We start from the raw sequence: 57,283 nt of genomic DNA, 5'->3' as shown, positions 1-57,283 counted from the left end.
GTAAAGGTGGTGAACTCCGAGTGCTGCTCCCAGCGCAGCTGGATCGCGCCGATAGCGACCTGATGATGTTTCGTTCCTTCATCCGGCGGCTCCTGCCCGTGCGACGTGCAGAACGCGACAAACTTCTGCCGATTGGCGGCGGCAACCTCGCCCTGGCTGAGAAAGGCAAAGCGCAGCACGGTGAGCGGCGCCGTCAGCCGGGTGAATGGGCGGGCATGCACCTCGCCCAGCACCGCACCACGCTGCGGGTGCAGCTCAAAACCGGCGAGATCGAGGTCACGGTTCATCGGTGGTCCCTTGGGTAGGCGCTCTCAGGCCGCGGTGTACCGCGAACCTCGCCATTCACTACCACAACACACCCATGCTCTTGCAATCACCTGTTGGCAGGATAGGCCGACCTCAGGCTGCGGCAACATTGGCCATGAAACCGTCGAGCTCGACGCGCAGGCGCTGGCTGGCCTCGGTCAGGCCGCGGGCCGATTGCAGCACGGCGGAGGCGGCCGCGCCGGTCTCGGTTGCCTCGCGATTGACCTGTTCGAGATTGGTCGAGACCTGACCGGTACCGGAGGCCGCATGCTGGGCGCTGCGCGCGATCTCCTGCGTCGTCGCCGTCTGCTGATCGACGGCGGTCGCGATCGAGCCTGATATCGACGAGATCTCCCCGATCGTGCCGGCGATCGTCTTGATCGCCGCGATCGATTCACCCGTCGCCTGCTGCATGCCCTGGATGTGCGCGCCGATCTCCTCCGTGGCGCGCGCCGTCTGACTGGCGAGCGATTTCACCTCAGAGGCCACCACCGCAAAACCGCGGCCGGCATCGCCTGCTCGCGCCGCTTCGATCGTGGCGTTGAGCGCCAGCAGATTGGTCTGCTCCGCGACCGCCGTGATCAGTTTTACGACGTCGCCGATCCGGTGCGAGGCCTCGGACAATGCGGCAATGCGCACGTCCGTGTCCCGCGCCTGTTGCACCGCACTTTCCGAGATGTCGTTGGAGTTGCGCACCTGTGAGCGAATCTCGTTGATCGAAAGCGACAGTTCCTCGGCGGCGGCGGCGACCGAACGGATGCTGCCGACCGCTTCCCGGGAAGCGCCAGCCACCGCTGTCGTCAAGTCGCCGGTCGCTTCCGCATTGCGCGACAGCGTCGAGGCGGCGGCTTCCAGTTGCCGGGCCGAGCTCGATATGTCGTTGACGATGTCGCCGACCGCGGTCTCGAACGTGCCGGCAAATCGCGTCAGCTCCGAACGGCGAAGCTCCGCTGCCGACCTGTTGCGCTCCTCGATCTCGGCCGCCTCCCGCTCGGTGCGCTCGATCGCCTGGCGCTTGAACATCTCGACGGCGCCGGCCATTTTGCCCACCTCGTCGCGGCGGCCGAGGCCCGGCAGCACGATCTCGTGCCTGCCGCGGGCGAGTTCCGTCATGGCAGCGCACATGGCGATCACGGGACGCGCAATGCCGCGTCCGACAGCGAAGGACAGCACGAGGCCGATGGCGATCGATGCCAGCGCCAGCGCCACTACGACCGACTGGCCGCTGGCGATCTGCTCCGACGTCTTCTTTTCAGCCTCGGCCTGCTCGGCCAGTGCCACGCGCTTGAGCGAGCTCGCCGCCCCCGACAGGCTATGGCGCAGCTTCCACATGCTTTCCACGAGGCGGTCGATTTCCTGCGCGGACGCCACGACGCGTGCGACGCTTTCGCCATAGAAGGCGAGACGATCGGCAAGCGCCTTCTCGCCGATGGCGTCCATCGAGCGCAACGCGCCGCGATCGACCAGGCGCTTGATCGTCTCGAGGCGTTGCGCGGCGGCCTGCGCCAGCGCGTCATCATGGCGCTTCAGCTCGGCGGTTGCGAGCAGATCAACGACCTCAAAGCGGTTGAGCGCGCCTCCGATTTCATCAGCATCGCCGGGCGATACCTTCGCATCCGCAAGGATGGATTTGATCGCACGCGACTGATCTTCCATCACGGTACCCGACCGGCTGATCTCCGACCGCAAGGCCAGCACCTTGTTGAAGGCGTCGGTATAGGCGCGATAGGCCTCGAACAGCTCCTTGATGGACTGCTGCCAGCTCAAGGTGGAGGTCTCGGTCTTGGCCGCGGTAATGGCTCCTTCCAGCCTTCGCCTCGCCTCCTCGGCCGCAGATTCCGCCTCCCTGGTGCCAGCCATGGCGAAATAACGCGCGTTGCTCTGATAGGCGGACAGGGAACTGTCGATCTCGCGCGCGTAGTCGGACTCTGACATGCTAACCCGGTAGACACCGAAGCCGTCGAGGATCTTCTCATAGCCGAACCAGGCGCCGGCCATGGTGACGGCCGACAGCAGCAGCACGACCGCAAAGCCGATCATGATCTTTGCCCGGATCGACACGTTGGCGAAGACCGGCTCGCTCTTGGGAAGACTCATGGCGGCGGCATTCATCCGCCCATGGCCATGAAACAGGCCCGACATCGACTGCCCATCCCGGGCAAAAACGCGTGCAACGAAGCTCAGATTCATTTTGCAATACCCGTTCTCGGAAAGCTCGCAATGATGCGACGATGCGGCCACTCCCCTAATCATCGGTAAATCGAAAACTGTTGCTCCGCAGCGAACGAAGCCTCCAACGCGACGACGCTCAGCGTTGCGCCGCGTGCAAATTGAACGACTGCGCCGCTTGCGATGAAGAAACCGCAAGCAGTTTCAAGAAAGGCCTGAAAGGCGAATTTCCAGCATGAGATAAAATATGTTTCCATTTCGACGCATCATGCGGCGCATCAAGCGCTGTACGAATTTTTTTCGCAGCGGGGATTTTGCAAGAGAGTGCGCGCGATATTGTCGGAAAGGGTGAGCTGATTCGTTTGTTCCTGCGTCGGATCGCTTTTGGGCAGGAGCAATCGATGACTGAGATTTCCGAGATTCCCGGCACGCTCGATGCGATCGGCGCCGCGGGAACGAGCCGCCAATCGATCTATGTGTACGAAGCGCCGGTGCGGATCTGGCATTGGCTCAATGCCGCGCTCATCACCATGCTCGTGATCACCGGCTATCTGATCGCCTCGCCGCTGCCGTCGATGCCGGGAGAGGCTTCGAACTGGTACACAATGGGCTATATCCGCTTCATCCATTTCGCGTCGGGACAGGCGCTTGCCGTTGCCTTCCTCTATCGCATCTACTGGGCGATCGTCGGCAACCCTTATGCACGGCAACTCTTCGCGCTGCCGTTCTACAACCGGATCTGGCGCTGGGGTTTTCTATACGAGCTGCGCTGGTATCTCTTCCTGGTGCGCTACCCCAAGAAATATGTCGGCCATAACCCACTCGCCAATACCGCGATGTTCCTGTTCATCCTCGCGATGGTCGGGATGATCATGACCGGATTTGCCCTTTATGCCGAGGGCGCCGGCATCGACAGCCTGTGGTATCGTTTCTTCGGCTGGGTGTTCAAGATCTTTCCGAACAGCCAGGACGTCCACACCATCCATCATCTCGGCATGTGGTTCATCGTGGTGTTCGTCATCCTGCACATCTACGCCGCGCTGCGCGAAGAAATCATGTCGCGCCAGAGCATGCTGTCCGCCATCATCACCGGCGAGCGCACCTTTCGCGACTCCCGACCTGACTAGCTAGAACGTCCCCGCGACCGTCAAGCGGAACGACAGCGGCTCGACCGGATGCAGCACGTAATCCATCACTCCGTTCCGGCAGACCGCGGCGGGCGCAACGCCGCCGGTGCAGAGAGTGTACAGCGCGTCGGTCTTGAGCAACGAACCATAGGCATAGGTAATCTGGTTCGCTCTCGCGTCGAACAGATTGAGCACGTCGAGCTGGATGCGCCAGCCATTGTGAGCGCGGTAGCCGAGGCGGCCGTTGAAGATGCCGGTCGCGGACGAGCGGAACGCATTGTCTTCCGTCAGCGGGCTGGAGGCGAGATAGCGCCAGCGCAATGATCCGAACCAGCCGGTCTTTTCGCCGAGCGTGATGCCGGCGGACGCCACCATCGGCGGCGCGTTCGGAATGTAATTGCCGGGCGCGTTGCCGATCTGCGCCTCCGGATAGCCGGCGAGCGCGGCGTTGACCTCCGCCTGGTCGCTGTCATAGCCGCGAAAGCGCGCACGGGTCATCGCCAGATCGGCGTCGATATCGATCCAGGATCGCGGCCGGTAATGGTTAGTCCACTCGAAGCCATAGCGGCGGCTGGCGCGGGTCGCCTCGGTGTCGCCGGCATCGCCGGAGAACAGGATCTCGGAATCCTGGTCGAGAATGAAGACGCTGAACGAGGAATCGAGGCCGGGAATGATCCGGCTGCGAACGCCGACCTCAGCGCCCCTGGTGCGCACCAGCAGCGGCGACGGCGAGAGTTTTGTGGCGGGATCGCTGGGGTCTTCCGTCGTGGTAGCGCCCCGGGCGTCGTTCGAGTGCATGCCGTAGCCGGCGCCGAGGAAGAATTCGGTCTGGTTGAAGGGACCGAGCACCATCCGGAATTTCGGGCTGCCGAGCGAGGCATCAGCGTGGCCGGAGTTGTTGGAATTGAACAGCGAGGTGACATTGGCGGCATAATAGTCACCGCGCCAGCCCATTGTGGTTCGGAGCCAGTCGGTCCAACGCACGGTGTTTTCGGCGTAGACACCGACACTGCCCTCGCCGACCTGGTCGCTGCGGACGCTGGAGAGGTAGCTGCGCTGGACCGTGTTGGTGAGCGCCAGATCAATCGCGTCATAGCGCGATTGCAGGCCGAGCGTGGTCTGCATCGGCAGGCCCGCAAACGAGCCGTTCAGCGTGCGCGAGATATTGGCGCCGGCCATCAGGCGGTCGTCGTGCTGGTGGAACTGGTCGCCGAGCACGGGATCGCTGAGGAAATAGGTGAAGTTGTTGAAGAGATCGAGCTGGCTCTTCACGACATAGGCATTGGCCTTCCAGGAGCCGAGATCGTCGCTCTGCGCGAGGCGGCCCGAGAGCGCGAAGCGGTTGGTGTTTCCGCCGTCGGTCGGGTCTTCCGAACCGAACCGGTCGAGAAAGCTGCTCGTTATCGCGCGCTGCGGCACCTGGTCGGTGGAATTCCATTTGTTCGCATAGGCCATGCCGGTGACGGTCAGGCCATCCGTCGCGGTGCCCTGGCTAAAACGCACGAGACCGTTGAGCTTGCGCACATTATCCGGATTGTCCCAGGGACCGTTGTAGGTGCCGATCTCGCCGGCGACGAGCAGCGCGCCCTCACCGAGCTTCGCGGAGTCCATGCCGAGCAGACGCCGATAGCCAAAGCTGCCGGCAGTCACCTGTGCGAGGCCCTTCTCGGTGCGGTCGATCAAGCCGATGCGCACGCTGCCGACGGAGGCGAAATCGCTCTCGTCGGCGAAGTACGGTCCCTTGCGCACATCCATCGCGCTGATGGTCTCCGGGATCAGCCAGTTGAGATCGGCATAGCCCTGGCCGTGCGCGTGGGTGCGCATGTTGACGGGGACGTCGTCGACATAGATTGCGAGATCGGTGCCGTGGTCGAGATTATAGCCGCGCAGAAAATACTGGTTGGCTTTGCCCTCGCCGGAATGCTGGGTCAAGATCAGCCCCGGCACGGCTTCGAGCACCTCGCCCGGCCGTGTGAAGGGGCGCGCGTTGAGCTCTTCACCGGAGACGGTGAGCGCGCTGGCCATGCCCGGCGGCCTCTCTGGGCCGGAGGCGACGCTGCGGGTGCCCGACGCTGGCGCTGCTGCCGGATACACAAAGATCCGATGACCGGCCCGTGTCGATGTGCCGGCGTGCCGCGACGCGGGCGGCCTCTTGTGACGCGGGGTCTGGCCGGCAACAATCTGGACCGGCGGCAGTTCACGCAGGGCGCCATCGCTCTGTGCGAAGGCGTTGCCGTCAACCGCGAGGAGCCAGAGGGCTGAGAGTACCGTCAGCGGACCGCAGCGTCGGCAAGACTCAGACCGCCTCGGTCGCATCAGCGCATTCCAGGACTTCCGTGTCGGCAGGGCCCGAGCTGCCCGCAATTAGGCGGCGGTAGAGCACGATCGAGAGCAGCCAGGCGATCGCGAACAACGCGATCACGGCGAGGCCGACATTGGCGAGCGACTCGTTGAGGGCGTCGACCAGCGTCCACACACCGCCGGAGAGATCGAGCCGGTTGCCGATCAAGCCCAGTGCCTCAATGCCGCCGATGAACAGCGCGACCGCGACGGAAGCGCCCGTAATGGTGAGGTTGTACCAGAGCTTTCGCATGGGATCGACGAAGGCCCAGCGATAAGCGCTGACCATCAGCGTCGAGTCCGCGGTGTCGACCAGTGCCATGCCGGCGGCGAACAGCGCGGGAAGGACCATGACGTCGGCGAGCGAAGCGCCGCGCGCGGCCTCAGAGGCGGAGATGCTGAGCAGGCCGATCTCAGTTGCAGTGTCGAAACCGAGCCCGAACAGGAAGCCGAGCGGATACATGTGCCAGGGTTTTGTCACCAGGCGGAACATGGGGCCGAGCAAGCGCACCAGGATACCGCGATGAGCCAGCAATGCATCGAGCCCGGCGGCGTCACGAATGCCCTGCTCGCGCGCCTTGCGAAAGGTCCGCCACAGGCTGGCGAAGATGGCGAGGTTGATGGCCGCAATCACCAGCAGGAACAGCGCCGACACCGATGCGCCGATGAAGCTGCCGATCTCCTTGAGCAGGCCGTCACCGCCAAGGCTCACCACGCCGAGCGCGAGGAGCATGGTCGCGACCACGACCACGCTGGAATGGCCGAGCGCGAAATAGAGGCCGGCCGATCGCGGCGTACCGCCCGCCTGCATCAGGCTGCGCACGACGTTGTCGATGGCCGCGATGTGATCGGCATCCACAGCGTGGCGCAGGCCGAACACCCAGGCGAGCAGCGCGGTCGCCATCACCACAGGCCGGTCGGCGAACAGCGCGAAAGCCCAGGCCCATGCGACGATGTTGGCGGTGATAAGCCCACCGAAGAGAACAGCGGGACCGGCACAGGAAGCAGTCCGAGACCGTTCGCTCCGTCGATGCGCATTGGCCAAGATCAGCACTCCCCTCGTATGATCTTTTTCTAAACCCGTCATACTGAAGGGCAACATTCGGGCCAGACAGCGGTCCTCCGCGGACGCGCTTCGCAATTGGACGCAAGCTAATGTCTTCAAAGAAGAAACGGTCTCAGCCGTATTCTTGAGGTTTTAAGACTGCAATGCGCGATCCGGAAACCAAGTAGCCAATAGCGCAAACATAGTTTGACACTCATAGCGAACGATTGGCAGCACCCGCCAAGGCGGTCCTTGCCCATGCAGCATCGCGCAACGAGAGTGCGTCAGAGGAAGGAGATCGAGGCCTTCCAGCCTGAAGAACCATTGAACGAGGAGAGTATGCTCACGCTCGCAGGCGGTTTGTGTCACCAGGCGTTGAATTTACCTGACAGTGCGCATGAAGAGAGGACACCTTGTCATCGGTAGTCGCGATCCGCACCAGCACATCCTTCGGTTTCGCAAGATAGGGCGATGAAGTCACCAGGATATCGGCCCCAGCCTCTGCGTAGGCCGCGGCATTAGCCGCATTGACTCCGCCGGCGGCGGCGATGATGGGACGTTCGCGCGTATACGCCATCACGGCTACGCGCTTGACTAACCCAGCGACCTCGGCCGGCGAAAACTTCTCGGCCTGGATCACGTCGAAGCCGGCGACCGCTGCGGCAAGTGCGGCATCAGCGGTATTCACCTCGATCACGAGCTTCTTCTCTGGCGCCGCCCGGCGCAACCGCTCAACCGTCTGAAACAGCGGCTGTTGGCCAAGAAAGGCCCGGTGCTCGGGAAAGACCAGCACCGTCTCCGAGAGGCCGAGCCGGTGCATCACGGCCCCGCCGGCCTTCACGGCCGCCACAGCAAAGCGCTTGGTACCCGGCACGTTCTTGCGCGTGCAGGCAACCGGAATATTTGGTGCGACCGCCCTTGCCGCGTCGACGATGGCGCGGGTCTCGCTGGCCACGCCTGACCAGATCTCGATCAAGGTCTGCGCCACCTTCCAGCTCTTGAGCAGCGCCGCGGCCGGACCGCACGCTTCAAGGATCGGCGCGCCCTGCTGCAGCGCCGAGCCGGATGCGGCACAAAGGTCGACGCTGCAGCCAGACAGCTCGATGATTTTGGCGGCATCCTCGGCGAGCGCGAGCACCATCGGCGCGCGCGCGGAAAGACGCATGACGCCGTCAACTGCGCCGATCCCCAGTGCCTCGGTGGTAAGATCACCGTATGGAACGTCGTCTTCCAGTAAACGTTCGAGCTCGGCGCACGATGCAACGGTAGCCATATTGTGCTTCCCTTCGATCGTGTCAGCTTGCCGACCACATTGTCGGAAATCCGACACAGATAGTCAGTCCCGCCGCGGCACTGGGCGGAAACCCCGCTCTTTCAACGCCCGTTCCTGCAAGGCGCACACCAAGCTTCGTCCCCGCATCCGGCACGCCGATTGCTGAGCCTGCAATGGCCGGCGCCTCGCAGCAATCGGGCTTTGCGGAAGCGGTTGCCGTCCGTTGGAGTTCATCATGGGACTGTTTCGCTCGATCGCCTTCGTTGCGGGCCTGCTGCTCGCATCCGCGCCGGCGCAAGCCGCGCAGACTAACGTCGCCGTGGCTGCCAACTTCACCGATGCCGCGAAGGAGATCGCAGCCATCTTCAAGAAAAAGACGGGACACGAGGCGGTGCTGAGCTTCGGTGCGAGCGGACAGTTCTACACGCAGATCACACAGGGCGCGCCATTCCAGGTATTCCTGTCCGCCGACGATTCACGCCCGAAGAAGCTTATCGAGGACGGCCTTGCGGTCCCGGACAGTCGCTTCACCTACGCGATTGGCAAGCTCGTGCTGTGGAGCAAGTCACCCGGCATCGTGACGGGCGAAGAGACGTTGAAGGCCGCGGCCTTCGCAAAACTCTCGATCTGCAATCCGGCCGCGGCGCCCTACGGGCTCGCCGCCGTGGAAACCATGAAGTCGCTCAACCTGTACGAAAGCCTCAAGCCGAAGCTGGTGGAGGGCGCGACCATCACCCAGGCCTATCAGTTCGTCGAGACCGGCAACGCCGAGGTCGGCTTCGTCGCGCTGTCGCAATTGAGCGGCCGCGATGCCGGGTCGCGCTGGGTGGTGCCGCAGGCGCTCTATGATCCGATCCGCCAGGACGCGGTACAGCTGAAGAGCGGCGCCGGGAACGAAGCCGCCAGCGCGTTCATCGCCTTCCTTAGGAGCCCCGAGGCACGCTCTATCATCGAGAGATACGGCTACGTGCTGGACGGGCAGAGCTGAAGCGCATGGAGATATGGTCGACCGAGATCCGCCAGTCGGTTTTGCTGACGGTCGAGCTCGCCGCGATCTCGACCGCGATCCTGCTGGTGCTGGCCACGCCACTGGCCTGGTGGCTGGCGCGCGCCAAGGGCTGGTGGACCGAGATCATCGCGAGCATCGTCGCACTGCCGCTGGTGCTGCCGCCGACCGTGCTCGGCTTCTATCTGCTGGTCCTGCTTGGCCCGGAAGGGCCAGGCGGATGGATCGCACAATTGTGGGGCGGACGCACGCTCGCCTTCACCTTCGAGGGCCTCATCATCGGTTCGGTGGTCTATTCCATGCCGTTCGTGGTGCAGCCGATCCGCAACGCCTTCACCGCAATGGGCGAGCGGCCGCTGGAGGTCGCGGCGACCTTGCGTGCCTCGCCCTGGCACGCGTTCTGGACGATCGCGGTGCCGCTGGCGCGGCCGGGCTTTCTCACCGGCGCCGTGCTCGGCTTCGCGCATACCGTCGGCGAATTCGGTCTGGTGCTGATGATCGGCGGCAACATTCCCGGCCGCACCAAGGTGCTGTCGGTCGCGATCTTCGACTATGTCGAGGCCTCGCGCTGGCGGGAAGCGAGCCTGCTCGCCGGCGGCATGGTGATCTTTGCCTTTGCGGTGATCCTGACGATGACGCTGATCGACAGGCACAGCGCCAGGACCGCCTCGTGACGGCCGACGGGCGCGGTCGTATCGACGCCGCCTTTCGCGGTCGGCTGGGGCGCTTCGTGCTCGATGCCAGCCTGAGCGTGCCCGCCACCGGCGTCACCGCGATCTTCGGCCCGTCCGGCTGCGGCAAGACCACGATCGCGCGCTGCATTGCCGGGCTGCAGCGCCTGTCCGACGGCTTTTGCGCGATCGACGGCGAGATCTGGCAGGACGGCATGGCGTTCCGGCCGGCACATCGGCGGCCGGTCGGCTACGTGTTTCAGGAGCCGAGCCTGTTTCCGCATCTCTCGGTGCGAGGCAACCTGCTCTACGGCGCGCCGAAGGCTGCCGCTACGTCGATCGGCTTCGACGAGGTGGTGGAGTTGCTCGGCCTCACCGCGCTGCTCGGCCGCTCGCCGCACCGCCTTTCCGGTGGCGAGCGTCAGCGGGTCGCGATCGGCCGCGCCCTGCTGTCGCAGCCGCGGCTGCTGCTGATGGACGAGCCGTTGGCCGCGCTCGACCGTACCACCAAGAACGAGATCCTGCCGTTTCTCGAGCGCCTGCATGAACGGCTTTCGCTGCCCGTTCTCTACATCAGTCACGACATGGCTGAAATCGAGCGGTTTGCCGACTACCCTGTTTCTGATGGAGCGCGGGCGCGTCGTTGGCGCAGGGCCGCTCCATATCCTGCAAAGCGACCCTGCACTGCCACTGGCGTACAGCCGCGACGCGGCGGTCAGCATCGATGGCCTGGTGGAGGCTTATGACGAGCGTTACGGTCTGCTCACGCTCGCCGTCAACGGCGGCCTGCTGCATGTGCCGTCACATCGCATCGCCGTCGGCGCACGGCAACGGCTCCGCATCGCGGCAAGCGACGTCAGCATCGTCAGGGCGCGGCCCTCGGAGAGCTCGATCCTCAACATTCTGCCCGCGCGCATTGTCACACAATCGCCGCCTGGCGCAGGCGAGGTCACGATCGTGCTCGGGCTCGACTCTGATGGATCGGGCGCCCCGATCCTTTCGCGCATCAGCAGCCGGTCGCGGGATTTGCTTGGACTATCGGACGGCATGGCCGTCTTCGCCCAGGTCAAGGGCGTTTCACTGGTCCGGGCATCCGGTTGCGCGATCGGTAATATGGGGCCGACGGCGCCAGGGCAGCTCGACCATTGCTCAACTCAGGATACCGGCGTACGAAGCGAAGCAGGGACCACAGCCATGCCTATTGATTTCGCCGAGATAGACCCGAACCGCGTTGCCGCCATTCTCTACCGGCCGCAAGACGACCTCGACACGTTGCTCGCCGATTTCGCGCAAGACCTGGTGCGGGCGGGTGAACGCATTGGCGGTATCGTCCAACGCAACATCAAGGACGGAAGCGGCTGCCAGGTCGGCATGCAGGCTATCGACCTCATGACCGGCCGCGAGATCTCGATCTGCCAGCCGCTCGGCAGCGGCGCCATGGCGTGCAAACTGGATGCCGCCGGTCTTGCCGACGCATCCGTCGCGGTCGCAAGCGCGATCGCGCAGGATGTCGACCTCATCGTGATCAACAAATTCTCCAAGCAGGAAGCCGCCGGACGGGGCCTGCGCGATGAGCTAGCCGGCGCCATCGCCGCCGGTATTCCTGTGCTGACCGCCGTACCCGAAAAATGCTTCGAGGCCTGGATCAGCTTCACCGGCGGGATCGGCACGACGCTGCTCTGCGAACGTCAGGTCATCGAAGCATGGTGGCGCGACACCTCTTCGCGCATGAAACGCATGCGCGAAGATCATGACGCGGTGCCTACCGCCGACCGGGCGGCTATTTGCCGATCATTACATCCGACGACTTGATCACGGCCGAGACGGTGTCGCCCACTTTCAGGGCGAGATCGTCGACCGCTTCGTTGGTGATCGCCGAAAACACCACCAGACCCGGCGCGAGTTCGACCTTCACATGCGCGGTCGTTGTCCCCTTGGTCACGGCGACGATGCGGCCCGGCAGAATGTTGCGTGCACTGAGCTTCATTTTTGATCCTTGCTTCCCGCGACGCTACGATTTTCCGTCGCGCCATGTTGTGCGCGCAAGATCGCCGACTCCGCAAGCCGGAATTCGATTGTCGCATTTCCGACAACCGCCGAACGACGAATGGCATATCGCTTGCTCGGCGGATCGACCGACAACGAGTTCTGCAAGCTGGCCTGGCGGCGGGACCACAAGGACCTGCGCAAGCTGCCGATCTGGCAGTTCGCCGACACCAGGGGCTCGCTGGTCGACGGTCTCGGCGTGCGCTCGCCTGATGGCGTCGCCTATCGGTACACGTTCGTCGTCGATCCCGACAACACGATCCCGCACGTCTATGCCACCAACCTCAATGTCGGCCGCAGCCCCAAGGATACGCTGCGCGTGCTCGACGCGCTGCAGACCGGCGAACTCTGCCCCTGCAACCGCGAGGTCGGCGGCGAGACGCTGAAGGTGGCCTGACAGCAGCCATGTCGATTGATCAGTTGAAGGACCTGGTCCCGGACTTCGCCAAAGACGTGAGACTCAACCTCTCGTCCATGGTTGCCGACGAGAGCCTGGGCGGGCAGACCCCGGGCGTCGCGGCCGCTGCAATCCAGACCGCGGTGCGCTTTGCCGCGATCATCCAGTCGGTCGCGATCGCAATCGAAGCCGGCGGGTCAGCCGTCCGGATTGCTGCGGAATAGACCATCCGAAGAGCGGTTGCCGCCGGGATCGCCGGCGGCAACCGGATTCAGCCGAACTTGAAAAGCACGCCGTAGCCGCCGCGCGGATAGCTCCATTCGATGTCGCCGCTTTCCTCGCAGATGACGCGGCAGGTGCCGCATTCGACGCAGCCGTCGACGCTGACCTCGACCTGCCCCGTGTCATTGAGCTCGTAGCAGCGCGCCGGGCACGCCTTCAGCATGGTCAATAGCTGCGGCGACGGCGTCGTGTGCGACCGCACCTTGATATGGGCGCGGCCAGCATCGACCAGGTAACGGTTGTAGAACAGCTTGTCCTCGACACGCACGGATGGCTCGATCGACATGATTTGCGTCTCCATCATTAGTGGTTATGTCAGCCCTCTCAGCGCCACGCGCGGGCGAGCCGGAAGGCGTCGCCGAACAGCCCGGTCCAGGACCGCGCCTTGATGAAGGACTTCAGTGTCAGCTTCTCCTTCTCGATCTTCGGCGTGCCGTCGACGCGTAGGAAGTTCTGCATCGCCTTGGAAACGAGATCCGGATAGGTGAGGAAGAAGTTCTGCGACTGGGTATGCATCAGCGCTGGCATGTCCTTGTACTTCTTCAGGTCCTTGATGACGAAGGACTCGTCCAGCATCTTCTTGTAGAGCGACAGGTTCTCCGCTGTCATCGGATCGCGCCGCGACTTGACCTGGAAGATCGCTTCGGCCGCGATCCGGCCGGAGGTCATCGCGAGGTTCGATCCCTCGCGGTGAATGGCATTGTTGAGCTGTGCAGCATCGCCGACCACGACCCAGCCCTCGCCATAGAGCTGAGGGATCGCATTGAGCATACCGTCGCCGATGAACTTGAGGATTTCGCCGCCGTGAACGGCGACGGCGCTCACCATCGTCTCGAAGTAGGCGTTGAGCAGCAGCAGCGTGTCGGCCGGGGCCAGGGCGTCCGACATCTTCGTGAAATTTCTGAGATCCGAGACCCAAATCACGGCGCGGATCGAGTCTCCGGCGCCGCGCTTGATTGCACCTTCGAGCACCCTGGTGGCAGCGCCGTAACCAAGGTAGGCTCCCAACGCGTTTTCGGAGATCTTCAACTCGCTGTGGCGTTGCACATGCAAGGCGAATAGTTTGAAGAGGCGGGTCAAGGATTCTATCTCGACCTCGGCGAAACCGCGGGCCGCTTTCGTCGCGATGGTGACCACGTTACGTGTATCAAGACCAGACAACGGGATCGCCACGTAGTCGGTCATGCCGGCGGCCGCGAGCTCGATCATGATGGGAAATTCCGCCTGCGCCGTCTGCTCATTCGGCCGTCGCCGGATCGTGTCGCCGGTCTCGACGATACGCTGCAACGGATTAAGCCTGTAGGCGTCGGAATCGACCGCGGCGTCAGCAACCCGCACCTCGTCGCAGAAGCCATCGTCGGCGTTCCAGACCCATGCGAATCCGACCAACTGGGGATGGAGCGTGCCGATATGCAGGGTAAGTCGATCGACCGAAGAGTCTGCCGCCTTCATCCGACGGATCAGCTTGACGAGAAGGTCAATCATCTGCCGCTCGACGGAGGCCTCTTCCAGGAGCCAGTTTTCGATCTGGGTGAAACTGTCCGCGATGCCGGCGGCGACAATGATCGGGCCGGCTCTTCGCACGAGCGAGACCGATCGGGGATAGGATCGAGGCGATGGATCGGACGTCTCAGAAGCCATTTCAGTTCCCTCGCGTATCGCCTGCCGCATCTCGACGGCAGACCGGTCTTGATCCCGTCCAGACGGCAGGATCCCATCGTTCCTGCCGACAATGCGGATGCGCCCGCTGCCAGCCGTCGACGGCGACGGTCAAGGTCGACCATCGCGTGCTCCCACTAGGCCATCAGCTCCGGCCCTTCAATTCCGATCGCTCACGCGCCGCGTCACTTCGGCTCGGCGGTGGCCAGGAACACCGCCGGCACAGCAATCAGCGGAGGCAGGACGAAGCACCAGGTCCCGAACTTCGCATAGAGACAAGCGCCGGCTGCGCATCCGAGTGCGAAGGCAGCCACGCTCGCCGTCATCTTGCCAAGCCGCGGTCTGGCGACGGTCAGCACCGAAGCCGGCGCGCCGCGCAAAACGTCTGCGACGTCGATCATGATCTGGGTGGTCGTGCCCGTCATCAAGGTGCTGGGAGGTTCGGTGCCCATATGGATGCGGTGCGCGGCGTTCTGGATGGCCATGGCGGCAACCAATATCATGCCGGTGCAGATCGCCTGCCAGCTGTCGCCTTGGACAAATGGCCCGAAGTAGACGGCACACGCGCCGCCTGCCGCCAGAAGTATCGTCTTGATGGCCAGCATCGAGCGAAAGATCGGCAGTCCCACTGCGGGGAGATAGAAGCTCAGGATTCTGCTGACAACCACGACGAAGCAGAAGACCGGGAGAGCGAGCAGCTTCGCCAGGCCACCGGACGTCCCCAATACCATGGCCGCGCCGAAGGTGACGAAGTTGCCGGTGACGTGCGCAGTGAACAATCCCTGGAGCGCAAGAAAGCCGGCGGTATCGACGAAGCCGGCATTCAGGCTCATGAGGAGCGGAAGCAAAAGTATATTGCGTGGCATGTCACCAACCATATTGAAGCTGGACACCCAGATAATTGCTGGTGTGTCCGCCGGCGCGGATGATCGTGTCGCCGACATCGAAATGCACGGCCTCGATGGCGCCCGTAAGATGATCGTTGAACGCGTAGTCGATGCGAAGCTGACCGTAGGCTCCCGTCCAATTGCTGCCGATCCCGGCGGTGCCCGCTATCGGCACGCTGGGCTGGACGTAGATCGCGTCGGCCGTCGTTTCGCGCCACTGCAAGCCGATCGCTCCCATCACCTTCAGCCGGTCCGCGGGACTGATGGTTATAGAGGGTTTGAGGTGAAGGATGTTCGCATATCCCGCATATCCGGCCAGCGTGAAATAATAGCCATTCGGGAACAGCGGATTGAACGTTCCCAGCGTTCCGTCTCCGGAGCGATGGTCGCCCGATGCAGCGTCGAACTGGAGGCCGATGCGGGGCAGCCAGGGAACACCGGTCAATGTATATCCGATCCGCGTGCCGACGGCCCAGGCACGGATATCCTTCGCTCCCACCTGGCCCGCCTGCCCCATGGCCTCGAGATCCCAGTCGAACTGTTGGGACTTCGCCGCGAATCTCGCATCCAGAACGTGACGGCTTTCGTCGCCCAATGCATCGAGATATCTGGCGCTCTTCCGCTCGTACAGCGAGTAGTAGCCCGACAGCTCGTTGTCACCCATGACCTTCCGCTCGACCCGGAGCGTGCTGAAGCGGAAGTTGTCGTTCGAGGTGTCGTCGAAAGGGCGAACGTCGAAATATTGGACGGGGCGGCTGACAAAGCCGATGAAGCGCCAGACGCCGGTTTCCCAGTCGGCCCAGATCGCATCGAATGATTGTCTGACGTTGGGACCATCCCGCGACGATACGAAGCGCTGCAGGTCGAAGGCGAAGTCCTGTCGTCCGATGCGCGCCTTCAGGGTCCCGCCCGCGAAAATGTTGACGTATTCGAGGAAGGCAAGGCGAAGGTCGGCACGGTCCTGGTCGACAGGGGAGATGCTGAGCTTGTCGAAGGCCCGATCGTCCTCGAGCTGCACGAAGGCGCGCCAGTTCTCGTTGAAATGAATGTCGGCGTGGACCTGCAAACGCTGTATGAGATAGCTGTCCGAGGACGTGTTGCCGGTGCCGAACGCCGCTGCGCTATTGGTCTCGAAGCGTTCGCGCAGCGTCGCCCCCAGCGAGACGTAGCTTTTCGGATCGGTGGCCCAAAGCGGGATGTATTTGAGCCCGTCAAACGGTTCGGTACGCAACCTGGGATCGGCAAGGACCGACCAGTCCTCTGCCCAGCGGTTCGCCTGGATCGCCGGCCGCTTGGAGACCGCAGCGTCCTCGGCCCGCGCGAACCCGACGCTGGCGCCAAGGGTCGCAAGCGTCAGAACGATCCAGAAGTTGCGCATATCGCCCCGTGCCAGCATCGGCGGACGTCACCTCATTTGGCGTCCGCCCGCGATGCACTCTTCGGGCCAAGGGAGTGGATCTCGGCGACGTACCCGCCGGGGAACATGACGAACGCAGCAGACCGGCTGCTCGACGTGTAGGATTCGACCAGCACCGTGGCGCCGGCGTCCTTCGCCTTGCCGAGGGTGGCTGCGAGGTCAGCGACTTCATAACCCGTCGTCTCCCGACCGTAGGGATAGGGCAGATGACCGTCGGTGACCAACACGACCATCTTCCCGAATGGGGACTCGATCCGGATGCGCCGGTAGGTCAAATCGGGTCTTCCGATCTCGACGCCGGGCGCCTTCGCGTCGTCCGAGACGACCTTGCCGCGGGAGAAGGCAAGAAAACTCCGGGTGAAGGCGGCGGCCCTGTCGGGCGAGACGTATACGCGATTCTCCGGAATCCGCTCGAAGGGAGCGTAGTCGGGTTTCGTCGTATGCCAGTAGAGCTGGAGGTTGACGCCGCCGGGCCACTGGACCACCGCATCGCGCCCGATGGGATCCGGGAAGGTGGAGACGATCACGTCAGCCCCCGCAGCGCGGGCCGCCTTGATCGCCTCGTCCATGTCGCCGACGAGGTAGCCGTTACGTTCGGCCCCGAAAGGATAAGGGATGGGCGTCTTGAAGCCGAACAGCGAGACGGTGCCGACAGGCGTCTGCAACAGTTGCGACGTGGTGCTGCTCGGCGTGGGCGTTACGGTTGCCACCACCTGCTTGGTGCTCTTGCCGCCAAACGTGGCCAGAAAACTGGATACGAACTTGTCCACGTCCTCAGGCGCGACGTAGACGTGCGTTGTGTCGTATTGCGGGGCAACGGCAACAGCCTGCTCCTTCGACTTCGTTGCTTCCCTGGCGACGACCGGCGAGCTCACCGCGACAGCCGCCGCCAACGCCACGACAGCGAACATCCGTGTTGATTTCATCAGGAAACTCCTTGGACGGATTGAGATCGCCGCGCCCGGTCCGGGTGATGCGAAGTCTCATTGGACAGAATCGATACGATGACAAGGCCCGCAATCAAGCCGAGATGCTCGAAGAAGGCATTCGTGGCCATGAATCTCTCATGGCCGCCCATGGTCCAGAACGCGTTTGCGGTGAGCATCGCGACGAACGTCAGGATGCCGAGCCCGCCGGCCCCCAGCCACACGAAACGATTCACGACGACAAGCAGAGACCCGCCGAGTTCGACCACGATAGCGGCGGTCGCCCACAGCCAGCCCGGATACAGGCCGAAATGTTCCTGCTCGGCCACCGCGCCCGCGAAATCGAGCAGTTTGGTGAAGCCGCCGAGCAGATAGGCCGATACCAGGGCCAGCCTGGCCGCATGCCACAGAAGCGGCCAGCGCAGGATCACGGAGATCCGGTTCGGTGTGGCTGCGGCAGGCATGTCAGACCGCCCAGCAGGCGCACCCCAGCGCGCCCCAGAAGCTTCGGAGGTCGGAGACCGGCAACCGGCTCGACCAGGCCGCCGCATGGTCGTGTCCGTGGACGCCGCAGGAATTGGCGCAGCCGCACATCTGCATGGCCTTCATCGCGAGGCTGGTATCCTTCGTCTTTGCCGTGTCGTCGGCCCAGGCCGCGTACCCGCCAAAGCGGCGGACCGGCGACCAGTCCGGCATGGCGGGCGGCGGTGTGACGCTCTCCAGCTTGGAGAAGTCTCCCGCGCCATAGACGATCCTGCCTCCGACCATGGTCAGCAGCGAAGTCGTATCGGCGATCTCGGCCTCGCTGCACGAGAAGTAGTCGCGGTCCGGGACGACGAGGTCGGCGAGCTGGCCGACCTGGATCCGACCCTTGTTACCCTCTTCGTTCGAGAACCACGTCACGTTTTCGGTCCACATCCGCAGCGCCGTCTCGCGATCCAGACAATTGCGCTGGGGCGTGATGCGCAACCCGCCGACGGTCCGGCCGGTGACGAGCCAGGACAGAGAGACCCACGGGTTGTAGGACGCAACGCGGGTCGCGTCCGTACCGGCCGACACCTTGACGCCCTTGTCGATGATCTTCTTGACCGGCGGCGTCGCCTCGGCGGCTCCCGCTCCGTACCGTTCCACGAAGTATTCGCCCTGATAGGCCATCCGGTGCTGCACGGCGATGCCGCCGCCGAGCGCCGCGATGCGATCGATCGACTGGTCCGAGATCGTCTCGGCGTGATCGAAGAACCAGTGCAGCCCTTCCAGGGGCATGTCCTGATTGACCCGCTCGAACACGTCCAGCGCCCGTGAGATCGTCTCGTCGTAGGTGGCATGGAGACGCCACGGCCATTTGTTCTGAACGAGGACCCGAACGACCTCCTCGAGCTCGCCTTCCATCTCCGCAGGCATGTCCGGACGGGCGACCCGAAAATCCTCGAAGTCGGCCGCCGAGAACACCAGCATCTCGCCGGCACCGTTGTGCCGGAAATAGTCGTCACCCTGCTTGTACTTCGAGGTTTTCGTCCAGTTGAGGAAGTCTGCCTTCTCGCCCTTGGGCTTCTGGGTGAAAAGGTTGTAGGCGAGTCGTATCGTCAGGAGGCCTTCGTCGCTCAGCTTCTGGATGACGGCGTAGTCGTCGGGATAGTTCTGGAATCCTCCGCCGGCGTCGATCGCACCGGTGACGCCGAGCCGGTTCAGTTCGCGCATGAAATGACGCGTCGAATTGACCTGATAATCGAACGGAAGTTTCGGGCCCTTGGCAAGGGTCGCGTAGAGGATGTTGGCGTTGGGCTTGGCCAGCAGCAAACCCGTCGGATTGCCCTTGGTATCGCGCATGATCTCGCCGCCCGGCGGTTCGGGCGTGTCCTTCGCATAACCGACGGCCCGCAGCGCCGCGCCGTTCAGGATGGCCCGATCGTAGAGATGCAGCAGGAAGACCGGCGTGTCGGGCGCGACGGCGTTGAGCTCGTCGATCGTCGGAAGCCGCTTCTCCGCGAATTGGTGTTCGGTGAATCCGCCGACCACTCTGACCCACTGCGGCGGTGGCGTGACGGCGACCTGCCGCTTCAGCATATCCATCGCAGTGGCGAGCGAGCGTACCCCGTCCCAGCGCAGCTCCATGTTGAAGTTCAGACCGCCGCGGATGATGTGAAGGTGGTTGTCGATCAGGCCCGGCAACACGCGCCGTCCCCTGAGATCGACGATCTTCGTGGACGGCCCCGCCAGCTTCATCACGTCATGATCGTGCCCGACCGCGACGAAGCGGCCATCGGCGATCGCGACCGCCGAAGCCGCCGGGTTCGAGCGATCGAGCGTCGTGAACAGACCACGATGCAGGATGATATCGGGTGCGGAGCTCATGAATGTTTCTCCTGGCCGTCCACCGAGGCGGCATTTTTCGATTGGTCGTTTTGACGACCGGGCAGCATGCCGAACATGTGCGGGGCGCACTTGGCTTGCTGCCACGCCGACGCCAGCCCGTGCCCGGACAACAGCTGCCGGGCCACGGGAACGATCTGCTCACCGGCGAGGATGCCAAGAAGCCCGACCAGCGCGACCAGCGGCGGCGCGGGCGAGCGCACGTTGAGAAGGCTGTAGATGGCGCCGACCAACAGGCCGGCGCCAAGGGACAACAGATAGATCTTCATCACGGCGATCCGCAATTGGAGGAGGTTCAGCCGGCTTTCGCGCCCCCTTCGGAGGCATGTTCGCCGAGTGCCCATTTCGAGAAGCGGATCTGGATTCCGTAGGGCGAATGCGCGCGCTGGATGTCCATCATTCCTTCGTAGGTCTCGCTGCGCGCCCAGTCCTGCTGAAGCTCGTAGGCGTATTGCGACGAGGTGATGGGAACCGCTCCTGCCTGGATGGCGCGCTCCATGGCGCGGTTGTGGGCTTCGAGCGAGAGATCGCCGCAAGCGTCGGCGGCAATGTAGATCTCGTAACCTTCCTTGAGCATGTCCAGGGTCGGAAAGATCACGCAGGCCTCGGTCCAGAGACCGGCCAGCACGAATTTCTTGCGACCGGTGGCAGCCACCGCCTTGCGGAAGTTCGCGTCGAGCCAGGAATTCATCGACGTGCGGTCGATGATGTCGTGCTCCGGAAACAGCGAGGCGACTTCCGGCATGAAGGGGCCGGAGAAGGAATCCCGCGCCACCGTGGTCAGCACGGTCGGAATTTTGAAGAGCTTCGCGGCCTTTGCCAGGATCTGGACGTTGTTAACCGTGACGAGGCGGTCATGCGATTGAACGCCCTGGAACATGGCCGGCTGGTAGTCGATCAGAGCGATCGCGCTGTTGTCGGGGGTGAGCATATCGAGTTTCGACATCGAGAAGTTCTCCTTGCGATCGGCATGAGCGATCGAGCGAAAGGGGATGGATGGGCGGCTGTATCGTGAACCCTGAACGCCGGCCAACGCTTGGACGATTTCGTCGCGGCTTGGATTTCGGCGCGATGATCATTCACGTGCGGCGAATTGCCGGGCGCATGTCCGCAGCGCCGGTCGGAGATCGCCAGCATGTCCAAACGACGCGCAGATCGTGCAAGCCAATCCGCGCCGTATCCGCAAACTTGCGGGCAGGAGGACCGAACCGCCTTGCAGAATGCCGTTCGGTTTTCATCAATTCGTCACAGGAGCGAACGATGGCCTTGCTTGAATTGCGGGACGGCACCGAGCTTTATTACAAGGACTGGGGAAGCGGAAAGCCGATCCTGTTCAGCCATGGCTGGCCGCTCAGCGCGGACATGTGGGACGCGCAGATGCTTTTCTTCGCCGAGCGCGGTTATCGAACGGTGGCGTTCGACCGCAGGGGCTTCGGCCGGTCGAGCCAGCCCTGGACGGGCTACGACTACGACACCTTCGCCGACGACATCGCTGACATCGTTAATCATCTCAACCTGAAGGATGTGACGCTGGTCGGATTCTCCATGGGCGGCGGAGACATCGCGCGCTACGTGGCGCGGCACGGCACGTCGCGGGTCGCCAAATTCGTCCTGCTCAGCGCCGTGACGCCCCTCTTCGTCAAGACCGCGGACCATGACGGTGTCGACAAGTCGGTGTTCGACGGCATCAAGGCCGGCCTGGTGAAGGACCGTGCGCAATTCCTCGACGACTTCAGCCCCCTCTTCTACGGCACCAACCACGGCACGAAGGTGTCGCAAGGCGTCTTCAAGCAGACCCTTCAGATCGCGCTTCAGGCGTCGCTCAAGGCGACCATCGATTGCGTGACCGCGTTCTCGGAAACCGACTTCCGGCCCGACATGGCCAAAATCGACGTGCCCACCCTGGTGATTCACGGCGAGGACGATCAGGTCGTGCCGTTCCCCTACACGGGCAAGCTGGCCGCCGAGATGATCAAGGGCGCCAAGCTGAAGATTTATCCGGGCGCTCCGCACGCAACGGCGACGACGCATGCCGACCAGGTCAACGCAGACCTCCTCGCGTTCCTGAAGGCCTAACCGGAGAAAGTCGATGGCCCCGAATCCGCTTCATCTGCTCGAGCCCAGGGACTGCGCCCTGCTTTTGATCGACCAACAGGCCGGCCTGGCTTTCGGAGTGGGGTCGATCGACCGGCAGGTTCTCATGAACAGCGTGGTCGCGCTCGCGAAGACCGCGACCGTGTTCGGCCTGCCGGTCGTCGCCTCCACCTCGGCGACGAAAGTGTACAGCGGGCCGCTGATGCCGGCGGTCAAGGCGGCGCTTCCAGGCGTCGAGCCGATCGACCGGCGCAGCATGAACATGTGGGAAGACGACAAGGCGCGCGCGGCCGTTCTGGCCACCGGTCGAAGCCGCCTGATCGTTTCGGGTCTGCTGACCGAGGCATGCGTGACGTTCGCGGTGCTTTCTGCACTGTCAGCCGGCTTGGAAGTCTACGTCGTCGGCGACGCCTGCGGAGGATTGACGACTGCGAGTCACGAACTGGCTCTCGGCCGGATGCAGGCCGCAGGCGCCCGCCTCACATCCTGGATCCAGGTTCTGCTCGAGATGCAGCGCGATTGGACGAGGCATGAAACCTACGATGGCGCACGCGCCATCGTCGAATCTCATGCCGGAGGATACGGGATCGGCCTGGCCTACGCCCGCGACATGATCCGACCCGCTTGAGACAGGATCCTGCTTGCGTCAGCCCTCGGAGCGGGCCCTTCGCCATGCTCCGGGGCTGGCCCCCACGTTGCGGGAAAACACCCGGGTGAAGTAGCTCTGGTCGCCAAAGCCGCAGATCAGTGCAATGTCGGCGAGCGGAAGCTTGGTGCTCTGCATGAGGCGCTTCGCCTCGTCGATGCGAAGCTGGGACAGGAATTCGTGCGGGGCAACGCCCGTGCTGCGCCGGAACGATCTGGCGAAGTGGCTTGGCGTCAACTTGCATTCGGCGGCGACGTCGGCAATCGTCAGATTGCTGGCGAGACGCGCTCGCATGATTTCCTTGGCGCGACGCTCCTGCCAGGGGGCAAGGCCTCCACCCGCAGCTTTTCCTTGTGGGCGCATTCCGCCATAGGTTTGGGCGAAATGGGCCAGAACACTCAACCCGATCTGATCGACGAAGAGCTGATTGCTCGTCGGATCCTGCTCCACCGCACTGAGCAGAACGCTGGACAGGGTCGACAGGAAGGGGTCACGCTGATCCCTGCTCCATTTGAGCGTCGAGATCGGTTTGGCCCCGTGCTCACGGGCAAACTCGTCGAGGGCCGTCTGGGGCACGTAGTATTGAACGGCATCGAACGGGCCTTTGAACTCACATTGAGGGTTGTCCATCAGATTGATGACGCTCACGGTCCCCGCACCGAAAGCTCCCGAATATCTCGGTCGTCCAGCGAGCCAACAGGAATGCCGATCGAGGTCACCGAGCTGTTGCAGGATGCTGAAGGCCGGTTCGGAAGGAATGACCGCGGTCCGCTCCCGAACGAATTGAGAGCAGGTCAGCCGGGTCATCGCCAGTGCCAACTGCCCTTCGCGCTTGATGCGCAGCAGGCAGTCACCCTCCATTCCCAGGTGCTGGCTGAGGCGACGACCGTAGAAGCCGCCGGTCGTACTATCAGACTCTTCCATCATCGGGGTATTCAAAGCTATCCATCATTGGATATGCCGCCATCATGAGTCCGAAGGACCACCTGCAGATCACGTCCGCCGCACCGATTTTCCTCTTAGAGCGATAGTCGTCCTCGTTCAAGTCACCGATCCGACAGTGGCGTGTCAGCAGGAAAATCGATCGCAAAACGAAACGATGACCCAGCATAGGTGACATTTGGCGGACTTGATAATCCGCTCCAATTCCACTTTATCTGTGAAACGGTTTCATAGATGGATACACGATGGATAATCGCATCGGGGAAATGCAGGTCTTCCTCCGTGTGGTGGAAGCCCAGAGCTATTCCGAGGCAGCCCGTCGACTGTTGATGACACCGTCAACCGTCAGCAAGCTCATCGGAAGGATCGAGGCGCGGCTCGGCGTCAGACTGTTCGAGCGTTCGACGCGGCGGCTGTCGCTGACGTCAGAGGGTCGGATGTACCACGACAAGAGTGTTGCACTGCTGGCCGAACTCGATGGCATCGAACGCGGCATTTCTCGGGGTGCAGCGGCGGCCGGCGGGACGATCCGGGTCAACACCACGGTGTCCTTCGGCATTCTCGGCCTCGAGCCTCTGCTCCCCGCCTTTTGGCAAGCACACCCTGAGATCGTGGTCGACATCTCGCTCTCCGACGAAATCGTCGACATGTACCTCGACCGGACCGATGTCGCCTTCCGGGTCGGGCCGTTGCAAGCCTCCGCGATGGTTGCCCGACGCATCGGGGTCGTCAAAAGAAGGATCGTCGCATCTCCAGACTACATAAATCGGCTAGGTGAGCCAAAAAGGGTTCAGGACCTTTCACGTCACAACTGCCTGGGATTCAATTTCCGGCGCTCTGCCCCGGTCTGGCCTCTGAAGGAGAGCGGGCGAATTGCCGACCGGGCAATCAGCGGCTCGCTGCTCGCAAACAACGCTCAAAGCCTGCGGCGAATGGCAATCGCGGGCATCGGCCTTGCAAGGCTCGCCGACTATCACGTCCGCGACGACATATCGGCTGGCCGCCTGGTCGAGGTTCTCAAGGGCACGGCAGGTGACGAGGAACAAATTCATGCGCTTTATCACGGTGGACCGCGGCTGCCCTTTCGCGTGAGAGCATTCCTTGACTTCATGTGCCCGCGACTGACCGATTTCATGGAAGGTCGGGCTCGCGATGGTCGACAGGCAGTTCAAGCGAGCGGAGGCAGGATCGCCGCCAGTTCGGCGCGACGCTCTTCGAGAAAGGCGGGAAGCTGAAGTTGCTGGCCGAGCTGCTCCGGCGCCTCGTCGACCGCAAAACCCGGGCCGTCGGTCGCGATCTCGAAAAGCACGCCGCAGGGGGCGCGGAAGCCGACCGCGTTCAGGTAGGTCCGCTCGATGGGATCGCTCACCACGATGCCGTACACCGACTGGAGTTTCTCGACCATCTCCGATCGATCGTCGAGATTGCTCGCGCGGAAGGCGACGTGCCGGATGGTGCCGCCGCCGAGGCGCCCCCGCGATGACTTTCCGATCATGCGCAAGGTGATCGTCCCGCCCGGACCGTCATGAGCCACGAAGCGCATGGCACCGTTTCTCTGAGAGACCAGCTGGAAATCGAAAACCTTCTGGAGGATGTCGATGGTCTCATCCTCCTCGCGGACATTCAGCGTGACGCCATGAAGGCCGCGCAGCGCGAGATCGGCCTTGGAGTTTGGGTCCGCCTGCCCCGATCGTCCCTCCCATGTCTCGATCAGCGAGAGGGCCGTACCATCGGGATCCGAGAAACAGAGCGTACGCTCGCCGAAGGGCGACACCTCCGATCGATAGGGCACACCCGCAGAAGCGAGCCGATCGGCCCACCCGTCGAGTGAATCCCCTGCGACGCGGAAGGCGGTCTGCACCACCTCGCCGGCGCCGGTCAGCCCCGGCGTCACGCAATTCCAGGCCAGCGTGCTCATTACGGTGCCCGGATTTCCGACGTCGTCGCCGTAGTAGACGTGGTAACTGCCGGGGTCGTCATAGCAGACGGTCTTCTTGACCCGATTGAGCGACAGCACACCCGCGTAGAAGCCGGCGGCGCGCCGCACGTCGCCGATGATTGCTGTGACGTGATGAAGTCCCCGTGCGTTCACGCAGTTGCTGCCTGATCCTCGATCCCGAAGCCGTCCGTTCGGGGTACCATGTCCACCTCGCGGATCCTCGTTCTCCCTTGCGTTGCTGGTCGTTACGAACATGCAATCCCGAACATCGCCGCGCGTCTTGGACTTTTTCCCGATCTTGGAACCGCCGCCAGGGTAAAATTCGGTGCCCCAACCGACCGTTTCCGCAACTACAGCGACGCAATCGTGCAAAACGCCGTGACAACCTGCAATCAGTCCCCTCCGACTTGACCAAGGATCGTGCCCGGAAACCTCTTACTCCGGGCATGACATCGGTGACCACCATTCGTCGCGCAACCTGCCGAGCAAACGGCATCCGCCAGTTCTATCTGGAGGCTGGGGCCGGTCCTCCGATCGTGCTGTTGCACGGCTTCCCGGAGACCAGCTTCGCCTGGCGTTTCCAGATACCGGCGCTTGCCCCCCACTACCGGGTAATCGCGCCGGACCTGCGCGGATACGGCGAGACCGACAAACCGCCGAACGGCTACGACAAGAGGACGATGGCCAACGACATCGTCGAGCTCTTGAAGACACTCGGCGTGGGGCGCGTGGCACTGATCGGACACGATCGCGGCGCGCGGGTCGCGACCCGCCTGGTCAAGGACCACCCGGATCTGGTCGATCGCCTCGTCGTCATGGATAACGTTCCAACCCGCATCGTCGCGCGCGAGATGACTGCGAAAGTCGCCCGCGAATACTGGTTCTTCATGTTCCACCAGATCCCCGACCTGCCGGAGGCACTGATCGCGGGACGCGAGGACATCTGGCTTCGTCACTTCTTTTCCGACTGGTGCCACGACCCGATGACGATCTCCGGCGAGGCGTTCGAGACCTACGTGAAGTCCTACAGCGCGCCTGGCGCCGTACGGGGCGCGATGTCCGACTATCGCGCCAGCGCAGAAGACATCGCGCAGGATCTCGAGGACGCGGAGCAGAAGATCCGGCGTCCCGTGCTGTCCCTTTGGGGTGAAGACTTCGGCGCCGTCGGCCGTCTCTTCGACATGAAGGCGGTCTGGAGCGAGATGGCGGAAACCCTCTCGGTCGCCCCGATCGAACGTTGCGGCCATCTTCCGCAGGAAGAACAACCGGAAGCGGTCAACAAGCTTCTTCTCGATTTTCTGAAGGGCTGGAACGGATGAAATCCTCAACCGCACCATGTCATGCCGTCGACTGAACCGGGACACCTGGCGATGAGGAGACAAGGATGAAGCCGATCCGCACCGTCGCGATGTTGACATTCGTATCCCTGCTGTCTCACGGCCAGGTGCATGCCGGCGCTCCCCAGGTACGCACCCAGGCGCCGGGCTTCTATCGCATCATGCTCGGGCGCATGGAGATAACGGCCTTGCTCGACGGGACCCATCCGTTTCCAGTCCACGACGTGATGACCAGGAACGAGACGATGCCGGGCGGAGACCGGAAAGCCGTGAAGCTCGCGGAAAGCCATCCCGGTAGAGGGGATGCCGTGCTCGCCGCCTCCGATCTCGCAGCTCCCGTGGAAGGCTCGATCAATGCCTTCTTGGTCAACACGGGAGACAGGCTCATTCTGATCGACAGCGGCGCCGGCAGCCTCTATGGCGCATGTTGCGGGCACCTTCTCGAAAATCTGCGCGCGTCCGGATACAGACCGGAGCAGATCGACGAGATCTATCTCACGCACTTGCATGCCGATCACGTCGGCGGCATCGCTCCAGAAGGAAAGCCTGCGTTTGCCAATGCAACCATAAGGGTCAACCAGAAGGACCTCGACTACTGGCTCGACGCCAAGAACGAGAGTGAAGCTCCCAAATTCCTCAAGCCGATGTTCGAAGGCGATCGCGCCTCGTTGAAGCCCTACAGGGAATCCGGCCGGCTGAAGCCCTTCTCGGAAGGTCAGGAGCTTTCGCCGGGGATTCGTGCAATTCCTACTCCCGGGCACACCCTAGGACACACCTCGTACGAGGTCTCGAGCGGAGGGCAAACATTGCTTGTCTGGGGCGATCTCGTCCATGTTGCGCCGATCCAGTTTCCCGATCCCGCCGTGACCGTGACTTACGACAGCAATCCGCTGTCGGCGGAACTGGAACGCACGGCAGCCTTCGCTCGGGCCGCGCGGACGTCGACGTGGATCGCGGCGGCTCACATCGCCTTTCCTGGAATCGGACATATCCGCTCGGTCGATGGCCGGTTCGAGTGGCTACCGGCGAACTACACCACCGTGTTGAAACCGACGAACGACTGACGCGACGCTCGGATTCTCGAGCATTTTGATCCGACACCGCCAGCCTTGCGCGGGTTCGATGGTTTGAGTGAATCAATGCCCCTATCCAACGAAAAGCCGGATCCATCGTCGACGGTGCCCGACACTTCCCCGTGGATCGCGTTTCGGCACACCACGTTCACGGTTGTCTGGATCGCAACCGTCGTCGCCAACGTCGGCACCTGGATGTACAACGCTGCGTCCGGATGGCTGATGACCAGCCTCGATGCCAATCCCCTCACCGTCTCCCTGGTTCAGGTCGCGAGCAGCCTTCCGATGTTCCTGTTCGCGCTGCCGGCTGGCGCGCTGGCGGATACTGTCGACAAACGCCGTTTTATGATTGGTTGTGAAATCGTCCTTACAATCATCGCGGCAGCAAGTGCGGTGCTCGTCGGGCTTAACCTCGTCACTCCGCCCATCCTTCTGCTGTTCACGTTTCTGCTCGGCGCCGGCGCTGCGTTCACCGCGCCCGCATGGCAGTCGGTTGTCCCTCAGCTTGTCCCGAGGCAAGACCTGGCCGCGGCCGTGGCCGGCAACGGCGTAGGCGTCAACATCAGCAGAGCCATCGGGCCGGCGCTGGGTGGCGCCGTCATCGGCGGGTTCGGCATCGCGGCCCCCTTCTGGATCAATGCTCTGAGCAATTTCGCCGTGATCGGAGCGCTCCTGTGGTGGCGCCCGGCGTCTTCGCAAGGCAGCGCGCTTCCACCGGAACGTCTCGCTGGCGCCATGGTGATCGGCTTCCGCCATGCGCGATTCAATCCGAAGCTTCGTGCGACACTCGTCAGGGCGGCGGCGTTCTTCTTCTTCGCGAGCGCCTATTGGGCACTGCTCCCCCTCGTGGCGCGCAATCAGATCGCGGGCGGTCCAGCACTCTACGGCATCTTGCTCGGAGCGATCGGCGTGGGTGCCGTCATCGGTGCGTTCATACTGCCTTGGATGAAGACAACCTTCGGGCCCAACGGGCTCGTTGCGGCCGGCACCGCCGGCACGGCGCTTAGTCTGATCCTCCTGGGCATCGCGCGTCACGCGGAGATCGGACTTGCGGCGTGCCTGATCGCCGGTATCTCATGGATCGGCGTCCTTGCGACGGTCAATGTCTCAGTTCAGGTCTCACTGCCGGACTGGGTGCGCGGCCGGGGGTTGGCGATCTTCGTCACCGTGTTCTTCGGCGCGATGACCGCTGGCAGCGCGCTCTGGGGTCAAATTGCCTCTGGACTCGGCTTGCCTACGGCGCACTTCCTAGCCGCTGCGGGCGCCGTCGCAGGAATCGCGTTGACCTGGCGCTGGAAGCTTCAAACCGGTGCAGGCATCGATCTTGCGCCCTCGATGCACTGGCCCTCACCTGTCTTGGCAATCGAGGCAGACGCTGACCGCGGGCCAGTCCTGATTACGGTCGAGTACCGCATCTCCGCGGAGCGCCGCGAAGCCTTCCTCGTCTCCATCAGAGACTTGGAGCAACAACGAAGGCGTGATGGCGCATATTCCTGGGACGTCTTCGAAGACGCCGCCGAGAGCGGACGCTTTCTGGAGACGTTTATGGTCGCGTCTTGGCTTGAGCACTTGCGGCAACACCAGCGCGTGACCAATACCGACAGGGCCGTTCAGGACGCCATCCGCAAATTCGGCGCCGCGGCCGAGCCCAAGGTCACCCATCTCATCGCCGCCAATTTTCGGCAAACCGGCTTAGGCACGCCCAGCAAACAGTCGTTGCTGTAGATGCTGATCTGCCGACGTTGGGGCGCTACCACCTAGCGTTAGAAATCGTACAAAATCGTAGTTTGGAGCGCAAAATCTGAGCCTTGGTAGCGGGTGACCGCTATCGTCCGCCTATCCTTGCGTCCCAAGCTCGGGCAAGTCGCCAACTTGAAGAGCACGCCGTAACGGCCGAGCGCGACCATCCCAAAACTGACTCTGCGTTGATTTGTCTTGATCTCCCAGTGCACACGACACCGACTACCCCCGACAGTTAGGACTTTTCCTAAGGTTAGATCGGTCCGCTCGTCTCAATTTGCCGCCCCACCTCGTGCATAGCTTGGTCGAGTACCCGGAACCCCGGTAGATTTCCTCGCGCGCATTCTTCTGCGCGTCATAGATCCTGATCTGGAGCATGGGAGAACACTCCACCTCCCTGGCGCAGTTACGAATTCCGCGCCAGCAAAGGCTGTAACCGCACCCGAACGGATGTAGCCGATGTTACGGGTGCCAGACGAAGCGCCATATCCGAACTGACGACTGGGCATTCGACCTTCCCAGGATGACATTCTGTCCGGAGTGCAGAACCCGTCTGATCGCGCGGAGCGATTGCGATGAGGGAGGCTACGATGGATTTTTCGCGGATGTCGGATGGAATCCGGCTGCATCACGCCTCTCTTCACCACGATGGGTACGATGGCGAGGACGAACAGAGCCCTGCGCCGAGTGCCCCGTTCGTGGCAGACGCGGTCGGCGGTGGCGCCCTAGTCCATCGTCCCGGCCCGTTTGCAGGTCCTGGAGCGCACCCCGCGAGCGCGAATACCCAGCATAATGACTCCGACCCGGTTCAATCCAAACATCCCACATCGGGGGTCGACACGGGCGGCCACGCCGGCGACCACGCTGCGGCGGGTCTGGATGCTCCGTCCACGAAGCCTGCTGCCGGCGCATCCTATCCCGGGATGAGCATTGCTTCGGTCGAGAGTGGGGCGAACACGGCCGGGAACGGCGGGGATGGCCACTTTTACGGAGGGATCATTCACGCGTCCCTGTTGGTCTATGAACCGATCAACATCTCCGTGAGCCTGGGATACGGCTCGGTCGCTCTAGCCAACCAATCCAACAATTTGAATGTCGATCAATCCGCTTTTCAGATGGCCGGCGTCGGCGGCCATGGCGGCAACGACAACATTGCAGCGGGTGGGAGCGTCAGTACGTCGTTGGGCGCCGGCGTGATCGCGAGCGGCGACAACGGCGCCGGAAATGGGGGCAGCGGTTATTTTTCGGGTGCGATAGTGGACGCTCCCGTGGTGATCTATCATCCGATCAATATTGCGATGGCGGGTTCGGGCGGCACTGCGCATGCAAGTCAATCGAACACGGTCGACATCGATCAATCGGCCACTCAGATCGCGGGCGTCGGCGGAAGTGGCGGAAATGCCAATGTGGCCGCCGGCGGCAGCGTTATCACGCTAGACCCCAGTTGGGGATCAAGCAACGGAGGGAGCATCTGGGACGTTCAAACGGGCGGAAGCCAGGCCGGCAATGGCGGCGACGGCGCGTTCTACGGCGGGCTCGTCCATACTTCCTTCGTACTGTACGACCCGATCAACATCGCAGTCGCGGGCTATGGCTCCAACGTTCATTCGGTCCAGACAAATGACGCCTACGTGGATCAATCCATAGTTCAGATCGCCGGCATTGGCGGACACGGCGGCAACGGCAACGCCGCGGCGGGCGGCCATGCAAGCCTTCTTTCCCATGGCTTGTGGGGCGGCTCCGACACGATCGCGACCGGTTCGAACGGCGCAGGCAATGGCGGCAACGGCTATTTTGTCGGCAGCCTGATCGATGTCAGCGTCGCGATCTATGCACCCATCAATATCGCAATCGCGGGTCCCCATTCGACAGCCCTAGCCGATCAGGTCAACAACGTGCACATCGACCAGAGTGCGGTCCAGATCGCCGGGCTTGGCGGGGACGGCGGCAACGGCAATCTCGCGCTGGGTGGCGATCTTTCCGCCCATCTTCTGTCGGATCTTCACCTGATGGGATAGCGAAACATCGCGCCGCTCGCACAAGCCCGATCGCGAGTTGCGTCGATACTCTGCGCATGCAAGCTCGCCCTGCGGACCCTCCCGGATGTTTCGAGCTCCGATGTTGTGCTACGAACGTCATACTTTCGTACGTAGGTCGACCAGACCGGATGGTGTCCGATTTGACATCTATCGCCATCGCGCTTGGGCGGATCAGACTTGCCGCGCGCGTCCGCCTGATCGGGATGGATGATGCACGAAAGCCAACAGAAAGCAGGAGGCTCAAATGTTGCCCAAAGCGATCAACATCTCGGACTCGATCGGATTCAAATCGATCAGCACCGGTGGTCAGAACGTCGGAAATGGCGGCGACGGCACCTTCAAGGGAGCCATCATCAGCAAGCCGACGCTCAACTTCGATCCAACCAACAAGGCGGAAGGTGCCGACGTGCACGTGAGCACCGGCGATCACGTCAATCAGACGGCAGACTGGGATGCCGGCGGCGCCAACGCGCAGGCCTCGTTGTTTTCGAAGGCCCATGGCGGAGACGCCCAGTCGAACGGAAGCCAGAAATCCTACAGCGGTTACGATACCTCCAAGGTATACGCCAATACGGATGCGACCCAGATCAACAAGCTCGCGGTGGACCAGCACCAAGAGGTCGTGGCCGGCATCGGCGGCAATGGCGGAGACGGTAACGCCGCGCTGGGCGGAGAAGTGAGCTTCCATCTCGATACTTCTTTCTGACCACCGGCTCGTCCGACTGGCAGGGACCGGTGGCCGCCGCCACCGGTCTGAAGTTCGAGCCAATACCCCGCCGATACGATACCGTTGGCAGACGACGTTGGCCATCGGTCAAGTGCACCGGACCTCGATTTCAGGCGGTGACGATCATGCTGATGCCGCCCATTCGGTTGCCCATCCTGCCGCAGGTCCGGACGCCACTGCACGCAGCCCTCCGGTCCTGTGTGGGACCACTGGGTCTCGTATTCGCATATAGTTGCAGCTACAACCTGCTTCTGTTTGCGCCCTCCATCTATCTTCTTCAGATCTACGACCGGGTGTTGTCGAGCCGGAGCGGCGAGACGTTGCTCCTGCTCACGCTCATTGTCGCGATCACGGTGGTCGTCGGCGGCGTCTTTGATGCATTGCGGCGCGCCGTCCTGGGACGCCTCGGCGCCTGGCTCGACGATCGCCTTCGTCCCTGCGTGATTTCGGCCGGCCTCGAATCGGCGCTTCGCAGCGATTGGACGCAAGCATCGGGCGCATATCGGGATCTCACCGTGCTGCGCCAGTTCGTCGAATCCGGCGCATGTCCGATGCTGTTCGACGCGCTCTGGGCGCCCTTGTTCCTCCTTGTCCTCGTTCTGATCCATCCCCTGCTCGGCGTGGTGGGCGCCTGCTGCGTCGCCTTCCTGTTCGCGCTCACGGTTGCCGGAGAGCTGGTCACGGAAGACGTTCTGCTCAGATCCGGCGCCGCGCTATCCAGAAGCTGCGGCCGCCTCCAGACTGCAGCGAGCAACATCCACATGATCCGCGCCATGGGAATGCTCGATAGCGCTGCGCGCATGATCCACCGTGACGCGCAGCACGCCCGCAGAGAGCACGATGTGGCACTCCGGCGAGGCGAGATCGTCTCACTGGCCGCCAAGCCGGTTCGCGCGCTGTCGCAGGTCCTGATCATGGGGGCTGCCGCATGGCTCGTCCTCGATCACGGGAAGAGTCCGGCAATCATCTTTGCTTCCACGCTGATGTTCAGCCGGGCGCTCGCGCCGGTCGAAAGTGCGGTCGCAGGCTGGAAATCGCTCGTGACGGCCGTGAGCGCTTGTCAGCGGCTCGGCGCACTTCTCGCCGCATTCCCCGTCGCCCGGCAGCAGAGCCCAGAGGTTTCTCCGCTGCAGGCGCGAAGCGGCCTCGTCGTCGACAATGTTGACGTGAGGCTTGCGGGGACCAACCATCTGCTCCTGAACGGCGTCTCGTTCAGCCTCATGCCCGGAGAATGCCTTGGCATCATCGGTCCGTCCGGGTCAGGCAAGTCCTTGCTCGGCCAGGTGATCGCCGGGCTGTCGATGCCAACGCATGGCCGTGTCGTCCTCGACAATACCGACGTCTCGCTGTTTCGCGAGAGCCTAAAAGGCGACCGCCTCGGATATCTCCCCCAGGACATCAACCTCCTCGGCGACACGATCAACGACATCATCGCACGCCTTGACGATGCCGATCGGCGGAAGGTCATCGAAGCGGCCAAGCTCGTCGGTATCCATGGGGCGATCATGCGCTTGCCGCTGGGTTACGACACGGTGGTTCAGAGTGAAGCAACCTTCTCGCGCGGGTATCGGCAGCGCCTCGGTCTTGCCCGCGCCTTTTTCGGCAGTCCACGCCTCATCGTTCTCGACGAACCCAACGCCAGCCTCGACTACGGGGGCGAGCGAATGCTCCTGGATGCCATCGAGCGCATGAAGCTCGCAGGCGTCATCCTTGTCGTCATCACTCACCGGATGGGTCTTCTCGCCGCCACGGACAAGATTGCCATCATGGAGGACGGTGCGGTCGCCGCGTTCGGCGACAGCGAGGACATCTTTGAACGGCACCTGAGCCGACCCCAGGTTACTTCACAGATAGCGCCATGATTTGGAACTCTCTCACCATCTGGAAACTTCCCGCCGTCTCGAGACTTCCCATGATCTGGGACCAGCTCGTGCGAGCGCCGGCGCCCCACCCACCCGCTCGGCGATTTGGCGTCGTGGTGACCGCAATCGACGATTTCGAGCCTCTGGAATTTCCATGGTGCTCGACGCCCACGCCGACCTCTCCGCGCGGAAGGCTTCGCGGCATCACCGTCGCGGGCAATCTGCTGGTGCTCTGCTTCATGCTGGGGCTTGGTACGTGGGCGAGCCTCGCGCCTCTCGAAAGCGCCGCGATCGCGTCTGGCGTCCTGGAATCGGAATCGAGCCGCAAGACGATCCAGCATCTGGAAGGCGGTATCATCAGGAAGATCCTGGTTTCGGATGGCGATATCGTGCGCAGCGGCCAAACGCTGATCGCGCTGGACGACACCCGGGCCGGCTCGGAGATGCAAAGCCTCCAAGGTCAATTTTGGGACGCAGCTGCTCGTGCCGCACGGCTTCAAGCCGAGCAGCAGAGATTCGAGAGGATCGCAATCCCGGACGCGCTGGAACAGGACAGCAGGCAGAACGGAGTGGCCGCCGCTGCGGTGTCGGCGCAGCAGTTCATTTTTCAGGCACGCATGCAAGTTCACGAGTCGCAGCTTGCGGTCATTCGCGAACGAAGGCATCAAGTCGAGAAGGAGATCGAAGGTCTCAAGGCTCAGGAAACCGCCACCGGGCAGCGGGTCGAAATCGTTCGGGAGGAACTGGATATGGTCGCGACCCTCGTCAACAAGGGGCTCGAACGGCGGCCGCGGCTTCTGAACCTGCAGCGGGAGCTGGCCGACGTCGAGGGCCGCCGCGGCGAGATCGCCGCGCAGATTGCCCGCGCCGGGCAGGTCATCAGCGAACAGCAGGCCACATTGTTCAAGCTCGAGAGCGAGAGGCAGAACGAGATCGCACAGTCGCTTCGTGAAGCACAGAACCAGATATTCCAGCTCCGCGAGCGGTTGCTTGCGGCCAGGGATCAGCTATCGCGAACGGAGGTCAAGGCGCCCGAGGACGGCGTGATAACCGATCTGCGGGTTCATACAGCCGGCGGTGTCATCGGAGCAGGTGCTCCGCTCATGGACCTAGTGCCCCGGCAAGACCGTCTCATCGTAACCGCGCGCCTGAGGCCCGAGGACATCGATGTGGTTCATCCCGGCCTCAGTGCCGAGGTTCACCTCGTACCGTACAATCAGCGTCGCGTGCCTCGCCTGAAGGGAACCGTCGTGCACATATCCGCAGACCGGCTCCTCGACAAGCGTACCGACCAGCCATACTACGCGACAAAGATCCGGATCGACGATGGGCAGATCGCGGCAAACGACATCCAGATCGTCCCCGGCATGCCGGTTCAAGTGTTCATCACGACCGGGCGAGGCACCGTGGCTCTCTACGCGCTCAGGCCCCTGCTCGACAGCTTCCGTGGTGCATTCAGAGAGGACTAAAGCGCGATGAGATTGGGATGAATCGTCATCGCGCTTTAGGTTGTTGTTGGAGCATGATCTCCACGCAAACGCGTTCCGCGTTTGTCGCGAGGGAGAACCGCTGCGCACCTTGCGTTAACGCGGCCCTCCGGGTCCGGATCATGCTTTAGGTCTCCGGCATTAGAGCCGCACCGGGGTCGTGATCGCGACTCTGCGCGGGCAACCGGCCGCGCCAGCGGAGGACGGCTTCCGTGCGATTGTGCGCAGCACATTTCCTCATGATATGCTGAATGTGCATTTTGACTGTGCTTTCCGAGAGGCCCAATTTGGCGGCGATCAGCTTGTTGGGCAGGCCGAGCTCCAGTTCCGCCAGAACCTGTTGCTCACGAGGCGTGAGATCGGTCACGCTCCTCCTGTCGATAGCCACTCTGGCTCCCTCGTTAATCAGATATGCGGGCACAAGCCCGCGCGCATCCGGTGGCTCGAAATCCGTTATCCTGTTCATCCCGGCCACGGGCAACGGCCTGTAGGCGCCGCCGACAAGAACAAGGCGCAGGCCTGCTATGGCGATCTCGATCGGTAGCGAGGTGGAAAGAAAGCCGCGCACGCCCCGCTGCATCGCGGCCTGCACGGTCGGTTCGTCGTCATGGTTTGAGAGGACAACAGTGGCGGCGTTGGGACAACACTCCGCAACGAAGGCGAGATCGTCCTCAACCGAGGGATCGCCGATGGGCTTGTCCGCGATACTCAGCATCACCAGACGAACATCGCGGGCTGACGTGCAGTCCAGGCCTTGGACCGTTGCCATGTCAAGGATCTCAAGTTCGTCCAACTCCCTCCTGAGGACGTGCAGAATGCATGTACGAGGCAACACGAGCGGCTCGATGATCACCAGAACCGGCAAGTGAAGCGATTCATTGAGCCGCTTTGACGTGTTGATTATGTCGTGCATGATGCCCTCGAGATGAAACGAATTTCCGCTATATTCCCATTCCGTATTGCGTCTCCCGTGCTGCTGCGTTCATCCTGAATGCATCATCACGAGAGCGGCGCACTGCCGCCGTTAGTGCCGCATCCACTGCGGGATCACTTGACACCTGGGTGGAAATTCTTTCCGCTCAAATCATTTTGGCGTGTACCGCGCGGTGGCGCAGTCGACGCATCCCTAATTGCAGATATTTCGATACGCCGTTGAGGCCGCCGACCCTGACCTACCGTCGACGACGTATGCTTCATCCTCCTTCACGAGATACAGAAACGGCCGCTCTCCAGTCTCGCCGCCTGACGCGCTTCTTCCTTTCACGCGCCCGCAAATCGTATCCACGCGGCGTCCAAGCATGTTCTTTCGCATTGCGCGCTTCACGTCGCTGAGTTCGACCGTCTCCGGATCCCCCATCTGCGTCGCGATCGCAACCTTCGCCTTGTCCAGAGCACGATCCGACATTTCCGCGGTCCGTTCGGGTGCCGGGACGCTGATCCTCGTCCGCGGGGACGCCGCTTTGGCAAGATCGGTCGATCCGCGTTTCTTCGGAGTTGATGTCTTGCCGGGCCTTGCCTGCGTTGCGGAATTCGATCTGACAACCGCAGGCTCTGGCGCCAACGCAGTCGGCATTGGCTGCGCGGGTTGGGCGACAGCGCCCCTGTCGAAACAGGGTCGTGACGCGCACCCGAGGAAATACCCCCGGGACGGCGCGAACCAGCCAAAGCCGATCAGGACTCCTGCCAGCACTCCGACAAATAGCAGTCCCATCCGATTCCCCTCCTCGGGAGCTCGGCTCGCACTCGTAACTAGGACTAATTCCGCGCTGGTGATCTATCTGTTGCGCAAAAGCATTAAGCGCCCATTAAGCGCGCGCCGTTGTCCGGCCCATGCCTGGATGGACGGATTAGATCGGACTCCAGACCCGTGCCGCGATGATCGCAAAAGGCCAATCGTGAAAGCAATCATGGCCGATTTGGTCCGCTCTCGGACAATTCTGCAACTTGCGAGTTCGTCCGAAGGTTTGCACCACCAAACGCTGCCAATCGCCGACTTAGGGCCTTCAGGCAAGTTTCGGAGCACGCACCAGCTTCGTACCAGAACCGGCGTCAACGAAACGCAACGAAAGCACTTGGACCCGAACAAAACCGCAGGAGATCAACGGATCTGACCAATCTTCGGCCGCTCATAACGATCTGGTTGCAGGTTCGAGTCCTGCGGGCCCACCACCGTGATCAATAGCTTACCTCGTTCTCGGTGCCTGCAGCGACACCGCCGTACCAGAAACCGCACCAGATACATCCACTTTTCGTTCGCGCGCAGCTCGTGAGCATGTCAGGCAAGCTCGATTGCTGATGAGTGATGCGACATGCATTCACGAACCCTGCCTTTACGGCCGACCGAAGCGGTCTCTACATTTGGTGATCGAAGCTCATCGGCGCAGGGCGCGGAGATAGACCCCTGCGCAGTCATCGAAATGAGGCACGAACCTCATCGACGGTTTGCTTCGGATCCTGGAGGTGAGGAAAGTGCCCAATACCGGGAAGAATCGCGAGTTCGGCGTGGACTCTTTCGGCGAATTCTGCGCCCATCTCCTTCTTGATGTAGAGGTCTTTCTCGCCCCAAACTACCTTCACCGGCGTTTTAAGCCGGGCGAGTTGCGATTCGAAACGGTCCTGGTCCCGCGTAAAGTACGAGTAGTAGTGGGAGAAAGCGTCTACCGTCGTCATGGCGCCCTGGCTCCATCCGCGGGACATGTCGTCCCTGAATTCCTCCGTAACTTCGAATTGCGCTTCCTTGGGCAAGCCTCTTGTGAAGGTGTTTGCGAGGATCTCGTCGCGATTCCTGTTCATGTTGGCGCGGATCTGATCCATTGCAGGCCCCGCCTTCAGGCCTTGCAGGCTCTCATACATGAACTGGGGCCTGTCAAACGGGGCGAAGTCGCCAACGATAATTGTCCTTGCGATATCAGGTTTTTCCACCGCCAGCAGGAGTGCCGGTAGCGCTCCGATGTCGGTCGCGTAGATCGTGAGCCTCGAGGTGTCGATGCCTGTTTTCACGATGTACTGATCCAGAATATGCGCGTAGTCCTTCGGCGAATAGGAGAACCTGTCGACCGCTGGCCTCGATGAAAGACCGTAGCCCGGCCAGTCGAAAGCGTGGACGTCGTAGTCATCGGCGAGAGCCGCGGCAATATCCTTCCAGGCGTACAGGGTCTCCGGAAACCCGTGCAGGAAGAGAACAGTCCCCTTCCGCCCCGGGTTACGCAAAACCATCCTTCTGAGCGCGATATCTTCGTTGATCTGGAAAAAGTCGATCGCGCTGTCGTTGATCCGGTGTGACATGATGTGTGTCCTTTCGTCCTGTTACCTGATCAGCGTGCAGGCAGAAGTGATCTGGAGGCTGAACGAAGCTCGGCGGAGAAGAGTTCCGGCACCTCCAAGGCTTACTGTCCGAGTACGGCCTGCGGCGTGTTCCGAAAGCTGATTGCAATACGATTGTAGGCGTTCATCAAGCCAACTGCGATCGTCAGATCCACAAGTTCTCGCTCGCCGAACACAGCGCGGGCAGCCTGATAGGCTTCATCCGGTACATTGGTCTCTGCGACGCGCGTCACCGTTTCGGCCCACGCAAGGGCGGCGCGCTCGCGCTCGTCGAAGAGGTTACCGGCTTCCCTCCACGCCTGTACCAGCGCCAGCTTTTCGATCTTCACTCCCTTCTTGAGCAAGTCGCGCGTGTGCGAGTCGAGACAATACGCGCAGTTGTTGATCTGTGAAATTCGCAGGTAGACCAGGTCGACCAGCGCGGGTGGAAGGTTGCTCTGCATTATGTAACCGTAGACGCCGCCGAGCGCTTTCACGCCTGTCGGTGCAATCTGATTGTAGTCGAGACGCTTGCTCATTTTTTGCTCCTTGATGACAAGTGTTGTTTGATCGGGGTAGTCAGTTCCTTGTCGTCGGTATCAACGACGAACACGGCGAGCAGCCTTGCTGGCCTGGTCTTGCTGGCATTGCGGCTGATGGAATGGCGCGAGCCTGGCGTCTCGTAAAAACTTTCGCCGGCGCGGTAGACCCGCCTGGGTCCGTCATTCACCTGGGACTCGATTTCTCCCGACAGAACGTAGCCGAAGATGAAAGCCGACTTGGCGTGGATGTGCGGAGCTGACGCCCCGCCCGGCGTATAGTCGACGATCAGGGCCTTCAGTGACTTGCCGGGAATGTTGGGGATCATCTGTTGAAAGCGCGGCGTGACCGTTTCGCCGCCGCCATGGGCGACGGCAGGCGTTGCAGTGGCGATGGCAACGGCAGCGAAAGCCGCGCCAAAGATGAATCGTATTTTCATGGTGGCGTTCTCCTTTGTCCCGCATAGGTGCGGCTGCTCTGGTCCGGAAAAAAGCACCAAGAACGCACAAAAATCGTGTACCAAGGGGGCATGACCAAGCCGCTGCGGTTGGAGCTTGATCGATCTGCGAAGACGCCCCTGGCCGAGCAGATCCGCAAAGGCATCAGGGCCGCCATCGAGAACGGCGTGCTCGCTCCGGGAGCGCGTCTGCCCTCCTGGCAGGACCTGGCAGCCCAACTCGGTGTCGCTCGAGGCACGGTGCGATCGGCGTACGAAAAGCTGTCCGCTGCTCAACTCATCGTCGCTTCCCGCGCGGCCGGAACGCATGTCGCGGATCGTCCTTCCATTGCTGCTCGACAGGAAGAAACAGCCGATCCCGGCTCGTTCATGGAGATGTATCGGGAGCTCACTGCGGGGCCGGCGATTTTCCAGATGGGCGTGCCCGCGCATGAAACTTTCCCCGCCAAGCTCGTCGCCCGGATTCGTTCGTCCGCTATTCGCGTGGAAATGAGTGGGCCGGCGATATATCCGGACGCTCGTGGTGAGCTGGAACTACGGCGGGAGATCGCGGCGTATCTTGCTATCGCGCGTGGTATCGAGTGTACAGCTTCCCAGATCATCATCACCGGCGGCTACTGCAGCGGCTTGGGACTGGCGCTCCGTGTGCTCGGCCTCGAACGGAGAAGAGTCTGGATGGAGGATCCAGGCTTCCCAATCACCCGGCATGGCCTGGAGCTCGCAGGATTGTCGCTCGCCCCAATCCCGGTTGATGCGGACGGCATTGATGTCAGTTATGGCCTGAACCATGAGCCCGATGCGGCGCTGGTTGTTGTAACTCCAGGGCAGCAGGCGCCGCTCGGGTGCACGTTGTCGCTGGAGAGGCGCTTGCGCCTTCTCGACTGGGCCGCTCAGAAAGGGGCGTGGGTGATCGAGGATGACTATCTGAGCGAGCTTCAACTGAAGGGTCGGGCCACACCGGCACTTGCCTCGCTCGATCGCGCCGGGCGCGTCATTCACATCGGATCTTTCAGCAAGACTCTGACCCCCACCCTGCGGCTGGGCTTTCTGGTCGCTCCTCCGTCGCTGACGTCTCAGTTCGCCGAGGTCGCGGCGTGTCTCGCGCCGGCGCCTGGGCCGTCTGTGCAACTCGCGACTGCAAAATTCATGCGTGACGGCCACTATATGCGGCATCTTCGACGTACGAAGCGTGTCTATGCAGCGCGAGGCGACGCGTTGCTAAAGACCCTTCGCCCACGCGCCAAGGACATAACGATCGCTGGATTGGCGGTGCTAATGCAATTGCCGGACGGGACACCAGACCTCTCCATCGCCAGGGAAATGCTGTCGTTCGGATTGGCGCCTGCTCCGCTATCGCCCTGGTATGCAGAGGCAGCTTCCGCACGATCCGGTTTGCTGCTAGGCATCGCGACAGCTCCTAACAAGCGTCTCGCGGCGTCTTGCGACCGCCTCCTTGGGATCATCGATCGTCTTATGTGACGAACGCAGAGGCAGGGCGCTCGCGAGGACAACGCTCATAAGGTACGTCGTGGCCTTGCTGGAAGAGTCAAGCAGGGTTTGGCTGCAGGACTGGCGAAGGGAGAGAATCTAGAAAGAAAGTTCCTCTTCCGCTGCATCCCAGGTGCTCTGGGTAGGCGAGAGGGACAAGATTTGCCGGCCTCTCCGCGTACCGCCGCGGGTCTAGACTGCCGTTGGACGCGGCATCATTGTACCCGAACAGGCTAATCCAGACGCGCGCAACCCTGCCCGGCTAGCCATTTGGATGGCAAAGCCAAACAACAACCTGGGCAGACGGTACAAGCCCGCCTAAAGTTTCCTCAGCGGCTTCCTCCGACCAGCCCAGACTTGATTCCAGGGGCTCCTTTAGGTGGCTCTGAATGGGCCCTCCGCGGACCGGTGAGGACGACGGATTTTCGAAATCCTTCGCGGCTTTGTCTTGTTTGCCGACCAAGCCGGCTTATTTTCGGAGCGGTCAGCACTCGCTAGCTTCGACTGCTATTTCAAAAAGCGACTAGAAGATAGGAGGAGAGCATGAAATTCCGTCCGCTTCACGACCGGGTCGTGGTCAAGCGCATCGACGCGGAAGAGAAGACCGCTGGCGGCATCATCATTCCCGACACGGTCAAGGAGAAACCCTCCCAAGGTGAAGTCATCGCCGTTGGCCCCGGCGGTCGTGACGAAAGCGGCAAGCTGATCCCGATCGACGTCCGGGTCGGTGACCGCGTATTGTTCGGCAAGTGGTCCGGCACCGAAGTCAAGATCGACACCCAGGAGCTGTTGATCATGAAGGAGAGCGACATCATGGGCGTTCTCACCGACGTGTCTTCCAAGAAGAAGGCCGCCTAGTCCACCGCTCAAGCGCCTGTCGAGCGCCTCATCAAGGGTGAAACCAAGTCAAAAACTCAGGGAAACCCACTATGTCAGCAAAAGAAGTCAAATTCGGAGTCGATGCCCGCGACCGCATGCTGCGCGGTGTCGACATCCTCCACAATGCGGTAAAAGTGACGCTCGGACCGAAGGGCCGCAACGTCGTCCTCGACAAGTCGTTCGGCGCTCCCCGTATTACCAAGGATGGCGTCACCGTCGCCAAGGAGATCGAGCTCGAGGACAAGTTCGAGAACATGGGCGCCCAGATGGTGCGCGAAGTCGCCTCCAAGTCCGCAGACGCGGCTGGCGACGGCACCACCACCGCGACCGTGCTCGCCGCTGCGATCGTCCGTGAAGGCGCCAAGTCGGTTGCCGCCGGCATGAACCCGATGGATCTGAAGCGCGGTATCGACATGGCTGTGGAAGCCGTGGTCGCCGACCTCGTCAAAAACTCCAAGAAGGTCACCTCGAACGAGGAAATCGCCCAGGTCGGCACGATTTCAGCCAATGGCGATGCGGAGATCGGCAAGTTCATCTCCGACGCCATGAAGAAGGTCGGCAACGAGGGTGTCATCACCGTTGAGGAAGCCAAGTCGCTCGAGACCGAACTCGAAGTTGTCGAGGGCATGCAGTTCGACCGCGGCTATATCTCGCCCTACTTCGTCACCAACGCCGATAAGATGCGCGTTGAAATGGATGATGCCTACGTCCTGATTAATGAGAAAAAGCTATCTCAGTTGAATGAACTACTTCCCTTGTTGGAAGCCGTGGTGCAGAGCGGCAAGCCGCTTGTGATTATCGCCGAAGACGTCGAAGGCGAAGCGCTCGCCACCCTCGTCGTCAACCGTCTCCGCGGCGGCCTGAAGGTCGCGGCCGTCAAGGCTCCGGGCTTCGGCGATCGCCGCAAGGCCATGCTCCAGGACATCGCGATCCTAACCGGCGGCCAGGCGATCTCGGAAGACCTCGGCATCAAGCTCGAGAACGTCACGCTCAATATGCTCGGTCGCGCCAAGAAGGTGATGATCGACAAGGAGAACACCACGATCGTCAGCGGCGCCGGCAAGAAGGCCGACATCGAAGCGCGCGTGGCGCAAATCAAGGCGCAGATCGAGGAGACCACCTCGGACTACGACCGTGAGAAGCTGCAGGAGCGTCTTGCCAAGCTCGCGGGCGGCGTCGCGGTGATCCGCGTCGGCGGCGCGACTGAGGTCGAGGTGAAGGAGCGCAAGGATCGCGTGGACGATGCGATGCATGCGACCCGCGCGGCGGTTGAAGAAGGCATCCTGCCAGGCGGCGGCGTTGCGCTACTGCGTGCCTCCGAGCACCTCAAGGGCATTCGCACCAAAAATGACGACCAGAAGACCGGGGTCGAGATCGTGCGCAAGGCGTTGTCCTACCCGGCCCGCCAGATCGCAATCAACGCGGGCGAGGACGGCTCGGTCATCGTCGGCAAGATCCTCGAAAAGGATCAGTACTCGTACGGCTACGACTCGCAGACCGGCGAATACGGCAACCTGGTCTCCAAGGGTATCATCGATCCGACTAAGGTGGTTCGAGTGGCGATCCAGAACGCGGCGTCCGTCGCAGCGCTCCTGATCACCACCGAAGCTATGGTGGCGGAAGTGCCGAAGAAGAACACCGGTGCGGGCGGCATGCCTCCGGGCGGCGGCGGCATGGGTGGCATGGGGGGTATGGACTTCTAAATCCGACATTCAGAGCTCAACAATTAAGGCTCGGCAGCGACGCCGAGCCTTTGCTGATTTCCTAGCGGTCAGCCGCGGTCCAACACTTGCGCACCGTATTGCGCGAGCGCGTCGAAGCCTGCGCCGCCGACGAGTTCGAGGGGGAAACCGCCCGGAATCATCCTGAGGAGCCTCCATTCCCGAAAACAGCGACCGACGCTCGCCGCCCAAAATAAAGAGATTGCCAATCATACCAGGACGATGCGCCTCGCGAAGAGTCCAATCGCGGCGATCGTGCACGGGCAGCTTCTCAGCTCTGTGAACCGGTGCGACCGGCCCCGATCCGCCATCTTTTCCCAACCACGTCGCCGTAAGTTCGCTCTTGGACAGACTGCCTCAACGGGTCCGTCTCAAACTAACGATGTTTCATATCTGGCGATTGCCAAGCGGCGCGCCCCGGCAGCCCTTTAGGGTTGAAGGCCACGGGCTATTTTCGCATTTAGGTTGCGATATTTTCCCGGTGCGATGCGACAGGATTCCTTGCGTTGTTGGGACACACAAAGCCAGCTAGTATTCTTCAATTGATTTGCTGAATGCTGTTTCCAGTCGGAGTATTTCCATGGCTAGCCGAGCAGTATCCCGTGATGATTTTAAAGGCTTGTTCGCGCTCTTTGCATTCGCGGCGCAACACAACGAAAACCACCACGGTGCGTCTCGGCTGCTCCACCTGTTCATGTCCAGCCGATATATTCCTGATGACCTTCTCGATCTATGGTCAGAGTGCGCCGAGGCAACTGGTCCTGAAACTATAGGCGAACAACTCTGCCTGCGCGCTCACGCGGTGGCTGACGGCAGTTCGAGCTACGACCATGCCAGCGCATTTCTGCACGCGTTGCTCAAAGCGCTCGATCAAACACAGCACTGAGCCTTCGTCGACCACTTGCTGACCCTGCGCCTTATTGCTCCGAACGACTACACCGTTCACGACGACGGCAGCCGCGTTCGGCCGCATCCGAGATGATCAGTCTGCTTAGCCCCTAGAAGCAGACCAGGTACAGACGGCCCAGTACGGACGCGAAGAGCCACTCCAGACGTCATTGGCATGGCGCAGACCTGATCATCGCCATGTATTGTGCGCGAGCCGAGAGTGGTGCGCCACGGACGTTTAGCTGCGTCGAGCGTTACCGCTTACACGGACCTTAGTAGCGCCGCCGGATCCAAACGCGCCGCCCGCTGAGCGGGTAGCAGACCGAAGATAATGCCGATGAGACTGGAGCAGGCGATCGCGATCAGCGCCATCCGTTCGTTGAATTCAGTTGGCCAACCTAGCGCGGCGGGAACAACGCGCGCGCATGCGTAGCCAACGGCCAGTCCCAACAGGCCGCCGATCGTGCATAGGAGCACCGCTTCGAACAGAAACTGTCGACGGATGTCCTGCGGTCTGCCGCCGAATGCCAGTCGAATGCCTATTTCATTAATCCGTTCGGTCACCGACACGAGCATGATGTTCATCACCCCAATGCCGCCGACTAGCAATGAGATTCCTGCAAGCGTGGACACCAGCAACGTGAACTGGCGATAGGCTCGGTCACGCATCTGGGCGACCTGAATGAGGTTCTGAATTCGAAAATCGTCGGCCTTGCGCCCGACGATCTTGTGACGTTGCCGCAGGACGCGCGCAATCGCGGTTTCTGCCGCGGGCATTGACTGAGCGGATTCGGTTTTCACCAAAATCGAATGCACGGCATCGGGATTGGCCTGACTGCGTCCAATGGCGAAGATTCTCGCCGACGACAGCGGAATGAACATGACGTCATCCTGATCTCGCCCCGTGAAATCCTGCCCCTTCTCGGCAAGCGTTCCGATCACGAGATAGGACGAGCGTTCAATACGGACAAAACGGCCAAGTGGATCACTGTCCCGGAACAGCTCACGCGCCACGGTACGACCAATGACGGCTATTTTTGCGGCCGATGCGACTTGGTCATCGTTGAAAAGCTGACCTTCCGCAAGCCTCCACCCGCGCGCTTCAAAAAAAACGGGCGTCACACCGGCAACAAGTGTCGACCAGTTCAGGTCTCCTGATATCGTCGTCTTCTGCTCGCCGACGAACGGTGCCGCGATAACAACATCGGGCACTTCGCGGGCGACAGCGATTGCATCGCCCGTCGTGAGCGAAAGGATGGTGCCCGCCTGCTGTCGTACGCCCTGCGCGACTTGCGCGCCAGGTTGCACGAGCAGCAGATTCGATCCAAGCGAGGTGATCTGTCTCGAAACCTCGGCACGGGCTCCCTCCGCCACCGCGACCACGATCAGGACGGCCGCAATGCCGATGACAATGCCGGTCACTGCGAGAATGGAGCGCAGTATGTGCACACGCACAGACCGAAACGCGAGATAGATATAACTGAATGATCGCATTGAACTCTCACGCCGGTCAAACGCTCATGAGGTAGCATCACATCCCTGGTCGCCGACAATTGCGCCGTCCCGTAGCTTGATCCTTCGCCACGCATACGCCGCGACCTCAGGATCATGGGTTACAAGCACGACCGTGAGGCCGGCACGCTGCAATTCGCCAAGAAGCGCTAGAATGGACGAGCGCGTGCTGGTGTCCAGTGCGCCAGTCGGTTCGTCGGCCAGGAGAAGGTCGGGACCGTTGACGATCGCCCGCGCGACGGCAACACGTTGCTGCTCACCTCCAGAAAGCTGGGCAGGCACATGGTGCATTCGCCCGCCCAGCCCCACCTGCTCGAGCGCAGCGCGTGCCCTCGCGATCGGATTCCGCAGCGGCTCGCGCCGATAGAATAGCGGCAAGCCGACATTCTCGAGCGCGGTCAGCCGGGGTAGCAAGTTGAAGTTTTGAAAGATGAACCCGATGCGCCGGTTTCGCAGTTCGCTCAAGCGTCCCTTCGACTGGACGAATATATCTTCGCCATCGAAAAAATAGCGGCCGCGTGAGGGATGATCAAGGCAGCCGAGGATCGAAAGCAACGTCGATTTTCCAGATCCCGATGGGCCCATGACCGCAACGAACTCTCCGCGATCAATTTTCAGGCTTACGTCGGACAATGCGCGAACCTTTTGGTCACCGAACCGGTGTTGCTTGTGGATATGGACGAGGGTGACGAGCGATCGCATGCGCTAACCGGCCAAGCGGCTCCAATCTAACGTTTGCTCCGATAACCGACGGCAACCTGTTCGCCCATTTTGAGATCTGGCGACCTGATCTCAGTGAGCGAATCTCCGGTAGCGCCCAGTGACACGGTGGCGGCAGCCAAATGACCCGATTTCGTGCGGACCCAGATCACGCCCTGACCGGGTGCAGGGTTGTTTCCGCCGTCTCGGGTCGGACGAAAACTCAGCGCGGCGTTGGGAACCACCATCGCGTCTTGATGCTCCTGAACCAGGATGCGGACGTCGGCCGTCATTCCCGGAAGCAGAAAAGCGTCTGGATTGGGCGCCGAAATCATCACGGTGTAGGTCACGACGTTTTGCACCATCCGCGCAGCCTTCCGAATCTCGCGCACGCGCCCCTCGAATACGCGGCCCGGATACGAATCCACGCCGAAGAAAACGCGCTGCCCGGTTCGCACCGCGCCGATATCAGCCTCGCTGACGAATGCATTTACGCGCATGTCCGAAAGATCACGCGCGATGGTGAAGATCGTCGGCGCCTGCAGGCTCGCAGCCAGCGTCTGGCCAAGCTCGACGCTGCGCCGAATCACGACCCCGTCGATCGGTGACTTGATGGTGCTTCTTTCGAGGTCAAGTCGAGCCCGTTCCAGAGAAGCGCGCGCAGCCATTACCCCGGCCGCGCGTATCTGCTCGCGCGCCTTGGCCGCGGACAATTCCGCGGCGAACGCCCGAGCCGTCATCTGTGCTCGCTCGGCGTCGCGCTGAGAAACACTGCCGTTCTTGCTGAGCGCAGCCTTGATCTGAAGCTCCCGCAAAGCGTCATCGTGGCGTGCCTGTGCGCCCTCGATGGCTGCCTTGGCCTCTTCCTGTTGTGCCAACGCGACCGCGAGCGCAGCCTCCGTTTCCTTGAGCAAGACTTCAAAGGTCGCGCTGTCAAGCGCCGCAAGCGGCTCGCCGGCGCGTACGCGGGAATTGTGGTCAGCCATGAGTTTGGCGACCTGACCCGACAGCTGTGAGCTGACCTCGACGGTGTCGACGGCTTCGAGCGTTCCGGCAGCAGTGACGTTCTGAACAACGTTATCGCGCGTGATGCTGACGTAGCGCAGATTGTCATGATTATCCCCAATTGCGGAGACCGGGCTATCCGGTGCCCACAACGGATACGCAACAGCAATCGCAACGCCTCCCAGTGTTGCGCGCATCAGAAGTTTTCGATGTAAACTCAGTTGATTATCCGTGCGAATGATAGCCTCGCCGCATTAGCTCTTGCGGTGCTCCATGCTGAACGTGGCCCCCCTTCTTGGCAACGCCGCAGGCGCGGCGCGTTCAGACCAGAAGACCTGATGGTGAACGCGCCGCTTTTGGCGCGATCCGAAACGATCGCAGTCGGCTGGATTAGGGCACCGAAGGGCTGCCGGTGGGCACAGTCTTCGTCCCGGTCAGTGCGGGCGGAGGTGTCTTAAGAATCTTCACCCCGGTCGTCGTATCCGTTGCCGGGACGGTATGGTCCTCGCCCTGAAATACGCTGCCTTGACCTGGGACTTCGTCACCCGGCCGACCTGGATTGTTGATTCCGTTCAGGAATGGTTGGCTCGTCGTAGTCGACAGTCCGCCCGCAGCCACGGCGGTGAACAGGTGGTCTGCTGCATAGCTTGGGCAGGCGCCTGCAAGCAGGGATACGCCTGCTGCTAGGATCGTGAGTTTCCTCATCATCAACTCCTCTTCTGAGGTGAGCTGCGCCAACGCGCGGCGAGTTCGTCACCTGCGCTGTTAGCCAAGTTTGAATGCAGTGGATCTCCTGCGGTTCCTATATCTCGCGGAATAGCGCTCAATGTCCGATGACGAATGAGTTAGTTTCTGACAAGGACGTCAGAATCGTCGAGATGAGTGGACGATCCTTCGAAATTGCGGTGACAGTGCCGGACTGCACCCCCTTAAGTAAGACACGGCAATTGCAGTGACAGTGCGGTTGCTCGCCATGCCGGTCTTTGCAGTCTTGCCTTCAAGTCGCCTACCATAGAGCGCGGCATACCGTTCTCACCTGACCTTGAATTAGCGAGGCTCAGGCGGCACCGCACCAACGCGACTGATCCTTTTGAGAGTTGTCTGAGATGGGTCAGAATGCGAAGAACTCAACCTAAGAAAATCTAGTCCGCCGTGCCTCACTGAGCGGACCTTAACGAGGTGCGCCGCTACTTCGCTGATGGGCCACGAGCGTAACGTCGCCGCGCAGCTCGATTAAAATCTCATGTTGGCCTGATGTGCCGGGATGAAAGTGTCAAGAGTCAGCATCGTTGACATGCTCGGTAAAAAAGGTCTGCGCTTTCTATGCCAAACGGAAATGCGTAGCCGCGTGCAAGAATTCGCTCTAATCTTGCCAACGCTCGGTCGAAATCCCTGACCTCGAGCCAGATCATGACCGACACGCTCATCACTATTGCTGCTACGGCTACGGCGCGACTTTGGTCCGCGCAGGCGGTGTTGGGGCAATCAGACTGGAGCGCGACTTCCACACGTACAACAGTCGAGATTGTCCGCTGGGACCACCCGCAGCCTGTCGAGGAGAAACAGGATCAATTTGGCAAACTTCAACGGAGGAGCCGCGATGGGTAGCAACTTGAAAAGCGCATGTGACGGAGTTTTGCAAAGCGTCGTCACGGGCAAAGACCGTGTTCCCGGCGTGGTCGCGATGATCACTGATCGGTCGGCCAACATCTACGAGGGCGTCGCCGGCGAGCGTATGCTTGGCAGCGGTCAGCCAATGACGGCCGATACCGTCTTTGCCATCTTCTCGACCACGAAAGCCATCACAGGCACAGCCATCTTGCAATGCGTCGAGGAAGGCAAGCTCGACCTGGATGCCCCGGCGAAGAGCTATGTTCCCGAGATCGGTAAGCTCGAAGTGCTCGAAGGATTCGATGCCGGCGGAAAGCCGAAGCTGCGGACGCCGAAACGCGACATCACCACCCGAATGCTGATGCTGCATACGGCTGGCCTCGGCTACGACTTCTTTAACGCCAGCTATTTCCGCCTGGCCCAGGAGCAGGGCCAGCCGAGCGTCGTCACCTGCTCGAAGGCGTCGCTGATGACACCACTGCTGTTCGATCCCGGTGACAAATGGGAATACGGCAGCAACCTTGACTGGTGTGGCCAGATCGTCGAGAGCATCCGCGGCAAGCGCCTCGGCGAAGTCATGAAGGAGCGGATTTTTGCGCCGCTTGGGATGGAGGACATCGTCTTCTCGCTGACCCCTTCGATGCGGTCGCGCCTTGCCGTCATCCACCAGCGCGGAGCCGACGGGTCGCTGACCCCGCTTCCCGATATGCAGCTGCCGCCTGACCCGGAAGTCCACATGGGTGGCCACGGGCTCTACGCCTCGATCGGCGAGTACATGAAGTTCATCCGCATGTGGCTGAACGATGGGGCGGGGCCAAATGGCCGCGTGCTCAAGCAGGAGACGGTCGCCGCCGCCGTCCGCAACGGCCTCAGGGAGGGCCAGACCGTGGTCATGCTGCCTGGCGTGATTGCGACACTGTCGAACAATGCCGAGTTCTTCCCGGGTCTGAAGAAGTCCTGGTGCTACACCTTCATGCTCAACGACGAGGACGCGCCGACAGGAAGGCCGGCCGGGTCGCTCGGTTGGGCCGGCCTCGCTAACACCTTCTACTGGATCGACCGCAAGAACGGGTTCGGTGGCTATTGGGCGACGCAGATCCTTCCCTTCGGAGATCCGACTTCGTTTGTCGGCTACATGAACTTCGAGACGGCGGCCTATCAGAGCGGCGAGGTGCGCGTGGCCGCGTAAGGGCGGCCGACCTAGCCTTCGATCACGGACGATGCCAGTCTGACCTTTTGCCGGACCGGCGTCGCAACGACCCAACCGAAACGACGGCGCACAGAGAGGCTGCTCTGTGCCGACAACGAGCGCTCACAACGGGAGGAACATCATGACTGCGCAAGGTAGTTCGCCAGGAGCAAGCGCGAAGACCCACTTCGATGCCGTCATCATTGGTGCAGGCTTCTCCGGCATGTACATGCTGCATTCGCTGCGCGACAAGCTCGACCTCAACGTCACCGTGTTTGAGGCCGGCGACGGGGTTGGCGGCACCTGGTACTGGAATCGCTATCCCGGCGCGCGCTGCGATTCCGACAGCTACATCTATTGCTACACGTTCGACAAGAACCTGCTGCAGGAGTGGAACTGGTCCGAGCGCTATCCGGAGCAGGATGAGATTCTGCGCTATCTCGAGCATTGCGCCGAGCGCTTTGACTTGAAGCCTGACATCCAATTCGGCAAACGCGTTGTCGAGGTCATCTTTGACGACAACAGCGAGCTTTGGACAGTGCGCACCGACAAGGGCGACTCAGCCACAACCCGCTTTGTCATCACCGCAGTCGGCGCTTTGTCGACCGCCAATATGCCGCCGTTCAAAGGTTTGGGGTCGTTCAAGGGCAAATGCTACCACACCAGCCAATGGCCGCATGACGGCGTCGACTTCACCGCCAAGCGGGTCGGAGTCATTGGCACCGGCGCGACCGCGGTGCAGGCAATCCCGGAGATTGCGCAGCAGGCCAAGCACCTCACGGTGTTCCAACGTACGCCCGCCTTCTGCGTGCCAGCGCGCAACGGCCGCGTCGACCCCGAGGTCACCAGGGCGCGCAAGGCCGATTACGATGGGATCCGCCAGCGCATCAAAGGTTCGTTCTTTGGGTTCGAACTCAACTTCCTGCCAAAGGGGGTCCTCGATACCACTCCCGAGGAGCGTGAGCAGGAGTTCGACAGGATGTGGGACGCCGGCGGCTTCGCATTCTGGCTGGCCAACTACCAGGATATGTTCTTCTCCAAGGAAGCGAACGATATCATCGCCGACTACCTCAAGCGCAAGATCCGCTCGATCGTCAATGATCCGGTGGCTGCTGAAAAGCTGACGCCCAAGACCTATCCCTACGGCACCAAACGGCAGCCCCTGGACACCAATTACTTCGAAACCTTTAACAAGAAGAACGTGCTGCTGGTGGATGCGGCCACCGATGGCTCGATCGAGGAAATCACGCCGAATGGCGTTCGCGCGGGCGGCAAGGAGTATCCGCTCGATATCATCGTCATCGCCACCGGCTTCGACGCGTTGACCGGCCCGCTGAAGGCACTTGGCATCAAGGGCCGCGGCGGCAGGATGCTAGCGCAGGAATGGGAGGCTGGCCCGCAGACTTATCTTGGCGTGGCCATAGCGGGCTATCCGAACCTGTTCACGATCACCGGCCCGCAAAGCCCCTCGGTGCTGTCGAATATGCCGGTGTCAATTGAGCAGCACGTCGAGTGGATTGCGGAATGCATCGCCCACATGCGTAGGAACAAGCTTACGACGATCGAAGCGACGCCGGAGGCGCAGGACGCGTGGGGTGCTCACGTCGCAGAGGTCGTGAACGCAACTCTGATGACTAGCGCCAATTCCTGGTACATGGGGGCCAACATTGACGGCAAGGCGCACCGCTTCTTGCCGTATCTCGGCCCGGAAGGCGTCGGCGGCTATCGCAGGAAGTGCGCCGAGGTCGCCGAAAAGGACTACGAGGGCTTCGCGTTCTCGAGCCACGGTCAGGGTTGGACCGCGCACCCGATCGCGGCCGAATAAGCCTGACAGCTCTTGATCGGGAGTGGCGTCCAGTGTCGTCACTCCCGGCATTGCGGTCGTTGAAGCGCCCGATTTCTGGGACGCATCTCAGGTACCGTGCGAAGAAGCTTACGGCTTCGCGCGCCGTTACCGTCGACTATGCCGTTCGATCACTTCATCGGCGGCCGCAAAGGTATGGCACCGTAAGACCAAGCACCCTTGCTGTGTTCAGGTTGAATACGAGTTCGAACGCCGTATGTCGCAGCACCGGTATATCCGCCGGCCTCGCGCCATTCGGAGCGGCCAACATAGACTCCCGACTTTCGATATATGTCCGCGAGGTTGGAGCCGCAGCTCGCTCAGCCGCCTGAGGCAGGAAACTCGCGCGACTGATAGATCGGCGGGCAGGAAAATTTCGGCCATCCTGGTGACGTTCCGACGTTCCTGTCGAGACAGGAATTACGGATTATTGCCGATCAAATGCCTTTGAAGCCCGGAATGTCGCGTTTGGGTCATGAGCGCCGTTCGAAGGGGCGGCCGGTTGTTTCCGGTCTACCTCCATGAGCCGACCACCCGGGACGCTGCCTAAACTTCGCATTCGGGCCAGAAGCGGTCATCATCGCACATCAATCAAAGTGAGGGCTCGCAGTGTCAGGCAGCCAAAGATGAATGTGCTTTCTTCCCGAATTGGATAGCCTGAGCTATGCCTGGGAAATTGGCCAATTGCCATCTCTCGGGAGACCACGAATGAAGTGGATAGTCACTGCCACCATTGCGCTTACTGCTTCGGTAGTGTTCGCAGCCGCGCAGCCAGCAAAAGAGCCCTACCAACCGGGCCTTGGCGAATTCATGACAGCTACGCAGCTTCGCCACGCCAAGCTATGGTTTGCTGGCGAACAAAATAACTGGGACCTCGCTGCTTATGAGATCGACGAGATCAAGGAAGGCTTAGAGGACGCCGCAAGGCTTTTTCCAACATATGAAGGCATCCCTGTCGCTGAGATGATCAAGACCATCATCGATCCACGGATAGAGGAGCTTGAAAAGGCCATTAGAGCAAAGAGCAGCACCAAATTTACGGCCGCCTTCGACGAGCTTACCAGCGGCTGCAATAGCTGCCACGCGGGAGCCAGCAAGCCGTTTATACGCATTCAGCGTCCAATCGCGTCTCCACTGACCAACCAGAATTTTGCGCCAGAAAAATAATGGGAGTTGCGCGCATCGACCACATGACTTCCGAATAGGGTCACGAGCATCGTTTGGCAGTTGGGCCGGCCGTTTCATGTTTGCCCCCTTAAGCAGACAACGTGGGGGATGCTAGGACAGCTAGCCGTAGAAGCTTCGCTCTTCGGTCACGGAGAACATGATGCGCATTAGCAACTGACCGGCGAAAATGATGATCGCGCTCACGACAATGAGCAGCGAAATATACGTGGAAGAGCCAATTGGAGCCACGGCAGGAACCAGGTAGGGAGCCAAGTACAGAGCAGCGAGGCTTGCACCGCGAAGGAAGAAATAGACCGGCTTCCTAAGCCTCTCTCGCGAACTCATCCAATCACAAAGGAAAAATAGGCAGCCGTAGATAAAAATCGATGACAGGTATGCCGCCGAAGCTAAGTTCAGGCCCCACGACAATAGCAGGAACAACGACTGCCTGTTCACGAAAAAAAAGATCCCAGCACCCGCGAAGAAAAGAACGACGCGATGGACTTTATCAACGGCGGCCACACTCGGTCTCCTTGGGAGAACAAGCCACGACAGATAAGCTGGTAGCAGCAAGTAGAGCTAAGAAGGCTTTGCAGCGAGGGATCATGCTAAATTCGGTTTCTGACCGGCGACGTCAACATCACACGTTTTGGTAGTGCCGTATTATTGCGTCAACCCATGCCGCAGCAAATACTCAATTTTCCATGAACAGAGGAAGTCCAATTCAGGGTCAACAGGCGCCGTCCTGACCGCCGCCGGTCACGTCCGGTCTGGCGCGACAACCGGACGATTTCAAAGCCAGCCCGGGCTTCGCGTTCGGGCCATTCGACGACATAGCGTCGCGTCTTCGAGAATGTTCGGATAAGCCGGAGCGGACATCGGTCAACGCGGCTGACGTGTCGACTAGATGGCGATGACCGATATCCACTTCTAGGTAGGCATCCCGCGTTTGGCACAGCCGTGTGATCCGTCGTACAAATGTGCCGGGTTGGATTGCGGGCCATGGTGCAAGAGCGACCAGTCCGGGTCGAGCGCAGGTTATCGGCGATTTTGGCCGCCGACGTGGCTGGCTATTCGCGGCTCATGCACAATGACGAAGAGGCTACCCACGCCAAGCTAAGCGCGCTGCTAACGGAAGCTGTCCAGCCGGCAATCGCTGAACACGGTGGCCACATCGTGAAGAACACCGGGGACGGGTTCTTGGCCGAGTTTCCGAGCGCGGTCGAGGCGGTTCGAGCCGCGATGCAGTTCCAGACCAGCATTCATGAACTTACAATCGGTGATGTGGAAGACAGGCGCATTGCTTTCCGTGTGGGCATCAATATCGGCGACGTAATTGTTGAACCTCATGACATTTTTGGGGACGGCGTCAATATTGCGGCGCGGCTTGAGGGCGTCGCAGAGCCCGGCGGCATCTGCATCTCGTCTTCTGCCTACGATCAAGTCCAAGGCAAGGTCGGGGTTGAGTTCGGCGATCTGGGCGAGCAGAACCTCAAAAACATTGCCCGTCCGGTCCGGGTCTATCGAATGCGGCCATGCAATGCAGCAACACGCCCACAGGCCTCGTTGCTGCACCGTGACACGCCGCAGATTGGTTGGTTTCCAAACATGTTTGGTGGCTTTCCGATCCGCCTGTGGCCGGCGCTTCGTGCGCGGCGCGCTCGGATGGCTCTAGTGATTGCCTTGCTGTTTCTTCTGAGCGGCGGCGTAGCTTATTGGTATATGCATCAAGGCGAGCCGCAGCCGTTGAACCATCGCCTGTCGATTGTCGTGCTGCCATTCACGAATCTAAGCAATGCATCCGAGCAGGAATACTTTGCTGAAGGTATTACTGACGACCTGAGTGCCGATCTTTCACGGATCGAGGATAGCTTTGTGATCGCGCCCAGCACAGCCCGCGCCTACAAGAATGTTGACCCGAAGCGCGTTGGCCGCGAACTCGGCGTACGCTACATCCTTGACGGCAGCCTGCGCAGAACGGACTCACTGGTCCGGATCAATGCCAGGCTGATTGATGCCCGGACTGGCGCCGAGATCTGGTCGGAGCGCGTCGACGGTGACTGGTCCAAATCGATGCAGCTTCAGGATATCATCACCGGTCGACTGGCGCGGCGGCTTGATCTTGAACTGACAAACCAGGAAAGCCGCGACGCGGAGGTTATGCGGCCAAACAACCCTGACGCGGTCGATCTCACGATGCGGGGGTGGGCTGTGCTCAACCAACCCTATTCGCGCGAGCAGTTGTCGCAGTCGCGAGCCCTTTTCGAACGTGCGCTCCAAATCGATCCAGGCTTCCCGAAGGCGTTGGTGGGCCTGGCTGAGACTCTGGCAATGGAGGTCAACTATCGTTGGACAGATGCGCCGGCAGATCAGCTACGGCGTGCTGAGAGCGCCGTAGGCCAGGTCCTGTCAAAGTTTCCCAGTGATGCGATGGCACATTTTGTGAGGGGAGAGATCCAGCGGGCCAGCGGTAGGAATGTTGAGGCCGCGGTCGGCGAGTACGAAGCGGCAATCGCGATCAACCCCAGCCTGGCCCCGGCCCATGGCGCGCTCGGCGCCGCCAAGATCCGCGTCGGCCGTTCCGCGGAGGCATTTGCGCCGCTCCAAATGGCCATCCAGCTCAGCCCCCGTGATCCGCTGCTAAGCACGTGGTACTTCTACATCGGCCATGCACACTCCCATCTCGGGCAGTATGAGGGGGCGATTGATTGGTGCGGCCGCTCCATCGCGGTGCAGCCTCTTTGGATTGCCTACGCAGATCTCGCCGCCGCCCACGCACTAACGGGACATGAGCGTGAAGCTTACGCCGCAGTTGCCGAGCTTCGTCGGCTCAGGCCGAGCTACACCGTCACCGAGTGGTTGCAGGATGGCAAGGGATGGTCCGACAACGCCGTCTTCCTTGCCGAGTTTCAGCGCATTGCCGATGGTTTGCGCAAAGCGGGTCTGCCGGAGTGAGAGGTTGGAGAGAGCCTAGCAAAGAGCCGCGTTGATTCTCGCGCTCGCCGTGTGTCGGATATCAGCTCCGTCCGCTCTCGTCACAGCACGAGTCCGAGATGGGTCAAAATGCGAAGAACTCAGAGTGAGCAAAGTCAGTCCGCTCTACCCCACCAAGCGGACCTCAATGAAACGTGTCGCCACTTCGCTCATGGGCCAGCAACGGCCTCGTGCGCGGCA

At 61.7% G+C, this 57,283-nt stretch carries 50 protein-coding genes and 3 pseudogenes (1 of these 53 running past the window's edge); 25 read left to right on the top strand and 28 right to left on the bottom strand.

The genetic code is table 11. The annotated features are described in order from the left end of the window. The 3 genes from AAFG50_RS09715 to AAFG50_RS09705 form a co-directional block, all read right to left on the bottom strand. A protein-coding gene (locus AAFG50_RS09715; protein ID WP_011089683.1) for a DUF3422 domain-containing protein crosses the window boundary here: on the bottom strand, positions 1-287 show its 5' end (the start). It extends 1,036 nt beyond the left edge of the window; the window shows 287 of its 1,323 coding nt (coding positions 1-287); the start codon lies at positions 285-287; its stop codon lies off the left edge, out of view. A 112-nt stretch (positions 288-399) separates the two neighbouring features. Beyond that, positions 400-2,448, bottom strand: coding sequence for a methyl-accepting chemotaxis protein (locus AAFG50_RS09710; protein WP_231166646.1), 2,049 nt, complete (start codon positions 2,446-2,448; stop codon positions 400-402). Positions 2,449-2,555: 107 nt separating this feature from the next. After that, the gene (locus AAFG50_RS09705) at positions 2,556-2,732 is read right to left on the bottom strand and encodes a hypothetical protein (RefSeq protein ID WP_162185817.1); all 177 of its coding nucleotides are present in this window, start codon (positions 2,730-2,732) and stop codon (positions 2,556-2,558) included. A gap of 144 nt (positions 2,733-2,876) precedes the next feature. Between AAFG50_RS09705 and cybH the strand changes: the two genes are divergently transcribed. Next, the gene (gene cybH / locus AAFG50_RS09700; RefSeq protein WP_028174190.1) at positions 2,877-3,602 is read left to right on the top strand and encodes a Ni/Fe-hydrogenase, b-type cytochrome subunit; all 726 of its coding nucleotides are present in this window, start codon (positions 2,877-2,879) and stop codon (positions 3,600-3,602) included. Here cybH and AAFG50_RS09695 read toward each other — a convergent pair whose 3' ends face one another. From AAFG50_RS09695 to modD, 3 genes are all read right to left on the bottom strand, one after another. Continuing rightward, the gene (locus AAFG50_RS09695) at positions 3,603-5,918 is read right to left on the bottom strand and encodes a TonB-dependent receptor (RefSeq protein ID WP_028174189.1); all 2,316 of its coding nucleotides are present in this window, start codon (positions 5,916-5,918) and stop codon (positions 3,603-3,605) included. It lies immediately after the preceding gene. Continuing rightward, positions 5,899-7,044, bottom strand: coding sequence for a HoxN/HupN/NixA family nickel/cobalt transporter (locus tag AAFG50_RS09690; RefSeq protein WP_028174188.1), 1,146 nt, complete (start codon positions 7,042-7,044; stop codon positions 5,899-5,901). Before AAFG50_RS09690 ends, AAFG50_RS09695 begins: the two co-directional genes overlap by 20 nt. Positions 7,045-7,330: 286 nt before the next feature. Continuing rightward, the gene (modD, locus tag AAFG50_RS09685) at positions 7,331-8,260 is read right to left on the bottom strand and encodes a ModD protein (protein WP_049832516.1); all 930 of its coding nucleotides are present in this window, start codon (positions 8,258-8,260) and stop codon (positions 7,331-7,333) included. Positions 8,261-8,495: 235 nt separating this feature from the next. Between modD and modA the strand changes: the two genes are divergently transcribed. The 4 genes and pseudogenes from modA to AAFG50_RS09665 all read left to right on the top strand — a co-directional run bounded on the left by modA (position 8,496) and on the right by AAFG50_RS09665 (position 11,749). Continuing rightward, complete coding sequence (gene modA / locus AAFG50_RS09680) at positions 8,496-9,248, top strand: molybdate ABC transporter substrate-binding protein (RefSeq protein WP_049832522.1); 753 nt, start codon at positions 8,496-8,498, stop codon at positions 9,246-9,248. A 5-nt stretch (positions 9,249-9,253) separates the two neighbouring features. Continuing rightward, entirely contained in the window at positions 9,254-9,940 is a 687-nt protein-coding gene (gene modB / locus AAFG50_RS09675) for a molybdate ABC transporter permease subunit (protein ID WP_011089690.1), read from the top strand. Beyond that, positions 9,937-11,020 (top strand): annotated as a pseudogene (gene modC, locus AAFG50_RS09670) (molybdenum ABC transporter ATP-binding protein); the annotation flags it as partial. The gene modB and the pseudogene modC, both read left to right, overlap by 4 nt. A gap of 111 nt (positions 11,021-11,131) precedes the next feature. Then, positions 11,132-11,749, top strand: a complete 618-nt coding sequence (locus AAFG50_RS09665) for a DUF2478 domain-containing protein (protein ID WP_166466043.1) — start codon at positions 11,132-11,134, stop codon at positions 11,747-11,749. Here AAFG50_RS09665 and AAFG50_RS09660 read toward each other — a convergent pair. After that, positions 11,718-11,924, bottom strand: coding sequence for a TOBE domain-containing protein (locus tag AAFG50_RS09660; RefSeq protein ID WP_028174186.1), 207 nt, complete (start codon positions 11,922-11,924; stop codon positions 11,718-11,720). The two genes, AAFG50_RS09665 and AAFG50_RS09660, sit on opposite strands and share 32 nt — an antisense overlap. Before the next feature lie 135 nt (positions 11,925-12,059). On the opposite strand from AAFG50_RS09660, the pseudogene AAFG50_RS09655 reads away from it, so the two are divergent. After that, positions 12,060-12,380: pseudogene (locus AAFG50_RS09655) on the top strand (redoxin domain-containing protein); the annotation flags it as partial. An 8-nt stretch (positions 12,381-12,388) separates the two neighbouring features. Next, positions 12,389-12,478, top strand: a pseudogene (locus AAFG50_RS09650) (alkyl hydroperoxide reductase); the annotation flags it as partial. A gap of 173 nt (positions 12,479-12,651) precedes the next feature. Here AAFG50_RS09650 and AAFG50_RS09645 read toward each other — a convergent pair. The 9 genes from AAFG50_RS09645 to AAFG50_RS09605 form a co-directional block, all read right to left on the bottom strand. Further along, positions 12,652-12,948, bottom strand: coding sequence for a ferredoxin family protein (locus AAFG50_RS09645; RefSeq protein ID WP_028174185.1), 297 nt, complete (start codon positions 12,946-12,948; stop codon positions 12,652-12,654). Positions 12,949-12,986: 38 nt separating this feature from the next. Beyond that, positions 12,987-14,333 carry a hypothetical protein gene (locus AAFG50_RS09640; RefSeq protein ID WP_122975505.1) on the bottom strand — a complete coding sequence of 449 codons (1,347 nt, stop codon included), beginning with the start codon at positions 14,331-14,333 and terminating at the stop codon, positions 12,987-12,989. Between the two features lie 173 nt (positions 14,334-14,506). Beyond that, positions 14,507-15,187 carry a YoaK family protein gene (locus AAFG50_RS09635; RefSeq protein ID WP_028174184.1) on the bottom strand — a complete coding sequence of 227 codons (681 nt, stop codon included), beginning with the start codon at positions 15,185-15,187 and terminating at the stop codon, positions 14,507-14,509. A gap of 1 nt (position 15,188) precedes the next feature. Further along, positions 15,189-16,604, bottom strand: a complete 1,416-nt coding sequence (locus AAFG50_RS09630) for an alginate export family protein (protein WP_028174183.1) — start codon at positions 16,602-16,604, stop codon at positions 15,189-15,191. A gap of 14 nt (positions 16,605-16,618) precedes the next feature. After that, a complete protein-coding gene (locus AAFG50_RS09625; RefSeq protein ID WP_028174182.1) occupies positions 16,619-17,551 on the bottom strand; it encodes a hypothetical protein in 933 nt (310 codons plus the stop codon). Continuing rightward, positions 17,551-18,015, bottom strand: a complete 465-nt coding sequence (locus AAFG50_RS09620) for a DoxX family protein (RefSeq protein WP_028174181.1) — start codon at positions 18,013-18,015, stop codon at positions 17,551-17,553. Before AAFG50_RS09620 ends, AAFG50_RS09625 begins: the two co-directional genes overlap by 1 nt. A gap of 1 nt (position 18,016) precedes the next feature. Continuing rightward, positions 18,017-19,903 carry an amidohydrolase gene (locus AAFG50_RS09615; protein ID WP_028174180.1) on the bottom strand — a complete coding sequence of 629 codons (1,887 nt, stop codon included), beginning with the start codon at positions 19,901-19,903 and terminating at the stop codon, positions 18,017-18,019. Further along, a complete protein-coding gene (locus AAFG50_RS09610; RefSeq protein WP_028174179.1) occupies positions 19,900-20,190 on the bottom strand; it encodes a XapX domain-containing protein in 291 nt (96 codons plus the stop codon). The genes AAFG50_RS09615 and AAFG50_RS09610 overlap by 4 nt, the downstream gene beginning before the upstream one ends. 26 nt (positions 20,191-20,216) lie before the next feature. Continuing rightward, positions 20,217-20,867 (bottom strand): hydrolase, encoded by a 651-nt coding sequence (locus AAFG50_RS09605; RefSeq protein WP_011089697.1) that lies wholly within the window; start codon positions 20,865-20,867, stop codon positions 20,217-20,219. A 314-nt stretch (positions 20,868-21,181) separates the two neighbouring features. On the opposite strand from AAFG50_RS09605, the gene AAFG50_RS09600 reads away from it, so the two are divergent. Continuing rightward, entirely contained in the window at positions 21,182-21,997 is an 816-nt protein-coding gene (locus AAFG50_RS09600) for an alpha/beta hydrolase (RefSeq protein ID WP_028174178.1), read from the top strand. A 13-nt stretch (positions 21,998-22,010) separates the two neighbouring features. After that, on the top strand, positions 22,011-22,643 hold the full coding sequence (locus AAFG50_RS09595) for a hydrolase (RefSeq protein WP_028174177.1): 633 nt from the start codon (positions 22,011-22,013) through the stop codon (positions 22,641-22,643). Between the two features lie 18 nt (positions 22,644-22,661). Here the strand turns inward: AAFG50_RS09595 and AAFG50_RS09590 are convergent, their stop codons facing one another. After that, positions 22,662-23,588, bottom strand: coding sequence for an AraC family transcriptional regulator (locus tag AAFG50_RS09590; protein WP_028174176.1), 927 nt, complete (start codon positions 23,586-23,588; stop codon positions 22,662-22,664). Positions 23,589-23,848: 260 nt separating this feature from the next. Between AAFG50_RS09590 and AAFG50_RS09585 the strand changes: the two genes are divergently transcribed. Next, on the top strand, positions 23,849-24,838 hold the full coding sequence (locus tag AAFG50_RS09585; protein ID WP_028174174.1) for a LysR substrate-binding domain-containing protein: 990 nt from the start codon (positions 23,849-23,851) through the stop codon (positions 24,836-24,838). Here the strand turns inward: AAFG50_RS09585 and AAFG50_RS09580 are convergent. After that, complete coding sequence (locus AAFG50_RS09580; protein ID WP_028174173.1) at positions 24,772-25,695, bottom strand: ring-cleaving dioxygenase; 924 nt, start codon at positions 25,693-25,695, stop codon at positions 24,772-24,774. The genes AAFG50_RS09585 and AAFG50_RS09580 overlap by 67 nt on opposite strands. A gap of 293 nt (positions 25,696-25,988) precedes the next feature. Between AAFG50_RS09580 and AAFG50_RS09575 the strand changes: the two genes are divergently transcribed. The 7 genes from AAFG50_RS09575 to AAFG50_RS09545 all read left to right on the top strand — a co-directional run bounded on the left by AAFG50_RS09575 (position 25,989) and on the right by AAFG50_RS09545 (position 35,789). After that, entirely contained in the window at positions 25,989-26,861 is an 873-nt protein-coding gene (locus AAFG50_RS09575; RefSeq protein ID WP_039183903.1) for an alpha/beta hydrolase, read from the top strand. 65 nt (positions 26,862-26,926) lie between these two features. After that, positions 26,927-27,943: an MBL fold metallo-hydrolase gene (locus AAFG50_RS09570; protein WP_028174171.1), complete on the top strand. Its 1,017-nt coding sequence runs from the start codon at positions 26,927-26,929 to the stop codon at positions 27,941-27,943. Positions 27,944-28,018: 75 nt separating this feature from the next. Further along, positions 28,019-29,677, top strand: coding sequence for an MFS transporter (locus AAFG50_RS09565; RefSeq protein WP_028174170.1), 1,659 nt, complete (start codon positions 28,019-28,021; stop codon positions 29,675-29,677). Between the two features lie 605 nt (positions 29,678-30,282). Further along, entirely contained in the window at positions 30,283-31,710 is a 1,428-nt protein-coding gene (locus AAFG50_RS09560) for a hypothetical protein (protein ID WP_028174169.1), read from the top strand. A 265-nt stretch (positions 31,711-31,975) separates the two neighbouring features. Next, the gene (locus AAFG50_RS09555) at positions 31,976-32,437 is read left to right on the top strand and encodes a hypothetical protein (RefSeq protein WP_011089707.1); all 462 of its coding nucleotides are present in this window, start codon (positions 31,976-31,978) and stop codon (positions 32,435-32,437) included. Between the two features lie 146 nt (positions 32,438-32,583). Next, positions 32,584-34,320 (top strand): ATP-binding cassette domain-containing protein, encoded by a 1,737-nt coding sequence (locus AAFG50_RS09550; RefSeq protein WP_039184904.1) that lies wholly within the window; start codon positions 32,584-32,586, stop codon positions 34,318-34,320. A gap of 50 nt (positions 34,321-34,370) precedes the next feature. Then, a complete protein-coding gene (locus AAFG50_RS09545) occupies positions 34,371-35,789 on the top strand; it encodes an HlyD family type I secretion periplasmic adaptor subunit (protein WP_231166645.1) in 1,419 nt (472 codons plus the stop codon). 145 nt (positions 35,790-35,934) lie between these two features. Here the strand turns inward: AAFG50_RS09545 and AAFG50_RS09540 are convergent, their stop codons facing one another. From AAFG50_RS09540 to AAFG50_RS09520, 5 genes are all read right to left on the bottom strand, one after another. Continuing rightward, entirely contained in the window at positions 35,935-36,720 is a 786-nt protein-coding gene (locus AAFG50_RS09540) for a response regulator transcription factor (RefSeq protein WP_039183898.1), read from the bottom strand. Between the two features lie 213 nt (positions 36,721-36,933). Beyond that, positions 36,934-37,212 carry a hypothetical protein gene (locus AAFG50_RS09535; RefSeq protein WP_231166644.1) on the bottom strand — a complete coding sequence of 93 codons (279 nt, stop codon included), beginning with the start codon at positions 37,210-37,212 and terminating at the stop codon, positions 36,934-36,936. 1,004 nt (positions 37,213-38,216) lie between these two features. Continuing rightward, the gene (locus AAFG50_RS09530) at positions 38,217-39,092 is read right to left on the bottom strand and encodes an alpha/beta hydrolase (RefSeq protein ID WP_011089712.1); all 876 of its coding nucleotides are present in this window, start codon (positions 39,090-39,092) and stop codon (positions 38,217-38,219) included. A gap of 101 nt (positions 39,093-39,193) precedes the next feature. Further along, positions 39,194-39,649, bottom strand: a complete 456-nt coding sequence (locus AAFG50_RS09525; RefSeq protein ID WP_011089713.1) for a carboxymuconolactone decarboxylase family protein — start codon at positions 39,647-39,649, stop codon at positions 39,194-39,196. Beyond that, positions 39,646-40,089, bottom strand: a complete 444-nt coding sequence (locus AAFG50_RS09520) for a cupin domain-containing protein (protein WP_028174165.1) — start codon at positions 40,087-40,089, stop codon at positions 39,646-39,648. Before AAFG50_RS09520 ends, AAFG50_RS09525 begins: the two co-directional genes overlap by 4 nt. A gap of 90 nt (positions 40,090-40,179) precedes the next feature. Here AAFG50_RS09520 and AAFG50_RS09515 point away from each other — a divergent pair, with 90 nt between their 5' ends. The 4 genes from AAFG50_RS09515 to AAFG50_RS09500 all read left to right on the top strand — a co-directional run bounded on the left by AAFG50_RS09515 (position 40,180) and on the right by AAFG50_RS09500 (position 45,081). Continuing rightward, complete coding sequence (locus tag AAFG50_RS09515) at positions 40,180-41,586, top strand: PLP-dependent aminotransferase family protein (RefSeq protein ID WP_028174164.1); 1,407 nt, start codon at positions 40,180-40,182, stop codon at positions 41,584-41,586. 552 nt (positions 41,587-42,138) lie between these two features. Next, positions 42,139-42,453 (top strand): co-chaperone GroES, encoded by a 315-nt coding sequence (locus AAFG50_RS09510; protein ID WP_028174163.1) that lies wholly within the window; start codon positions 42,139-42,141, stop codon positions 42,451-42,453. A gap of 71 nt (positions 42,454-42,524) precedes the next feature. Next, a complete protein-coding gene (groL, locus tag AAFG50_RS09505) occupies positions 42,525-44,177 on the top strand; it encodes a chaperonin GroEL (RefSeq protein ID WP_011089717.1) in 1,653 nt (550 codons plus the stop codon). Between the two features lie 598 nt (positions 44,178-44,775). Continuing rightward, positions 44,776-45,081 carry a hypothetical protein gene (locus AAFG50_RS09500; protein ID WP_074077341.1) on the top strand — a complete coding sequence of 102 codons (306 nt, stop codon included), beginning with the start codon at positions 44,776-44,778 and terminating at the stop codon, positions 45,079-45,081. A 263-nt stretch (positions 45,082-45,344) separates the two neighbouring features. Here AAFG50_RS09500 and AAFG50_RS09495 read toward each other — a convergent pair whose 3' ends face one another. The 4 genes from AAFG50_RS09495 to AAFG50_RS09480 form a co-directional block, all read right to left on the bottom strand. Further along, positions 45,345-46,577: an ABC transporter permease gene (locus AAFG50_RS09495; protein ID WP_028174161.1), complete on the bottom strand. Its 1,233-nt coding sequence runs from the start codon at positions 46,575-46,577 to the stop codon at positions 45,345-45,347. 24 nt (positions 46,578-46,601) lie between these two features. Beyond that, positions 46,602-47,297: an ABC transporter ATP-binding protein gene (locus AAFG50_RS09490; protein ID WP_028174160.1), complete on the bottom strand. Its 696-nt coding sequence runs from the start codon at positions 47,295-47,297 to the stop codon at positions 46,602-46,604. Between the two features lie 26 nt (positions 47,298-47,323). Next, positions 47,324-48,496, bottom strand: a complete 1,173-nt coding sequence (locus AAFG50_RS09485) for an efflux RND transporter periplasmic adaptor subunit (protein ID WP_049832513.1) — start codon at positions 48,494-48,496, stop codon at positions 47,324-47,326. A 193-nt stretch (positions 48,497-48,689) separates the two neighbouring features. Beyond that, a complete protein-coding gene (locus AAFG50_RS09480; protein ID WP_131727849.1) occupies positions 48,690-49,004 on the bottom strand; it encodes a hypothetical protein in 315 nt (104 codons plus the stop codon). 895 nt (positions 49,005-49,899) lie between these two features. On the opposite strand from AAFG50_RS09480, the gene AAFG50_RS09475 reads away from it, so the two are divergent. From AAFG50_RS09475 to AAFG50_RS09465, 3 genes are all read left to right on the top strand, one after another. Beyond that, positions 49,900-51,099, top strand: a complete 1,200-nt coding sequence (locus tag AAFG50_RS09475) for a serine hydrolase domain-containing protein (protein WP_011089721.1) — start codon at positions 49,900-49,902, stop codon at positions 51,097-51,099. A gap of 142 nt (positions 51,100-51,241) precedes the next feature. Beyond that, positions 51,242-52,924 (top strand): NAD(P)/FAD-dependent oxidoreductase, encoded by a 1,683-nt coding sequence (locus tag AAFG50_RS09470; protein ID WP_028174158.1) that lies wholly within the window; start codon positions 51,242-51,244, stop codon positions 52,922-52,924. Between the two features lie 726 nt (positions 52,925-53,650). After that, positions 53,651-54,109: a hypothetical protein gene (locus AAFG50_RS09465; protein ID WP_028174157.1), complete on the top strand. Its 459-nt coding sequence runs from the start codon at positions 53,651-53,653 to the stop codon at positions 54,107-54,109. A gap of 120 nt (positions 54,110-54,229) precedes the next feature. Here AAFG50_RS09465 and AAFG50_RS09460 read toward each other — a convergent pair whose 3' ends face one another. Beyond that, a complete protein-coding gene (locus AAFG50_RS09460; RefSeq protein WP_028174156.1) occupies positions 54,230-54,631 on the bottom strand; it encodes a hypothetical protein in 402 nt (133 codons plus the stop codon). Between the two features lie 480 nt (positions 54,632-55,111). Here AAFG50_RS09460 and AAFG50_RS09455 point away from each other — a divergent pair, with 480 nt between their 5' ends. After that, complete coding sequence (locus AAFG50_RS09455) at positions 55,112-57,064, top strand: tetratricopeptide repeat protein (RefSeq protein WP_028174155.1); 1,953 nt, start codon at positions 55,112-55,114, stop codon at positions 57,062-57,064. Positions 57,065-57,283 lie beyond the last annotated feature (219 nt).

This window comes from Bradyrhizobium sp. B039 (assembly GCF_038965675.1).
Lineage (GTDB): Bacteria > Pseudomonadota > Alphaproteobacteria > Rhizobiales > Xanthobacteraceae > Bradyrhizobium > Bradyrhizobium diazoefficiens.
This window is presented reverse-complemented; position numbering and strand designations above follow the sequence as displayed.

Coding starts and splice junctions, on each gene's coding strand:
- AAFG50_RS09530 (WP_011089712.1), bottom strand. CDS start 39,092: ATGTCACACCGGATCAACGACAGCGCGATCGACTTTTTCCAGATCAAC.
- AAFG50_RS09615 (WP_028174180.1), bottom strand. CDS start 19,903: ATGAGCTCCGCACCCGATATCATCCTGCATCGTGGTCTGTTCACGACG.
- AAFG50_RS09510 (WP_028174163.1), top strand. CDS start 42,139: ATGAAATTCCGTCCGCTTCACGACCGGGTCGTGGTCAAGCGCATCGAC.
- AAFG50_RS09475 (WP_011089721.1), top strand. CDS start 49,900: ATGGGTAGCAACTTGAAAAGCGCATGTGACGGAGTTTTGCAAAGCGTC.
- AAFG50_RS09705 (WP_162185817.1), bottom strand. CDS start 2,732: ATGGAAACATATTTTATCTCATGCTGGAAATTCGCCTTTCAGGCCTTT.
- AAFG50_RS09575 (WP_039183903.1), top strand. CDS start 25,989: ATGACATCGGTGACCACCATTCGTCGCGCAACCTGCCGAGCAAACGGC.
- AAFG50_RS09470 (WP_028174158.1), top strand. CDS start 51,242: ATGACTGCGCAAGGTAGTTCGCCAGGAGCAAGCGCGAAGACCCACTTC.
- AAFG50_RS09690 (WP_028174188.1), bottom strand. CDS start 7,044: ATGTTGCCCTTCAGTATGACGGGTTTAGAAAAAGATCATACGAGGGGA.
- AAFG50_RS09610 (WP_028174179.1), bottom strand. CDS start 20,190: ATGAAGATCTATCTGTTGTCCCTTGGCGCCGGCCTGTTGGTCGGCGCC.
- AAFG50_RS09565 (WP_028174170.1), top strand. CDS start 28,019: ATGCCCCTATCCAACGAAAAGCCGGATCCATCGTCGACGGTGCCCGAC.
- modA (WP_049832522.1), top strand. CDS start 8,496: ATGGGACTGTTTCGCTCGATCGCCTTCGTTGCGGGCCTGCTGCTCGCA.
- AAFG50_RS09660 (WP_028174186.1), bottom strand. CDS start 11,924: ATGAAGCTCAGTGCACGCAACATTCTGCCGGGCCGCATCGTCGCCGTG.
- groL (WP_011089717.1), top strand. CDS start 42,525: ATGTCAGCAAAAGAAGTCAAATTCGGAGTCGATGCCCGCGACCGCATG.
- AAFG50_RS09545 (WP_231166645.1), top strand. CDS start 34,371: ATGATCTGGGACCAGCTCGTGCGAGCGCCGGCGCCCCACCCACCCGCT.
- AAFG50_RS09620 (WP_028174181.1), bottom strand. CDS start 18,015: ATGCCTGCCGCAGCCACACCGAACCGGATCTCCGTGATCCTGCGCTGG.
- AAFG50_RS09665 (WP_166466043.1), top strand. CDS start 11,132: ATGCCTATTGATTTCGCCGAGATAGACCCGAACCGCGTTGCCGCCATT.
- modD (WP_049832516.1), bottom strand. CDS start 8,260: ATGGCTACCGTTGCATCGTGCGCCGAGCTCGAACGTTTACTGGAAGAC.
- AAFG50_RS09560 (WP_028174169.1), top strand. CDS start 30,283: ATGGATTTTTCGCGGATGTCGGATGGAATCCGGCTGCATCACGCCTCT.
- AAFG50_RS09590 (WP_028174176.1), bottom strand. CDS start 23,588: ATGATGGAAGAGTCTGATAGTACGACCGGCGGCTTCTACGGTCGTCGC.
- AAFG50_RS09695 (WP_028174189.1), bottom strand. CDS start 5,918: ATGCGACCGAGGCGGTCTGAGTCTTGCCGACGCTGCGGTCCGCTGACG.
- AAFG50_RS09465 (WP_028174157.1), top strand. CDS start 53,651: ATGAAGTGGATAGTCACTGCCACCATTGCGCTTACTGCTTCGGTAGTG.
- AAFG50_RS09515 (WP_028174164.1), top strand. CDS start 40,180: ATGACCAAGCCGCTGCGGTTGGAGCTTGATCGATCTGCGAAGACGCCC.
- AAFG50_RS09630 (WP_028174183.1), bottom strand. CDS start 16,604: ATGCTGGCACGGGGCGATATGCGCAACTTCTGGATCGTTCTGACGCTT.
- AAFG50_RS09635 (WP_028174184.1), bottom strand. CDS start 15,187: ATGCCACGCAATATACTTTTGCTTCCGCTCCTCATGAGCCTGAATGCC.
- AAFG50_RS09535 (WP_231166644.1), bottom strand. CDS start 37,212: ATGTCGGATCGTGCTCTGGACAAGGCGAAGGTTGCGATCGCGACGCAG.
- AAFG50_RS09525 (WP_011089713.1), bottom strand. CDS start 39,649: ATGAGCAAGCGTCTCGACTACAATCAGATTGCACCGACAGGCGTGAAA.
- AAFG50_RS09710 (WP_231166646.1), bottom strand. CDS start 2,448: ATGTCGGGCCTGTTTCATGGCCATGGGCGGATGAATGCCGCCGCCATG.
- AAFG50_RS09645 (WP_028174185.1), bottom strand. CDS start 12,948: ATGTCGATCGAGCCATCCGTGCGTGTCGAGGACAAGCTGTTCTACAAC.
- AAFG50_RS09480 (WP_131727849.1), bottom strand. CDS start 49,004: ATGAGGAAACTCACGATCCTAGCAGCAGGCGTATCCCTGCTTGCAGGC.
- AAFG50_RS09625 (WP_028174182.1), bottom strand. CDS start 17,551: ATGAAATCAACACGGATGTTCGCTGTCGTGGCGTTGGCGGCGGCTGTC.
- AAFG50_RS09490 (WP_028174160.1), bottom strand. CDS start 47,297: ATGCGATCGCTCGTCACCCTCGTCCATATCCACAAGCAACACCGGTTC.
- AAFG50_RS09520 (WP_028174165.1), bottom strand. CDS start 40,089: ATGAAAATACGATTCATCTTTGGCGCGGCTTTCGCTGCCGTTGCCATC.
- AAFG50_RS09585 (WP_028174174.1), top strand. CDS start 23,849: ATGGATAATCGCATCGGGGAAATGCAGGTCTTCCTCCGTGTGGTGGAA.
- AAFG50_RS09540 (WP_039183898.1), bottom strand. CDS start 36,720: ATGCACGACATAATCAACACGTCAAAGCGGCTCAATGAATCGCTTCAC.
- AAFG50_RS09555 (WP_011089707.1), top strand. CDS start 31,976: ATGTTGCCCAAAGCGATCAACATCTCGGACTCGATCGGATTCAAATCG.
- AAFG50_RS09570 (WP_028174171.1), top strand. CDS start 26,927: ATGAAGCCGATCCGCACCGTCGCGATGTTGACATTCGTATCCCTGCTG.
- AAFG50_RS09595 (WP_028174177.1), top strand. CDS start 22,011: ATGGCCCCGAATCCGCTTCATCTGCTCGAGCCCAGGGACTGCGCCCTG.
- AAFG50_RS09600 (WP_028174178.1), top strand. CDS start 21,182: ATGGCCTTGCTTGAATTGCGGGACGGCACCGAGCTTTATTACAAGGAC.
- AAFG50_RS09455 (WP_028174155.1), top strand. CDS start 55,112: ATGGTGCAAGAGCGACCAGTCCGGGTCGAGCGCAGGTTATCGGCGATT.
- AAFG50_RS09605 (WP_011089697.1), bottom strand. CDS start 20,867: ATGTCGAAACTCGATATGCTCACCCCCGACAACAGCGCGATCGCTCTG.
- modB (WP_011089690.1), top strand. CDS start 9,254: ATGGAGATATGGTCGACCGAGATCCGCCAGTCGGTTTTGCTGACGGTC.
- cybH (WP_028174190.1), top strand. CDS start 2,877: ATGACTGAGATTTCCGAGATTCCCGGCACGCTCGATGCGATCGGCGCC.
- AAFG50_RS09485 (WP_049832513.1), bottom strand. CDS start 48,496: ATGCGCGCAACACTGGGAGGCGTTGCGATTGCTGTTGCGTATCCGTTG.
- AAFG50_RS09640 (WP_122975505.1), bottom strand. CDS start 14,333: ATGCGGCAGGCGATACGCGAGGGAACTGAAATGGCTTCTGAGACGTCC.
- AAFG50_RS09550 (WP_039184904.1), top strand. CDS start 32,584: ATGCTGATGCCGCCCATTCGGTTGCCCATCCTGCCGCAGGTCCGGACG.
- AAFG50_RS09500 (WP_074077341.1), top strand. CDS start 44,776: ATGGCTAGCCGAGCAGTATCCCGTGATGATTTTAAAGGCTTGTTCGCG.
- AAFG50_RS09495 (WP_028174161.1), bottom strand. CDS start 46,577: ATGCGATCATTCAGTTATATCTATCTCGCGTTTCGGTCTGTGCGTGTG.